The sequence below is a fragment of the Allobosea massiliensis genome (genome assembly GCF_042655245.1).
GTDB lineage: Bacteria > Pseudomonadota > Alphaproteobacteria > Rhizobiales > Beijerinckiaceae > Allobosea > Allobosea massiliensis.
The window spans coordinates 1-52,748 of record NZ_JBHSLU010000050.1; the positions used below are offsets into that span (position 1 = coordinate 1).

Sequence of the window (52,748 nt, forward strand, 5' to 3'; positions counted from 1 at the left end):
AGCGATGATCCCATCGTCAGCCTGCCAGCCGTGGCCGCCTGACCAGCCCGACCAAAGCCGGCACGCGGTGGCTCTGCGAAGCTACACCACCAGCAGGGACGCGACCCGCCCAAGCCATGGACCAAGAGAAGGCGGGGGCCTTCACCAATGCGAACGAAGTTCAAAGTCACTGGCGTGTCTTTCCTGCTTGGCGCAACGACGGAGCTGCCATCGGACTGAGCCGCGCTAACTGCGTAACGCATGGGTCGGTGTTTAGGTCCGCCCTGTCGTGACAGCGGCTCGGCATCGTGCCGGGTTCTGTTGGGCGCTCCAGACCACATCTCGGATCTGTTGGTTCAAACCACACCTCGGGCTTCGCGCGATCTGCTCAGTGACAGCCACCCGGGTGCTTCCCGCGCGAGCTGGAGGGGCTCTCTGGTCGTGCCATGGTACAGCCGGCGGAGCCCGCCTCAAGGACGCGCGGTGCCCCCAAAATGCTTTGCATTTCGGCTCCCCCACGCGCCGCCTCTGGCGGTCGGCTTCGCCGATCCTTGACCCGGTCTCCACCGACCCGTGGCGCGCCTTCGTCCATTCGAGACGAAGGAGGTTCTCATGACAATGCCGATCGATCAGCAGATTGCCGAACTCAAGGCCGAACTGAACAATGCCTGCCTGACGCCGCGCGAGCGGCGCGAGGCTAAAGCCGAGCTTGAACTCCTGACCGAGCAGGACCGCAGCGATGCGGAAACAGGGTACTTCGCGGATGTCGAGGCTTGGGTCGCGGTCCACGTCACGGAGCTTGCCGCACTGCCTTTCTGAGCATCACGATCCGAGACGGCCGGTCTGACGCCACGCGCGTCGGCTGGCCTTTTCGCATGTCGCCCGGCCTGCGCTCGCTCTGCTGCGCGCAGGCCAGGAGGCCCGTGGTCTATCGCCAACGGTGTGGTTCAAACCACACCCGTCACGTCATCGCCGCGATCTCCCGCCAGAACACGCTCCGATTGAATTCGTCGGAGCCGTGTCGCGTTTGCATGAAGACCATCGTGATCAACAACCAGAAGGGCGGCGTCGGAAAGACGACGCTGGCCGTGCATCTCGCCTGGCACATTGCCGAAACCGGCGGCCGTGTGCTGCTGATCGACGCCGATGCCCAAGGCAACGCTACCGATACGATGAAGCGTCATCGTGGCGAAGTGACTGCAGCCGAGCTGTTTCGACCGGTCAGGGCGCCAGTTACTGGTGGCGCTGAGGGGATCACGCTCGCGGCTTCTGACAGCTCCCTCACCGATGTCGATCGCGGCGATGCCACCAGCATCCAGCAGTTCCGCGACAACCTTCGTGCGGGCAGCGCGGCGTTCGACGTCTGCATCATCGATACGCCGCCATCGCTGGGCCTGCGCAGCGTGGCCGCGCTGGTCTCCGCGACCCATGTGCTGTCGCCGATCTATCTCGAGGATTATTCGGTGAAGGGCGTGAAGGGTCTGCTCCAGACCGTAATCGGCGTCCAAAAGCGCTATGGCCGATCCGACATGAGGTTTCTTGGTCTCCTTCCATCGAACTTCAACACGAAGTCGCCCCGGCAGCGGGCGCATCTCGATCAGCTGCTCCGCGAGGCTGGCAAGTACGTTTTTCCGGGCCACATCGTCGCGCGCGACGGCTATGCCGAGGCGGTCGCCGAGGGCGTGCCTGTGTGGACGCTGAAGAAGCGCTCGGCCCAGGAGGCCGGCCGCGAAATCCGACTCGTGCTGTCGCGCATCGTCGAGCAGATGGGGTGATCGCATGGCACTTGATCTGAGCTTCAAGGACCTCGCAGATGTTGCTGCCGGCGACGCGTCGGACGGCCGCCGTCTCAAAGTCGCGCTGAATCTGATTGATGAGGATCCCGATCAGCCGCGCCGGGAGTTTCCGGAAGACGAACTGCAGCAGCTTGCTGCGTCGATCCGGATCGACGGCATCCTTCAGCCGATTGTGGTCAGGCACTCGGAGCAGGCCGACCGGTTCATCATCGTGATGGGTGCGCGGCGCTATCGCGCGGCGAAGATAGCCGGACTGGTCGAGGCGCCCGTCTTCGTTCAGGACGACGCTGAAGCGAGCCCCTACGCTCAGATGGTGGAGAACATTCAGCGCGACGATCTGAAGCCCAGCGAGATCGCTCGCTTCGTAACGGCGCGGCTTGAGGCCGGTGAGAAGCAGACAGAGGTCGCTCGGCGGCTGGGCAAGCCGCGTGACTGGGTGTCGCGCTATGCGGCGGTGCCGAAGATGCCGACGTTTCTGCAGGAGAAGCTCGCCACAAGTTCGATCCGCGCCGTCTACGAGCTCTACCAGGCATGGCGGCAGGAACCTTCCGACGTGGAACGAGCCGTCGAGGAGCACGGCGCTTTCACCGACGCGCAGGCCAGAGAATTTGCGTCCGCTGTTCGCTCGACCGTTGAGCCCGCCGCACCGCATGGCACAGCAGCAGGGGATGGGGCCAAGGATGCCCGAGCGTCGGAGAAAGATCGCGCATCGGCTCGCGAGAAACCATTGGCAGGCTCAGCCACAGCGCCGTCCGTTCTGGGCACAAAGGGCGCTGCCATCGTGCGGGTGCGCGCCGGCAAGCGGGTCGGCCAGTTGGTTCTCGACGCAAGGCCGGATGCCGAACAAGGGAGCGCTCGTGTCGCCTTCGATGATGGCAGCATAGAAGACGTGTCTGTTCGCGAGCTTCGGATCGACGCCGTGCTGGTTGGCTGAGCAGCGCCGGCCTTCCTACTTTCAGTCTCCGGCGTGGTTTGAACCACACTTCCCTCCATTCCTGTTTGATCGCCCGGACCCGCTGCGGGGCGCTTCCTTATGGGCAATTCCCATACGGCAGTGGTTACACCTATTCGAATCGTTAACCGAAGTGGATGGTTAAGAGTCTTTGGCATTGTTTCTAGTGCAGGATAGGCTTGCCGCCAGCGAATTATTACGCCAGATTGGCGTTGCGACGTAGCCGAGCGCGTTGCTGATTTCGCGGCGGTGAAAGGATGCGCTGATGCCGACGCTGACGTTGCGGGTTTCGGATGAGCTGGCGTTGCAGTTCGCGGCTCTGGCGGCGACTGAAGGCGGCAAGTCGGCGCTGATCCGCCGATTGATGGAAGCCGCAGTCGGCGCGCCGGAATCAAAGCGCGCTCCGGTTGCCGTCGGCGCGCCGCAGAAGGTGACGGTCCGCTTTCGGGACAGCGAAATGAATCAGCTCAGAGAGCTGGCGTCGGTGCGCGGGATGACGCGGACGCAATGGATCACGTCGCTGGTGCGGTCACGGCTGGGCGCGCCGGCGCAACAGTCGGACGGCGAGCGCGAGGAACTGCGGACCATCGCGCGCGAGCTGAACCGGATCGGCGGCAACATCAACCAGATCGCGCGGTCTGCCAATCGTGGCGAGCTCGATCCCGGTGCTGAAAGCTGGAAGATGTTGGCTGAGACACGTTTCGCGCTCGAAGCTCTCCAAGGCGAGTTGAAAGGCGTGCTGGATCGGACCAGCACCTATTGGGAGGGCCGGTGATGAGCGGGAAGCGTGCTCAAGAGTTGCTCGATGACCTGCCGCCGATCTCCTATGTCTGGCGGACGCCGGTTCGTCGGCCGCGCGTATCCGAGGCGGATATTCCTGACCCGATTGCGCCGCAGCGTGTCACGCCGGCGATGCGAGCGCGGCTCGAACGGATCGTCGGGCGTGCGCCGGAGGTGATGGTCAAGATCACGGGGCGCACCAAGGACGCAGGGCACCTCAAATCCCATCTCGAATACATCATGCGCAACGGCGAATTGACGGCGGAGACCGAGCAAGGCTCACTCATGCAGGGCCGGGAGGGTCTGAAGGATCTGCAGGCTCGTTGGACCGAAGACACGATGCTCGACGACAAGCGGCGCCGCGACGGCACAGTGTCGGTCAACATCATTTTATCGATGCCGCCGGGGACCGATCCGATTGCGGTGAAGGATGCTGTGCGAGCGTTCGCGATTGAGACGTTCGGAACAAACCACGACTACGTCTTTGTCCAGCACCTCGATGACAAGCACCCGCATGTGCATCTGACGGTTCGCTCGCAGGGCTATGACGGAAAGCGCCTAAATCCGCGAAAGGCCGATCTAGCGACCTGGCGCGAGCGGTTCGCCGGCGAGCTTCGGTTACGCGGCGTCGCGGCCGAGGCGACGCCGCGTCGGACGCGTGGGAAGGTGCGCAAGTACGACAAGGGGACAGTGGTGGCGCTGCGGCGTCGCGGCGTCGTTCCAGAGACGGACAAGGGTGCGCGGGCAGACGTCGTGCGGTCTGCGACAGCCGGAGTATCAGGTCCGCGGCTATGGGAAGCGAAGGCTCGCGAGCGGCAGGCAAAGATCCGAGATCAGTACCTCGATCATGCCAAGGATCTCGAGAGAACCGGAAAAGGGAGTGACCGGGCTCTGGCGAAAAAGGTGCGGGAGTTCGTGGCGAAAATGCCTGACCCGGAAACGCGGCGAGAGCAGTTGATGCGGGAGTTAGCGTCAGCCGCGCAGCGAACTCGAATTGATCGCAAACCGAACATTGATCGGCAAGCTCAAAACTCTGGTAAAAAAATTCGATGATTTGATTTGAGTTATTTAGCTCCAGAATCCAAAATGAAAATCGATTCTATAGCGTCTGCCAGGTAGCGTGCTGCTTTAGTGATCTTCACCGCACCGGCTATGGTCTGCCAGCGCCTCGATGATGGCGCAGTCGCAGGCGGTCACACCACCCGAGCAAGTTGCGGCAATGCGCTCCAATTCCTTCTCCAGCGAGCGCAGCCGCGCGATCTTGTGACGGACGTCGTCGAGATGGGCTACGGAAATCGCATGCGCCTCGTCGCAAGCCATGCTGGGATTGTCCGACAGCCTGAGCAGGGCGCGAATGCCGTCGACGGGGAAGCCGAGGTCGCGGGCATGCTTGATGAAGGCCAGGCGCTCGACATGGGCCCGGCCATAGCGACGCTGGTTGCCCTCCGAGCGGTCCGGTTGCGGCAGCAGCCCGACCTGCTCGTAATAGCGGATCGTCTCGACCTTCACGCCTGTCCGATCCGAGAGCGAACCGATCGGCATCGCGCGCGCAATGTTTTTCGCGTCCAACTTCATTTTCCCCCTTGAACCTGAAGTGGCTAGAGATCGTATCTAGGACGTCTCATAGCGCCTGCAAGCGGAGACGACCATGACAGCGACCTCGGACACCAGGCTCCAGACCTTGAGCTGGAAGGTCGGCGGCATGGACTGCGCGGGCTGCGCGGCGACGATCCGCGGCGCCGTCGAGCGTCTGCCTGGGGTGAGCGACGTGAAGCTGTCGGTCGTCGCAGAAACCCTGACGCTGGCGCTGGACGAGAACCAGACCCGACGCGAGGCGATCGAGAAGCGCGTCTCCAGCCTCGGATACACGACGGCGATCATGGCCGCGAAAACGACGCCAGCCCCGGAGCCGGCGGCGTGCGGCTGCTGCAATGCTCAGGGGCAGGCCGAGGCGGCGGCCGCGACGACGAGCGCACCCACGCCCGCGCCCCTGAGCTGGAAAATCGGCGGCATGGACTGCCCAAGCTGCGCCGCCACCATTCGCGGTGCGGTCGAGCGCATGCCGGGCGTCAGCGACGTCAAGCTCTCGGTGATGTCGGAAACTCTGACGCTGGCGCTCGACGAGACGCAGACGAAGCGCGACGCCATCGAGAAGCGGGTCGCTAGCCTCGGGTTCACCGCTACATCGCTGGCGTCGAAGACGCAGGCGTCCGGATCCGGTCATGGCGATGGCTGCGACAACGCGGATCATGCCGGCCACGACCATTCCCTTGACGATCATGGGTACTCCCACGACGATCACAAGCACGCGCGCAATCCGGCAACGATCGAAAAACCTCGTGACCACGCCGGAGACGCCGGCCACGGCCTGCCGGGCCATGTCCATGAAGCGACGCCCGACGGCGTATCCTGGTACCAGACTAACAAGGGGCGGCTCGTCCTGACGACGGGCGCGCTGCTCGGCGGGGCCTGGACGTCCAGCCTCGTCTGGCCAGCGATCGCGCACTGGGCCTTCATCGCGGCCTGCGTGATCGGGATCATCCCCGTGGCGCGCAAGGCCTATGCGGCCGCCAGCGCCGGGATGCCCTTTACCATCGAGATGCTGATGACGATCGCCGCGACCGGCGCGCTCTTCATCGGCGCGGCGGAGGAAGCTGCGCTGGTCGTCTTCCTCTTCGCGGTCGGCGAGGTGCTGGAGGGCGTCGCGGCCGACCGGGCGCGCGCCTCGATTCGGGCCCTCAGTGACCTCGTGCCCAAGACCGCGATCGTCGAGAAGGACGGCGAGACCCGTACGATCGACGCGGCGGCACTGAAGATCGGCCAGACGGTGCTGGTGCGCCCCGGCGACCGAATTCCCGCCGATGGCGAGATCACCGACGGCGTCTCCGGCATCGACGAGAGCCCGGTGACGGGCGAATCCGTGCCGAAGACCAAGGGCGTCGGCGATCCGGTGTTCGCCGGTTCGGTCAACAGCGAGGCGGCGCTGCGGGTGCGCGTCACCAAGGCTGCGGAAGACAACACGATCGCCCGGATCATCCGCTTGGTCGAGGAGGCGCAGGAGGCGCGCGCGCCGACCGAGCGCTTCATCGACCGGTTCTCGCGGGTCTACATGCCGGCGATCGTGGGACTGGCCGTGCTGGTCGCGATCGTGCCGCCGCTGCTGCTGGGCGGTGAATGGTCGGTCTGGGTCTACCGGGCGCTGGCGCTGCTCTTGATCGGCTGCCCCTGCGCGCTCGTCATCTCGGTTCCGGCATCCATCGCGGCCTCGCTTTCCACGGGCGCGCGCCAGGGTTTGCTGATGAAGGGCGGCGTCGTGATCGAAGCCGCAGCCAAGACCGGCGTCGTCGCCTTCGACAAGACGGGAACGCTGACGCAGGGACGCCCGCGCGTGACCGAGGTCGTCGCGTTGGGTCGGACCGAGCGAGAGGTCGTCGAGCTCGCGGCCGCCGCCGAGACCGGATCGAGCCATCCGCTGGCGCTGGCGATCGTCGAGCGCGCCAAGGCGCATGCCATACCGGTGCGCAACGCCACTGAAGCAAAGGCGATTGCTGGTCAGGGCGTAGTGGGCACGCTTGATGGTGTCGCGATTTTCGTGGGAGCGCCGCGCCATGCGCTCTCGCGATCCAACTTCGACGATCAGGCGAAAGCTGCCGTGGAACAGCTGGAGACGGCCGGCAAGACCGTCGCCGCCGTGATCGCCGATGGCGTACTCGCCGGGTTGATCGCCATGCGCGACGAGCCGCGCGAGGACGCCGCCGCCGGCATCGCTGAGTTGAAGGCGATGGGCCTCCGCTGCCTGATGCTGACCGGCGACAACGCCCGCACGGGGGCCGCCATCGCAGGCTCGCTCGGGATGGAGCACAAGGCCGAACTGATGCCGGAGGACAAGGTCGCGGCGATCAAGGCCCTCTCAGTCGACGCCTCGGTCATGATGATCGGAGACGGCATCAACGACGCCCCGGCTCTTGCCGCCGCCGGCATCGGCGTGGCCATGGGCTCGGGCACCGATGTGGCGCTGGAGACCGCCGACGCCGCGATCCTGAAGAGCCGGGTCCGGGACGTGCCCGCCATGATCCGGCTGGCGCGGGCGACGATGAGTAACATCCGGGTCAACATCGCCATCGCGCTCGGGCTGAAGGCCGTATTCCTCGTCACCACGGTGTTCGGTTACACCGGCCTCTGGATCGCGATCCTGGCCGACACCGGCGCGACCGTCATCGTGACGGCCAACGCCCTGCGGCTGCTGCGCTTCAATGCCGGCCGCGCGGCTTGAGCGGCGCGCGCCATGTCGGGCATGGAAATCGCGAGCTACCTGATGACGGTCGTCTACGTCATCAGCTTCCTGGCCATGTCGGCCATCCTCGCGAAAGAAGCAGGACGGCAGATCTGGCTTTTCGACAAGGGGCGCGAAAAACAGGCGCTGCCCGCCACGCTGTTTCGCCTCGCCTTCGTCGGCGCGGTGATCTGGCCGCTCGTGCTGGCGCTGATCGGCGATCCGATCAAGCCCGACCCGCTCTCGCTCGCCCTCGACGGACCCTGGCTCGATGTCCTTGGCCATCTCCTCGTCGTGGTCGGAGCCTGCGTGGCGCTGATTTCCCAGCGCCACATGGGCGTGTCCTGGCGGATCGGCGCGGCCGAGGGCGAACTGGGGCCGATCGTCGACAACGGCCCCTTCGCGATCTCGCGCAACCCGGTCTTCGTCGGTCAGGCCCTGCTGTTCGTCGGTCTCTTCATCGTCCTGCCCAGCCTGATTCAGGCGGCCCTGACGCTCGCGCTCCTAGTCGCCATCGTCTTGCAGGTCCGCATTGAGGAGCGCGTCCTGATGGCGACTCTGGGCCAGCCCTATCGCGACTACCGGCGGCGCGTCCGGCGATGGCTCGGAACGCGCCGCAGCGCGGAGAACCCGACACCATGACGATGCAAAAGCGGCTGGGAGACGTGCTGGGCTGGGCGGTCGCGGCCGCGGTGCTGGATCAGCTCTCGAAATGGCTGATCCTGACCTATGTCATGGCGCCGCCGCGCGTGATCGAGATCGCGCCATTCCTCAACCTGCGTCTCGGCTTCAACTACGGCATCAGCTTCGGGATCGGCCGCGACACGCTGGAGGCATGGCCGGGTCTGCTGGCCGCATTCAAGCTCGTCGTCGCGCTCGGCCTGATGGTCTGGGCCGTCAGGAGCACGATCCGGGCGGAGCGCATCGGTCTAGCGCTGGTCGCAGGCGGCGCGCTCGGCAACGCGCAGGACCGCTGGCGCCAGGGCGCCGTGACCGACTTCATCGACCTCCATTGGGGTGGCTGGCACTGGCCGACCTTCAACGGCGCCGACATCGCCATCTCGGCCGGCGTCGGGCTGATGCTGCTGGCCGCTCTGGCCGATTATCGGCGTGGCCGAAGCGGCGGGGGTCTGGCGGAGACGAAGGCCGCTCCGGCTAAGTCGGGAGAGCGGACGTGAAGCGGATCAGGCGATGGCTTGCAATCGCGGCTTACGCCGACGTCAGGCCATTCGCACTGCTTTCGCGGGCCGCCGTCTGGCGCCTCGGCGGGCTCGTCGCTCTTGTCGGCGCAGGCCTGCTCGCGATGGGCCAGATCCATCCCGAGCCGGTGGCGCAGCGCGGCGGCGTCGCCGTGATCCATCCATGGGCAAAGGGGTCGGCCCTCAAGGGCGACCAATTCCCATTCTACGCGACTTTCACCAACAGCGGCGGTCGCCCCGATCGGCTGCTCAAGATCGAGACGGGCGCCGCCCATCACGCGATCCTGAAGGCGCTCGACTCCAAGACCGGCATTGTCCGCCCCGTCGAACTGGACGAGCTGGCCGTTCCGGCGAACGGCAGGGTGTCGCTGAGGCCGGGAACGCATCAGATCACGCTGATCGGCCTTTACGCCAAGGTCGAGCCCGGCAGCTTCATCCCGGTGACGTTCGTCTTCGAGCGCGCCGGCCGCCTCTCGGCCGATATCCGCGTCGAGAACCTCGGCGAACCGGAGCACAAGGATCACAGCTGAGCACTCGGCGTGTCGACGGGGCGATCTGGAAAGCGCGAGCCGGCGACCGGACGGGCGACTGAGGGGAACAGGAAATGGGCACAGGCCACTCCCATGGCGGGGCGGCGCCGGCGGGCACCGCAGCCGGCAAGCACAAGAGCGGGCTCGCGATGGCGTTCGGCCTGACGACCGCATTCATGCTCGCGGAGGTCGTCGGCGGGCTCTGGACCGGCAGCCTGGCGCTGCTGGCGGATGCGGCCCACATGCTCACGGACGCAGCCGGCCTCGTCTTGGCGCTGATCGCGATCCGCTTCGCCGAACGGCCCGCAACGCCGGAGAAGACCTACGGCTACGTCCGTGCGGAAGTCCTCTCGGCGTTGACCAACGCCGTCGTTCTCCTCGTGCTGACGGCCTACATCCTCTACGAGGCCTATCGGCGCTTCCAGAACCCGCCCGAGATCGTCGGCGGCCCGATGCTGGCGGTCGCGGTCGTCGGCCTCTGCGTCAACCTCGTCAGCATGAAGCTACTTTCGGGCGGTTCGTCGGAAAGCCTCAACGTCAAGGGCGCCTATTTCGAGGTCCTGAGCGATATGCTCGGCTCGCTCGGCGTCATCGTGGCGGCCATCGTCGTCATGGCCACCGGCTGGACGATCGTCGATCCGATCGTCGGCGCCGGCATCGGGCTATTCATCGTGCCGCGCACCTGGAGCCTGCTCAAGCAGGCAGTCCATATCCTGCTGGAGGGAACTCCGCCCGAGATCGATCTGAAGCTGCTTGAAGCGAAGCTGTCGGCGGTTCCCGGCGTCGTCGCCGTCGACGATCTGCATGTCTGGACGATCACGTCTGGTCTGGACGCGATGAGCTGTCACCTGGTTGTCGACGACATGCCGAACTCAGCCGCCATCCTCACGGCGGCGAGCGCCGCGATGCGGTCCGAATTCGGCCTAACCCACACGACGATCCAGATCGAGGACGGTTCGATCAGAAACGCCGAGGGCCACGCCACGCGCCTATAGGGGTGAGGATGGTCTTCGCGAAAATGGGCGAAGGGCGCGAGGACAGATTGGCTTGGAAGACGAAATCTCGCACGAGCATCAGCGCTGCTGGGATGACGGCGGGGCGCTTGAGGAGTGGGCCTTGGGGTCCGCTTGGTGGCGACGATCTTCCGCCTCACGCATGCGCACCACGCTGACGGCATAGAACAGGACCGCCAGCGCGATCAGGGCCGCGGCCAGCGCGCCGTTGCGCGACTTCATGATGCTCTGCCTCTGCGACTCGGCCCGGAAGTCCCCGCGACATGCCCACGATCCTCCCCTTCGACGGCAGCAAAGCGGGTCATGACGAAAGCCTTCCTTAAGGTTGACGGAGCGGCAAGAAATACCAATGAAATCTGAATCTTAGGCCGATAATTTAGGGGTCCGATTTCGCGCGAATTCAACGCGTCATCGCTAGAAACGCTCTCAACGACACGGGAGAGCGTCATGAAAAAAAGGCATAGCGTCATCGCCGCGGTGGCCCTCGGCCTCGCAACGTCCGCCATGGTCACGCAGGCGTTTGCGGCCGGCGCCACCGACCTCGCTCATCTTCATGCTGGCCAGCCGTCGCGCACGCCGATCGGCTGGCAGCAGTTCTGCATTGACAATCCCAATAACTGCCGGACGCCGCGTTCGGCCGCGACGGTCGTGCGCCTCGACGACAAATCCTGGAGCGAGCTTCTGGCGGTCAATCTGGCGTTCAACAAGGCGATCGAACCCGTCACCGACCAGGATCAGTTCGGCGTCATCGAGAACTGGAGCTACGCGACGACCGGCAAGGGCGACTGCGAGGACTACGTCCTCGAGAAGCGGCGCGAGTTGGTCAAGCGGGGCTGGCCGCTCTCGGCGCTGCTGATCACCGTCGTGATCGACAAGGAGGGCGGCGGCCACGCCGTGCTCACCGTCGTCACCGACCGCGGCGAATTCGTCCTCGACAACCAGACCGACAAGGTCCTGCCCTGGTCGAAATCCGGCCTGACCTTCATCCGGCGGCAGTCCCCGGAGAACCAGAACGTCTGGCAGGATCTCGGCCGCTTCCTCGGCCGGCCCGACGTCGTCACCGCCGCGATCAAGGCCGCGCGCTAGCATCGCTGGGCGGTGGGGAGAGGTCAGCGTCCCGCCAGCAGCGGCGTCAGGATCTTGTAGAACTCCTCGATCGTCAGCGCGCCGACCTTCTTCTCGCCGTTGACGAAGAAGGTCGGAGTCGAGTTGACGCCGAGCTCCTTGGAGCCGCGCTCCTGAACCTGCTTCACGCCCGTGGAGAGATCCTCTCGCCGAAGGCAGGCCTCGACCGTCTCCTGCGTGAAGCCGGCCTGCTTCATCGTCTGGGTCAGCGCGTCGAGCGGCTTTTGCGAATGCCCAACCTTCCTGCGTCTTGTAGAGCATGTCGACGATCGGATACCATTTCGCCTCGTCGGAGCAGCGCGCCAGCATGAACCCCGCTGTCGAGAGCGGATCGAGCGGGAACTCGCGCGCGATGAAGCGGACCTTGCCGGTATCGACGTATTTGGTCTTGAACGCCGGCCAGGTCTTGATGTGGAAATTCATGCAGTGATGGCAGGTGAGCGAGGCGTACTCGATCACCGTGACCGGCGCGTCGGCTGCGCCGAAGACCTTCTCGGGAAGCGGGCCGAGCTCCAGCAGCCTGGAGGCGAGCGTGGTCTGCGCCGCCGCCGGCTTTCCGAAAAAACCAATGGCGACGAGACCGGCCGTGAGCCGAAGCAGCGAGCGACGCGCGAACATGGAATCCTCCCTTCGGAACACTGATCGCACCTGAAGCCACTTCAGGTTCCAGCGCCTCCGACGGTATTCCGGCTTCCATGTTATGCGACAGGCGGTTGCAGTGCCGGATCTGCGCCGATGGACGGAATTGGCTATGACGGCGTCCGATCGCCGCAACGCACATAATGGCCTGATGGACGCTCTCACCCTTTTCGGCCTCGTCGCCGTGACGCTCATGCTCGTCACCTACGCCTGCGAGGAGCGCAGTCCTTGGTTCGTCCTGGGCTTCGCCGTCGCCTGCGCGCTCGGCTCGGTCTATGGCTTCCTGCAGGGCGCCTGGCCCTTCGGCGTCGTCGAGGCGATCTGGTCGGTCGTGGCGCTGCGGCGCTGGTGGCTCAAGCGCGCGAGCTAAAGGCGGATGCCGGCGATTTCCCCTTGAACCTCAAGTGGCATCAGGTTGTAGAGAGTCGTTAACCGTCCTTTTTCACGCTTCGTCAGCTTCGTTCGCGCAAAAATTATCGCATGCTCTCACAGATTCGCTTCTCGACCCTGCGTCTTGCTCTCGGGCTCATGCTCGGCGCATTCGCCCTCTCGGGCTGCGTCACCGGCGACGGCGACACACGCCATCTCCAGCCGCTGCCGGCGCGGCTGGTCTCGGACATGTCGGCCAAGGGCATGAGCCAGAGCGATCCCATCCTCGTGCGCATCTTCAAGAAGGAGAGCGAGCTCGAGGTCTGGAAGCGCGACCGCAGCGGCCAGTACGCCCTGCTCAAGACATATCCGATGTGCCGCTGGTCGGGTCAGCTCGGCCCCAAGAAGCGCGAGGGCGACCGGCAGGCGCCGGAGGGATTCTACACCGTCACCGCCGACCTGATGAACCCGCGCTCGCAGTTCTACCTGTCCTTCAACCTCGGCTACCCCAACCCTTTGGAGAAGTCGCAAGGCGCTACCGGCTCGGCGCTCATGGTCCACGGCGCCTGCACCTCGGCGGGCTGCTTCGCCATGACCGACGAGGGCGTCACCGAGATCTACGGTCTGGCGCGCGAGGCCTTCGCTGGGGGCCAGCGCAGCTTCCAGGTTCAGGCGCTGCCCTTTCGCATGACGCCGGAGAACATGGCGCGGCATCGCAACAGCTCTCACATCGCCTTCTGGCGGAACCTGAAGGAGGGCTCGGATCATTTCGAGGCGACGAAGCAGCCGCCGAAGCTCGCCGCGTGCGGTCGCCGCTACGTCTTCAACGCCAGGGAGGGATCGGGACCGTTCGCGCCGGCCGAGGCCTGCCCGCCCTACGAGATCGAAGCCGACGTCCAGCCGCTGGTCTCGCAGCGCCAAGCACGCGACGAGGCCCGCTTCGCCGAGCTGATCGGCAGCGGAACGCCGGCGATGAGCTACGCGCATCTGGACGGCGGCATGCACCAGAGCTTCCGCACGATGCTCAAGAGCCTTGGGCCCGAGCGGATGCAGCCCATGGTCGCCGGCAAGGTCGAGATCAGCCGCCCGGACGCGGCGCTGGCCGACCCGTTCGGCGGCGACGACGCACCCGGCCGAACCGACACGACCGGCTCTCTCGCCCCAAGGTGAGTACGGCCCCGGTCGTTTTACGCCAGGCCAACCGCAGCCTGCGCGCGGCGGAGCAGGATCGGAGCTGATAGACAGCGCGATCCATCGGCTGAAAGCCGCCTGCGATCTGGATTTACCTTAAGGCTTCCTGGCCCGGCGCGCCTTCCTTGCAAGGGGGCGGCCATAGAGGACCAGGCGGTGACCGGTCAGCTCGAAGCCCAGCTCCTTCGCCACTAGCGCCTGCAGCCGCTCGATCTCGTCGGACCTGAATTCGATTACCGCGCCGCTCTCGATATCGAACAGATGGTCGTGATGGACCTCGGATGCCGGCTCGATCCTGGCGCGTCCGCCGGCGAAGCTGTGTCGTTCGACGAGGCCTGTCGAGGCGAAGATCTTCACCGTCCGATAGACGGTCGATAGCGATATGGTGGGGTCGATCTCGGCAACCCGGCGGTAGATCTCCGGCACGTCCGGATGATCGTCGGCCTTGGCGACGACGTCTGCGATGATGCGGCGCGGCGCCGTAATGCGCTGCCCCGCCTGACGGCACTGGCTGATCAGAACCTCGGCTGCGTCGGACATCGCTTCCTCCCTCCAGCCTTATTAATGAGAATGGTTCGCAAATGCATTGACAATATGGCGGGCAGCCGTAATCTGCTTTTGCAAACGAGTTGCAGTTTCAGGGGCGGGGCGCATGCTCAACAAGGTCGAGACCGGTGAAACCGCTTGGCGCAAGGCGCGTGGCGAGCCGTCCCTGCTCGACGTTTTCAGAACGATCTCCGTCGCGCCCGGCGCCACGCCGTGGCGCAAGTTCCTCGCCTTCTTCGGCCCGGGCTATCTTGTCGCCGTGGGCTATATGGACCCCGGCAACTGGGCGACCTCGCTCGCCGGCGGGGCGCAGTTCGGCTACACGCTGCTCTTCGTCGCGCTTCTCTCCAACATCATGGCGATCATCCTGCAGGCGCTCTGCGCGCGGCTCGCTATCGGCTCGGGCCGCGACCTCGCCCAGGCCTGCCGCGACGCCTATCCGCGCGCCGTGTCATGGCCGCTCTGGCTGCTGGCGGAGCTCGCGATCTGCGCCACCGACCTCGCCGAGGTGATCGGCACCGCGATCGCGCTCAACCTGCTCTTCGGGCTACCGTTGGAAATCGGCGTCGTCGTCACGGCGCTCGACGTGTTCGTCATCCTGTGGCTGCAGAACAAGGGCTTCCGATGGATCGAAGCGTTCATCATCACGCTTCTCGGCGTGATCGCTGTCTGCTTCGGCGTCCAGATCGCCTTGGCCGATCCCGACTGGGGCCAGGTGATCCGGGGCTTCGCGCCGACGACCCAGATCGTCACCAATCCGCAGATGCTTTATCTCGCTCTCGGCATCATCGGCGCGACCGTGATGCCCCATAACCTCTATCTCCATTCGGGCATCGTGCAGACGCGGGCCTTCGGCTCGAGCCTGCCCGAGAAGCGCGACGCGCTGAAATGGGCGACCGTCGATTCGACAGTCGCATTGATGTTCGCGCTGCTGGTCAACGCCTCGATCCTGATCCTGGCGGCGGCGACCTTCCACAAGACCGGCCAGACGACGGTGTCCGAACTGGAGAAGGCGCATGAGCTGCTGGCGCCGCTGCTCGGCCTGTCGATTGCGCCGACGCTTTTCGCCATCGCGCTGCTGTGCTGCGGCCTAAACTCCACAGTGACTGCGACCATGGCCGGCCAGATCGTGATGGAGGGCTTCCTCGACATCAAGCTGCCGGCCTGGGTCAGGCGGCTCGTCACGCGGCTGGTCGCCATCATCCCGGCAATCATCGTGACCTGGATCTACGGCGCCAGCGAGACCGGCAAGCTCCTGATCCTCAGCCAGGTCATCCTCGGCCTGCAACTGCCCTTTGCGATCGTGCCTCTCGTCATGTTCACCGCGTCAAAGAACAAAATGGGCGAGATGGTGGCACCGAAATGGCTGACCGTCACCGCAGCCCTGATCGCCGCGATCATCATCGCCTTGAACATGAAGCTGCTCTTCGACCTCACTATGGGTTGAGCGCGATCCGCCGCATTGCGGTCCCGGTTGCCACCAGCATCGCTACCGCGCCTGTAGCTAGTCGGCGCCAGCTCCGCGTTTGAAGAAAGTGAGCGCTTTCGACGGGTCAACAGCAGTCATGCAAAGATGCTGGTTTTCAAGAGCGCACTTGCGAACGCAGCGTCAGTTCTTGCCGCTGTAAGCCCAACTGGCAAGCCGACGCGTGACCGTCGGCGGCAGCGTCCGCATCGCTGATTTCAGGAAAGGCCGCCAGCGGCCGGGACTGAACAGTGCTGCCACACGTCCTTTGACCGTCAGCGGAAGCAGATAGTCGCTAACCGTCGTGACTCCGTCGGCATGATCGCGCTTGTATAGGTCTGCTGGCGCGAGCATGTCGAAGACGGCGCTGCCGCGCGCGGCAGCGCATGCGAAGCTGTGGTGGACCAGCAGGCCGCCTATTCCGCCGCGCTCATGGTCGGGATGCGTCGCGATGACATGGCCAAACGTCGCGCCCTTGCAGTCGAAAGCGAGGTCGATGCCTATTTCCTCGCCGGCGCAGCGTATGATCGCCACCCGTAATGGCGAGCCGTTGGTGTCATCAGCCGCGAGCGCGCCGAAGAACGCCGCGAAGCGCGGGTCCGAGACGGTCGGCGCCATTACGCTGTGGCGGCGCAACGCCGCCTGTTTCATAGCTATTGCGGTGAGCGCGAACTCAGCCGCGTCTTGGCTTGGCGCGACCATCCCGAGGGTTAACTCACCGCGCTCGGCCAGCCGTCGCAGCCGGCGGCGATAGTTGGAACGCTCGCGGGCGGAATAGGCCTCGCTTGGTCCGCCGTCCGGCCCGACGCGCCTCGCAAGTTCGGCGTAAGGCGCTTCCTGACGGTCTGTCTCGCGTGCGCCGGCGAACAACCTGGATCGCGTTAGCAGCGAATCCGCCCTGGCCTTGCGCGCCTCGAAGAGGTCGACGCTGCGCGCGCGCAATGCCGCCCAGCCGGCTGCGATCAAAGCTCCTCGATCCGGGCCCTGTTCGACGAGGATATCGCCGAACTGCGCCACCGGGCTGCCCATGAAGCCGACCGTCTCGACGCCGAAACGGCGCCGCGCCAGCAGCGGCCAGACCATGACCAACCGCCCTTGGCGGCGCGCGGTCACGATGAACGCTCGACTCCGATTGTCGAGGTAATGGTCCATCCAGTGTCGCAGCACGACGTGGCTCTGGAACACCTGGTGCGGCTCGCCCGCGCGGTTGAACAGCGCGTCCCATTCCGGGCGGAGGGCCAGGAAGGCCTCGCGATCTTGGACGATCTCGAAGACGGCCGCAGCGATCCCGGCATCCGTATGCGCGTGGCGGGTCGAAGTGGCGCCTGTTGTCGCGAGGTAGTTGCGCGCAGCATGCGTCATCGCTCAAGCCCGACGCGTGCGTGAGCGATCAGTCGTTTTGCCCCGGCCAGCGGAAAGCGCATGAGATAGGGCGCCAACAGCAAGGGATGGCGCACGGCGAAGGGGGCGTCCTGCTCGACCATGTGGCGGATGGCCAGCACCGGCAGCGGTGCGCGCAGCGGCCGAAACTCCGCGTTCCAGAGACCCGGCGCGTCCGATTCCGGATGCATCAATCCAATCATGCGGTTGCGCGCAAGCGAATAGAACTTGTGGCGACCCTGCACGCGCTGCAGCATTGCGACGCCGTCCGCGTCGGCACAGTTCGGGAAGCCGACGATCACCGTGCGGAAATGCGCCATGCCGGTCTTGGCAGGGATTTTCTCCAGCGCCCGGAAGCAAGCCCTGATCAGATGGAAGGCAGCGACCTCGTCGCCGGCTCCGACCTCGCAGATTGCGAGCCTTGCCGTGTTGATGCGTGCCGCCTGGCGGGTGAACGGACATACCGCGCCAGTGCGCCCCAGCGCGACGTTAGCATTCATCAGATAGCCTTCGACCCAGCCGACCAGTACGGCCAGCGCTTCGGATCCGCCGATATCCGAATTGCGCGCTCTGGCTTCCGAAAACGTCAAAAGCGCTGGTTCGGCTGCTGCCATGACGTCTAGCTCCCGCCTACTGCATCCATCAGATAGCAGATCGAGATTAGGGAAGCGTTTCGTTGACGGCCCAAGATTCGGTTTGTGAACCAGGCGTATCGCGAGACTGCGCTCGATCGCGCCCTGTTACCGCAGCCCTGATCGCCGCGATCATCATCGCCTTGGACATGAAGCCGCTGTTCGACCTCGCCACGGGTTGAGCGTGATCCGCCATGTCGCATTGCGAGGGCGGCAGCGCCCCGCTATGTCCGGCTCGTGACAATAGGACCGGCCAGAACCGTCATCATCCGGGCGCTGCTCGCGCTTGCGATGGCCTATGTCCTGATCCTGCAAGGGGTGTTCGCAAGCGCCGCCGCCGGCTCCCGCCTCGCCATGTCGATTGGCGAGCCAGGCCTGACGCAAGCGTTGTGCTCGGGCGCTCAGGCTCCCGACGCACCCGGATCGGACGAGAGCCCACACCACGCGACCGCGCAGCCGTCCTGTTGCGCCTGGAGCACCTCGGTTGCGGTCGATCCGGTCGTGCCTCCGGCCTCGCCGGCGATTGCCATCCCCTATCTCGCTCCGGCCAGCCTGCCGATCGCGTTCGGCCAGGCAAGCCCGCCGGTGATCCTGTTCCGCGCCGCGACCGCGCAGGGATCGCGGGCGCCCCCGACCCTCGAAGCGTGACCTGAGCGCCGGCCCTCCCGCCGGCACCATCACCCTGACGAGGATCATCCATGAAGCGTTTCGCGATCGGCGCCGCCGGCGTCGCCCTGTCTCTGGCGGCCTATGCCGCCACCCCAGTCCGCGCCCACGACTATGCCGTCGGGCCACTCAAGATCGACCATCCCTGGGCCAGGGCGACGCCGCCCTCGGCGAAAGTCGGCGGCGGCTATCTCGCCATCGAGAACACCGGCCCGGAGCCCGACCGTCTGGTCGGCGGCTCGACCGAGGCGGCGGCTCGCGTCGAAATCCACGAGAGCAGTCTCGCCGACGGCATCATGCGGATGCGCGAGAAAACGGACGGCGTCGTCGTCCCGCCCGGCCAGACTGTAGAGTTCAAGCCGAGCGGGCTGCACCTGATGCTGATCGACCTCAGGGCGCCGCTGAAACAGGGCGACAAGGTCAAGGCCACGCTGGTCTTCGAGCGCGCCGGCGCTGTCGCGGTCGAGCTGCAGGTGCAAGGCGTCGGAGCGCCGCAGCCGGCCGCGACCGGCCATGTCGGGCACTGAAGCGCGCCATGCCAGTCCTCAAATGGATCCGCTACGGCGCCTGGGCCGGCGTCGTCCTTTTCGCATTCGTAGGGGCGGCTATCCTGCTGGGGTGGTGGCAGGTCGATGGTCCCGGTCGCTCGCCTGCGGGCCGCGCGGCCGTCCAGGGCGTACCCGCGATCAGCGGGCCGTTCACGCTGGTCGATCACACCGGCAGGACGGTCACCGACGCCGACTATCGCGGCAAGCCGATGGCGGTCTTCTTCGGCTTCACCCACTGCCCCGAGGTCTGCCCGACCACTCTGGTGCAGATGGCCAACCTGACCGGGAAGATCGGAGCGGCGGCGGATCGCCTGCAGATCCTGCTGATCACGGTCGATCCCGAGCGCGATACGCCTGAACAGCTCGCGCTCTACCTTCAGTCCTTCGATCCCCGCGTAATTGGCCTGACCGGCTCCCGCGAGCAGGTCGATGCGGCGCTCGCCGCCTACAAAGCCTACGCGAAGAAGATCCCGACCGAGAGCGGCTACACCATGGACCATTCGGCCTCGGTCTATCTGATGCAGGCCGACGGCAGCTTCCGCACGATGATCGACTACCACGAGGAGGAGGCTTCCGCGTTGGAGAAGGTCCGCATGGTGCTCCGATGAGCCTTCGTGGGCGCAGGGTGTTCGTCGCCGCGATGCTGGCGGCGATCGTGATCGCAACGGCATCCGGCTATCTCTTCGCCACGCGACGAGCACAGCCGCCAGCGCCCGTCCTGACCGTACTGACGATCGAGACCGCCGATGGACGCAAGTTGTCGGAAGAGGCCTTCCGCGGCCGTTTTGTCCTGCTCAACGTCTGGGCGACCTGGTGCCCGCCCTGCGTCAAGGAGATGCCGTCGCTCGACCGGCTTCAGGCGATGAAGGGCGATAGCGGGTTCGAGGTCGTTGCCCTGTCGATCGACCGGCAGGGGCTGGAGGTAGTGCAGCCGTTCTTTCAGCGGACGGGGCTGACCCGCCTGGCGATCTATCTCGACCGCGAGGCCAGGAGCATGCCGGCGCTCAAGATCACCGGACTGCCCACGACCGTGCTCATAGACCCGGCCGGTCGCGAGATCGCCCGCTGGCCGGGGGCGCGGGAGTGGGACCAGCCGGCGACGGTGGCGGAGATCGACGAGCACATCGCCAGGTCCAGGGCGACGACGCGATGATTCCGGTCGCCGCTGGCAGGGCTGGTCAACAGAGCGCGAGGATGCTGTGCCGCGATTGCTCACGTCCGACCGCATGGGCTATTCTCCGGCCATGACGTCGACCGGCACATCACGGGATCTGGGGCGAGGCCTTCTGGCCGCCGCCTGTGGTCTCGTGCTGATGTTCCAGCTGATGGCGAGCGCGCTTGCCGGCAGCACCCATCTCGCCGCCAAGTTCGACGCGGGGGAAATCTCCCTCGTCGAGATATGCGGCGCCACGCCGGATTCGAAACGTGATCGGTCGGCCCATGTCGAGGGCGTCAATGCCTGCTGCGTCTGGGCGAAATCGGTCGCGCTGGCGCCGCTGGCTCCCCCTGCGCCGGCCTCGCTGGTCCCAAGACGCGCCGAACCGGCTGAGACGATCTTCGTACAGCGCGTTGACGTATCGGCGTCGTCCAGCCCGCAAGGTCCGCCACAAGCGACGGGTCCACCGCGCCGCAGCTGAAGGGCGAGCCTTCACGCGGCCTGCGGCGCCATCGCGCGCCAGCCTTCCAGTCCAGACCCTTCGCCGCCGGCCGTGAGCGTGGACGCTCGCCATGCCGGACTTGCGCGGCATGACCATTCCGTTTTCGAGGCCCGAGATTGATCGGACCAGTGCTCAGATCCAGACGGCTTGTGCTGTCGGCGGTCGCCATGGCGACGCTGGCGATCGCTGTCGGCTATGTCGTGGTCGCCGACAGGTCGTCGCGATCCCCGATCGCCGACGCGCTCGTGTTCCAGCGGCTCGACGGCAGCTCCACCGGACTTGCCGGCTTTCGTGGGCAGGCCGTGCTGCTGACCGTCTGGGCGACATGGTGCTGGTCCTGTCGCCAGGAACTGCCGGCGCTGGCGAGGCTTCACCGTGGCCTGGGCGGACGGACTCCCGCCGTGATCGCACTCTCCGTCGATCGCGACGGCGCGGACGTCGTCGAGCCGTTGCTGGAGCAGCTGAACGTCAAGGACCTGCCGGTCTTCCTCGATCCGACGGGCGCGTCGGTTGGTCGGCTGGCCATTTCGGGCCTCCCCACCACGATCCTGCTTGGCTCAGACGGCGTCGAAAAGGGGCGCTGGCATGGCGTCAAGGCATGGGACGAAAAGCCCATGATGGACGAGATCGCGGCGCTCATCGCCGATAGTCCTGGAAAGCAGGTCCGCTGATGGACATCGCCAATATCGGCATCTGGGCGGCGCTTGCGGCCGGGGTGGTCTCGTTCCTCTCACCCTGCGTCCTTCCGCTCGTCCCGGGCTACGTCTCGTACATTGCCGGCGGCTCGGCCGCGGCCGTCGATCCATCCTCCCGGTCCTCGTCACGGCTGAACGCCGTCGTGATGAGCGTCTGGTTCGTGCTCGGCTTCTCGACGGTCTTCGTGCTCCTTGGCGCGGGCGCGAGCGCTCTCAGCCACCTCCTCCTCGCCTATCGCTATGAGGCCGGCATCGTCGGGGGCGCGATCATCCTCGTCTTCGGCGTTTTCACGGCGGGGCTTGTGCGCTTGTCCTGGCTGGAGCGCGAGCTTCGGGTCCGGGCGCCGATCGCGGGCGGTCGGCCGATCGGCTCATACCTCCTTGGTCTCGCCTTCGCCTTCGGCTGGACGCCCTGCATAGGCCCCGTTCTCGGCGCCATCCTGACGGTCAGCGCAACGTCGCCATCGGCTTCGAGCGGCGTGGCGCTTTTGAGCGTCTACTCGCTTGGCCTCGCGATTCCCTTTCTGCTGACGGCGCTGTTCGCAGACGGCATGACGGCGAGACTGCGCCGCCTGCGCGGCGCAGGGCGCGCTCTGCAGATCGTGGCCGGCGTCACCATGATCGCGATGGGCCTGGCCATGATGTCTGGCCAGCTCTCGACGATCGCTTTCTGGCTTCTCGAAACCTTCCCCTTCCTCGCCAAAATCGGATGAAAGGCATGCTTCCCACATGACCGGCAGCGACAGCGCCGCCAGCGGTCACGACCGCTGGCTCTATCTCTTCATCGCCTGGGTCGTCGCGGTCGCGGCAAGCCTCGGCGCGCTCTTCATCGGCGAGGTCGTCGGCCAGGCGCCCTGCAGCCTGTGCTGGCATCAGCGCGCCTTCATGTTCCCGCTCGCGATCCTGCTCGCAGTGGCGAGCTTCCGTGGTGATACCGGCGCCTGGCTCTATGCGCTGCCCCTGGCCGCCATCGGCATGGCCATCGCCGGGTTCCACAGCCTCCTTTACGCCGGCTTCATTCCTGAGGGCATCCAGCCCTGCTCGCAGGGCCCCTCCTGCGCCAGCGCCGACATGACGATCCTGGGCGTGCTGCCCTTGCCCTACCTGTCTCTCGCGGCCTTCCTCGCGATCGCCGTCGCGCTCATCGGCTCCAGACCAAAGGCCGCATTATGAACCGCCGCGCCATCGTCGTCCTCACAGGCGTCTCCGCCCTCGCGCTCTTCTCCGGTGCGACCGTCTTCCACCAGAACGAGCAGGCAAAACGAGCCCGCGCCATCGCGGCCTCGCGCACTGAGGCGCTGGTCCGCGACCACTCGCCGATCATCGGCCCCGCGAGTGCGTCCGTCACGATCGTCGAGTTCTTCGATCCGTCGTGCGAGGCCTGCCGCGCCTTCTATCCGCCACTCAAGCAGATTCTGGCTCTCTTCCCCAACGAGGCACGGCTCGTCATCCGCTATGCCGCGTTCCATGAAGGCTCCGACCAAGCCGTCAAGATCCTCGAAGCGGCGCGCCTTCAGGGCAAGTTCGAACCCGTCCTCGCGGCGCTCCTGGAATTCCAGCCGGAATGGGCGGACCACGACAAGCCCGATCTTGAAAAGGCTTGGGCGCGGGCGAAGGACGCCGGGCTCGACATCGAGCGCGGCAAGCGCGACGCGGCCCGGCCGGAGTTCCAGACGACCTTGGAAAAGGACGCCGTGGACGTGAAGGCGCTCGAGGTGACCCGGACGCCGACCTTCTTCGTGAACGGCCAGCCCCTCACCGAATTCGGCCCGCGCCCGCTCTACGAGATGGTCAAGCGCGAGGTCGAGAAGGCGCCGAAATAGACCAGGTCGCCGCCGTAGGCCGGATCAGAGGCCCCGTTCTGCCTGAACAGGTCTGTTACAGATTGTTGCAGGCTGGAACGTTGGGCGCTCGCGGGCGTCTCCGTCATAACGGACCAGAACAGGTCCGCAGCGCAAAGGAGATTCGTCATGCATTATCTCGATTCGCGAATGCAGGTCGGCATCGACGCCTGCCTCAAGTGCTATCAGACCTGTCTCGGCATGAGCACAGGGCATTGCCTGGAGCTCGGCGGCGAGCACGCCCGCCCCGACCACATCAGGCTCATGCTAGCCTGCGCCGAAACATGCCGCGCCACCGCGCATGTGATGCTGATCGGTTCGCCGCACCACAAGCATCTCTGCGCTGAATGCGCCGATATCTGCGCGGATTGCGCCGCCGAATGCGAGCGCCTCGGCGATATGGACGCTTGCGTCCAGGCCTGCCGCGAATGTGCCGAAAGCTGCCGGAAGATGGCGGCGTAGCAAATTCACCGGCGCCGATGGGCGCGCCCGGCAAGCTCAAATGAACGAAGGAACCAGAACCATGACACGTCTCAGCCTCATTGCGCTCTCATCCGCTCTCGCCATCTCTGCAGCCTCAGCCCAGCAGCCCGCGTCGAAGCCGGCGATGGATCCCGGCATGCACATGAAGATGATGATGCCGATGAACTCCGATTCCACGGCCACCAAGGGCTACAAGCAGTCGATGATCACGATGATGAGCGGAATGCCAGCCTACACGGGCGACGCCGATGTCGATTTTATGAAGCAGATGAAGGGCCATCATCAGGCGGCCATTAACATGGCCAAGGTCGAGCTGGCGAACGGCAAGGACGCCGAGGCCAAGAAGCTGGCGCAGGAGATCGTCACCGCTCAGGAGAAGGAAATCGCCACGATCGACGCGTGGCTGAAGACCAAGGGTAAGTAGCGTCGCGCTCATTGGACAGCCGACCAAAGCCGCGATGAGGGAGTTGGGAATATGGAGCAGCACGGTGACATGAAGCAAGGCCACTACCGCGGCCTCGCAGTCGAGATCGTCCTCGATTTCATCGTGATGTACTTCGTCATGTACACGATGATCGCGACGGTGGCCCATTTCCGTTTTAACCTGAACAACGTCTACATGACCCTCATGATGGTGGCGCCGATGACGGTGATCATGCTGGTCTCGATGCGCTCGATGTTCCCGTCGCGGCGCATCAACCTGGCGGTCGGCGCGGCCGCCATCTTGGTGTTCGCAGTCAGCTTTGTCGGCATGCGCACGCAGGCCGGCATCGGAAACGCCGAGTTCCTTCGGGCCATGATCCCGCATCATTCGGGTGCCATCCTGATGTGCGAGCAGGCGACGCTCACGGATCCGGAGATCAAGGCGCTGTGCGGCGACATCGTCGCCAGCCAGCGCAAGGAGATCGCCCAGATGGAAGCCCTTCTGGCCCGGCAGTGACCGACTTGCTCGAAAGCACTGGAGACGTAGCGGTGACGACCAGTGAAGCGCGTCAGGCCACCATCTACCGGATGGTGACGCCGGAACATGAATGCCCGTTCGGACTGAAAGCGCGGGACCTGCTGAGCCGCCGCGGCTACACCGTCGAAGATCGCTGGCTTACCTCGAGGGCTGAGACCGACGCCTTCAAGTCCGAGCATGACGTCAAGACCACGCCGCAGACCTTCATCGACGGACAACGCGTCGGCGGCTACGACGATCTGCGTCGCTTCTTTGGGCTGAGCGTCGCCGATCCCGGGGCGACCAGCTATACGCCCGTTATCTGGGTCTTTGCCGTCGCGGCACTGATGGCGCTCGCGGCCAACTGGGCTAGCTCGGGTCGTCTTCTCGATTTGCACTCGCTGGAGTGGTTTATCGCTTTCAGCATGTGCATCCTGGCGCTGCTCAAGCTTCAGGACGTCGAGAGCTTCTCGACCATGTTCCTCGGCTACGACCTTCTGGCGCGGCGCTGGGTGCCTTACTCCTATGTTTATCCGTATGCCGAGCTGATGGCTGGTGTGCTGATGATCGCCGGAGCCCTGACCTGGCTCTCCGTTCCGGTCGCGGCCTTCATCGGCACCATCGGCGCTGCGTCGGTGGTCAAGGCCGTCTACATCGACCGTCGCCAGATCAAGTGCGCGTGCGTCGGGGGCAGCAGCAGAGTTCCACTCGGCTTCGTGTCGTTGACCGAGAATCTCATGATGGTCGCCATGGCAGCCTGGATGAGCTTCGGCATGCGCTAGATTTTCATCTATTTGTTAAGACAATAAATACCAGTATTGCTAACGACATAAACAAGATAAGTTTCTTGAAACTAGCAAGAGACCCCCGCAGAATCGTCTTGTTGACCTTCCGCTTTCGCGGACTTTTTTGCGGGCCGACCGGCATTGAAAGTCGATGAAGTTTTTTGCTCATCTGTTTCTGATCCCGATCAGATCACGAAGATGACGCTAGGCCTGACCGACCGGCGGTGGTGCCAACAAAACTCCGTGCCCGATCGCAGCAGTCGCCGGCGAAGAACGCAGCGGGATCAGCTGTCTCGACGATCTTCTCTTGGTCCATGAACACGATCCGGTGCGCAACGGCCTTGGCGAAGCCCATCTCGTGGGTCACGCAGATCATCGTCGTCCCGGCTTCCGCCAAGGCCGTCATGACATCGAGAACCTCCTTGACCATTTCGGGGTCCAAGGCCGAGGTCGGCTCGTCGAACAGCATCAGTTTGGGGTTCATGGCCAATGCGCGCGCGATCGCGGCCCGCTGCTGCTGGCCGCCCGAGAGCTGCGACGGCATCTTGCGCGCCTGATCCTCCATCCGGACCTGGGAGAGCAGCATCATCGCCGCGCTCTCGGCATCGGGCCGCGGCAACCGGAGCAACTTGCGCGGGCCGAGCGTGATGTTGTCAAGGACGCTGAGATGCGGAAAGAGGTTGAACGACTGGAACACCATCCCGATCGCGCGCCTCGCCCCCAAGACGCTGTCGCAATCGGCGTTGATGGCCTCCCCCTCCAATCGGATCAGGCCATTCTGGTAGCGTTCAAGGGCATTGATGCATCGGACCATCGTCGACTTGCCCGAACCGGACGGACCGCAGACCACGATGCGCTCTCCGACCCCGACGGTCAGATCGACGTCGCGCAGAGCGTGCATAGCGCCGAACCATTTGTTCAGCCCGGAGACCTCGAGAAGCGGGCGGCTGGACGATGACATCATTGCCGTTCCGCCGCCTTTATCTCGCGTTCGAGGCTCTGACTGTAGCGCGACATGGCGAAACAGAGCCCCCAGAAGACCAGCCCGACGAAGACGTAGCCCTCCGCGTGGAGCCCCAGCCAGTCGGGATCGGCGGCGCCGGCAGCGACGATGTTCAGGACCTCGAAGAGCCCCAGAATCACGACCAACGTCGTGTTCTTCACCAGCGCGATAGCGTTGTTGACGACGCCGGGAACCACGACGCGCAACATCTGCGGCAGCGTGACGTAGATCGCGGTCCGCCAGTAGCCGAACCCGATCGCGGCGGCCGCTTCGGCCTGACCTTTCGGGATCGCCTGGAAGCCTCCTCGGAACACTTCCGCGAGATAGGCGCTTTCGAACAGGATGATGCCGGTGACCGCGAGCGCGAGGGGATCGAACTCGGAGCCAACCGGAAAGGCGTAAGGTAGGAGGATCCGCGCCATGAACAGCACGGCGATGAGCGGCAGTCCGCGGCAGATCTCGATGTAGGCGATGCTCGCCCAGCGAAACAGCGGCATTTCGCTCTGCCGACCCAGCGCCAGCACGATCGCGATTGGGAACGACACGACGATTCCGGCGACGCCGAGAAGAAGCGTTAGCGAAAGCCCGCCCCATTTATCGGTCGTCACGCGCGACAGCCCCGCCACGCCGCCGTGGAGCAGGACATAGCCCAGGATGGGGAACACAAGGAGGAGAAAGAAGGCAACGACCCGCTTGCCTGGGGTGTCGCGCCGCAGCAGCAAGAAGACCGATACTGCGAAGATCAAAAATACGGCGTTCACGCGCCAGCGCTCCGGCTGGGGATAGAAGCCGTAGAGAAATTGACCGCCCCGGTTGACGATGAAGGCCCAACAGGCGGCGTCCGGTCGGCAGGCGGCGCGGTTCTCGCCGACCCAGACCGCGTCGATGAACGCCCACGGGACGATCGCCCAGAGCAGCGCGACAGCGGCTGCGGCGATCGTTGAGGTCAGCAGCACGTCGATCGGCCGAGCGAACAGATTGGCGCGCGCCCAGGCGAGACGCCTTCTCAGTTGCGCAATAGCCGGGCTCCGCTCGACGCGGCTCGAGTTGACCACGGCAGTCATCGCTCGACGAGCCTCAGGCGGCGGGACTGCAGGTTGCTCAGTCCCGTGATCGCCAGACTGAGCACGAGGTACACGGCCATTGTCATCGCCATGATCTCGATCGCCCGCCCGGTCTGGTTAAGGCTCGTGCCGACGAAGACGTTGACGAGGTCCGGATAGCCGATGACGGTCGCCAGCGACGACGCCTTGACGAGATGCAGATACTGGTTCGTCAGCGGCGGGACGAGCACGCGCATCGCCTGCGGGATGATCACCAGCTTCAAGATCCTGCCGCGATCGAGCCCCAGCGCCGCGGCCGCCTCGCGTTGACCCTTGCCGATGGCCTCGATCGAACCGCGTACCAGTTCCGCGATGAAGGAGGCGTTGTAAACGGCCAGCGCCACGACCAGCGCCGAGAGCTCCGGCGACAGCGCCATGCCGCCGGAAAAGTTGAACCCCTGCAGCGCCGGCCAACTCACGCGGAGTTGGCCCCATCCAGCGACAAGGAGCAGTGCGCCGGCCAAGATAAAGACGATCGGGATCGCCACACGCGTCGGCTGTCCGGTCTCCTCGCGCCAGCGTCGGGCGCGGCGAAGGATGCCTGCGATCGCGGCAACCGCTCCGCCTACCAACAGCGCGAGCGTCTCCCAACCCAGGCTCGTCTCCAACGACGGGACAAAGATGCTGCGGTTGCTCAGGAAGACGGCGTCGAGCAGGTTGACGGCCTGCCGGGAGGGCGGCAGCGACCGGATCACGACGTTGTACCAGATCAGGACATGCAGAAGCAGGGGCAGGTTGCGGACGGTCTCGATATAGACAAGTGCAGCCTTCGCCACCGCCCAGTTCGGCGAGAGGCGCGCGATGCCGATCGCGAAGCCGAGAAGCGTCGCCGCGATGATGCCGAGCAAGGCAATGAGGAGCGTGTTCGACAGGCCGACCACGAAAACCCGCAGGTAGGTGTCGGTTTCCGCATATGGGATGATGCTGAAGGAAATGCCGAAGCCGGCCTCCTGCCGCAGGAAGGAGAAGCCGAGCGCGAGCTTGCGCACGGCGAGGTTGGCCTCCACGTTGCGCCAGGCAAGCCACAGCAAGGCGCAAAGCACGAGCAGGAACGCGGCTTGGTAGAGGATATGGCGGCGCTGCCGACCCGTAAGATTTCGACCGAGCGTCACCGGTCGTGCCGCGATCTGTGGCGTACTCAACCCGGTCGATGTCATGACCGATGCTCCAGGAGGCGGTGCGGCGGGCTGAGCCGCCGCACCTCGTTCACCGGAAAGGCGGGCTGTAGAGCAGCCCGCCCTTGCTCCAGAGCGAGTTCAGGCCGCGATCGAGCTTGATCGGGCTGCCCGACCCGAGGTTGCGCTCGTAGAGCTCGCCATAATTGCCCGTTGCCGCGATGACCTTGACGGCCCAGTCCTGCTCCATCCCGAGCATCTTGCCGAATTCGCCCGTTTTTCCGAGCATGCGCTGGACTTCCGGGTTGGTCGAACTCGCCGCCTGCTCGGCGACATTCGCCTTCGTCACGCCGAATTCCTCGGCGGCGATGATGATGTTGAGGGTCCAGGCCACGATGTCGCGGAAGCGCGCGTCATCCTGCCGGAGCGTCGGCCCGAGCGGCTCCTTCGAGAAGACGTCCGGCAGGATCACCCAGTCATCGGGGTTCTTCATCGCCGTTCGGCTCGCCGCAAGGCCGCCGCGCTCGTTGGAATAGGCGTCGCACCGGCCCGACTCCAGACTCTGCTGGTTCTGTTCACGCGTCGAACCGGTGATGACGGTGTACTTCATGCCGTTGGAGCGGAAGTAGTCGGCGAGGTTCAGCTCCGACGTCGTGCCGGCCGAGACGCAGATCGACGCGCCGTTCAGGTCCTTGCCGCTCTTGGCGCCGAGCTTCTTCGCGACCATGAAACCCTGGCCGTCATACATGTAGACGCCGCCCCAATCGAGGTTGAGCGAGGCGTCGCGCGAGTAGCTCCATGTCGCCGTGCGCGCCAGGATGTCGGCGGCGCCGGACTGCAGCGTCGTGAAGGCGACCCGGAATTCGAGTGGGACGAACTTCACCTTGCTGGCGTCACCGAGGATCGCAGCAGCCAGGCCCCGGCAGAATTCGACCTCCATTCCCTTCCAGTTGCCTTGGTTGTCCAGTGTCGACATGCCCGTCGAGACGCCGGTCGAGACGCCGCAGAGCAGCTCGCCTCGGGCCCTGATGGCCTTGACGGTGTCGCCCTCCGCGGCTTCCGCCGGGAGGGCGGCCGCGCTGGCAAGAGCAAGCGCGGCCAGAATGATGCTCTTCATGACAATCCCCTCTGTTACGGGGCGAGCGGCTTGCGTAGGTCAGACGGTCGATGCTGCCTTCTGCCGCTTTCTGCCCCCTCGATTTCGTTCAGGCTGCGACGGGAGAGGCGCTTGGCGTGTAGCCGGCGCCGGTCACGATCGCCTTGATCGCGGCGTAGTCGCCGAAGCCCACGACATTCACGAGCCTGGAGGCGGGATCGGCATCGACGGTCGTGCCGGGCAGGGTCGTCTCGATCGCCTTCTTGATCGTGCCGGCGCAATGGCCACAGGTCATGTCGTCTACGCGGAAATTGAGCCCGCCCGCCGATGGGGTAGCGACGGTTTCGGATGTGGAATTGGAATGTTGCTGGCACGAGCACATGGCTGAAGCCTCCTGTTGATGTGCGGGTGAGAAGGAGGCTGCGGCTTTCCACAGTGGTAAGGTCAAGAGGCTTTTTTCGCCGCCTCGGCGCGTCCGAAGAATTTTTCTTCGAACGCTCCGATAGCGCTTGACCTTACCATTATGGGAAGCACCATATCCCTTGCCATCACAGTTCGGAGACACGTCATGTCGACTGCAACGATGGCCAGAAACCCGGCCTCACACGGCATTCAGTTGGATTTTCCTGTCGAAGGAATGAGCTGCGCCTCATGCGTCGGCCGCGTGGAGCGGGCGATCGCAGGGGTCGAGGGCGTCGGTGGCGTCTCGGTGAACCTGGCGACGCAGCGGGCGCACGTCGCCCTCTCGTCCGGCAGGGTCGAGACGGCGGCCATTGACGCGGCCATCCGCAAGGTGGGCTACGAGCCGAGGGAGAGCGTCGTCGAGTTGAGTGTCTCCGGCATGACCTGCGCCTCCTGCGTCGGGCGAGTCGAGCGTGCGCTCAAGGCGGTGCCAGGCGTCCTCGACGCAGCCGTCAATCTGGCGACCTCGCGTGCATCCGTGCGCGTGCTGGGCGGGCCGGAGATGGCGCCCTCGCTCGTCGAGGCAGTCTCCGCCGCCGGCTACGAGGCCGAACCGATCCGGAATGCGGTCGATACCGCCGACCGCGAACGTCAGGCCCGGGAAACCGAACTCTCGGGGTTGCGCCGTGACGTCGTCCTGGCGGCGATCGCCACCCTGCCGCTGCTCGTCTTCGAGATGGGCATGCACATGTCCGAGACGCTGCACCATTTTCTTGCCGGCCGGATCGGCGAGTTCAACATCAAGGTGCTGTCGTTCCTGCTCGCCGGCTTCGTGATGGCGGTGCCCGGCCAGCGCTTCATCCGCAAGGGGTGGCCGGCGCTGCTGCGTGGCGCTCCGGACATGAACTCGCTGGTGGCGCTCGGCACGACCGCGGCCTTCCTCTATTCGAGCGTAGCGACCTTCATGCCCGGCCTGTTGCCGGACGGGACCGAATACACCTATTTCGAGGCGAGCGCGGTGATCGTGACCCTGATCCTGATCGGGCGCTGGATCGAGGCGCGCGCCAAGGGTTCGACGAGCGAGGCGATCCGCCGGCTGATGTCGCTCCAGGCCAAGACGGCGCGCGTGCTGCGCGACGGCAGCGAGGCCGACGTGGCTATCGAGACGGTGATCGTCGGCGACGTCGTCATCGTGCGGCCGGGCGAACGCATCCCCGTCGATGGCGAGGTCGTCTCCGGATCGTCTTATGTCGACGAGGCGATGATCACCGGCGAGCCGATCCCGGCCCGCAAGCAGGCTGGCTCTGCCGTCACCGGCGGGACGGTCAACGGCACGGGCTCGTTCCGCTTCAGCGCTCGCAAGGTCGGGGCCGACACTTTGCTCGCGCAGATCGTCGCGACCGTCGAGGCGGCGCAGGGCGCAAAGCTGCCGATCCAGGCGGTCGTTGACAGGGTGACGATGTGGTTCGTGCCCGCCGTGATCGGGCTTTCTCTGCTCACCTTCGCGATCTGGCTGATCTTCGGCCCGAGCCCGGCGCTGTCCTACGCGCTCGTTAACGCTGTCGCCGTGCTGATCATCGCCTGCCCATGCGCGATGGGCCTGGCGACGCCGACCTCGATCATGGTCGGCACCGGCAAGGGCGCCGAGCTCGGCATCCTGTTTCGGCAGGGGCAAGCGCTGCAGAGCCTCAAGGACTCAAAGGTCATCGCGCTCGACAAGACGGGCACGCTGACGAAGGGCCGGCCGGAACTGACCGACATCGCGGTGACGGACGGGTTCGCGGAGGACGAGGTGCTGCGCCTCGTGGCCACGGTTGAAACCCTCTCGGAGCATCCCGTGGCCGAGGCGATCGTCGCCGGTGCGAGGCAGCGCGGACTGATGCTGGCCGAGCCGACGGACTTCTCCAGCGAGCCCGGATTCGGGGCGGCGGCGCGTGTCGATGGCCGTCGCGTCGAGGTCGGCGCCGATCGGCTGATGCGTCGTCTTGGTCTCGATCTTTCGCCCTTCGCCAAGCAGGCCGCGCAACTTGGCGACGCTGGCAAGACGCCGCTCTTTGCTGCGATCGACGGCCGGCTCGCGGCCATCATCGCGGTCGCTGATCCCGTGAAGGAGACGACGCCCGCCGCCATCGCCGCGCTGCATGGCCTCGGCCTGCGCGTCGTCATGATCACCGGCGACAACGAGCGCACGGCCAAGGCGATCGCGGCCCGGCTTGGAATCGACGAGGTCGTGGCCGAGGTGCTGCCCACCGGCAAGGCCGAGGTAGTCAAGTTGCTGCAGGTCGGCGGTGTCCGCGTCGCCTTCGTCGGTGACGGGATCAACGATGCGCCGGCGCTGGCGCAGGCCGATGTCGGCATCGCGATCGGCACCGGCACTGACATCGCGATCGAGAGCGCCGACGTCGTGCTCATGTCCGGCGATCTCTCCGGCGTCGCCACGGCCATCGCGCTGTCGCAGGCCACGATCGCCAACATCCGCCAGAACCTCGTCTGGGCCTTCGGATACAACGTCGTGCTCATCCCCGTTGCAGCCGGTGCGCTGTATCCGGCCTTCGGCGTGCTGATGTCGCCGATGTTCGCCGGCCTCGCCATGGCGCTCTCCAGCGTCAGCGTGCTGGCGAATGCGCTGCGGCTGAAGCGCTTCGGCCGGCGGGCCCGGGTCGAACCGGAGCCCTCCCGCCCGGCGCAGCTCGCGCCCGCCGAATGAATCTGTTGCAGAACCAGGAGCTATCGACATGAACATCGGCCAGGCGGCGACGGCATCGGGCGTCACCGCGAAGATGATCCGCTACTACGAGAGCATCGGCCTGATCGAGCCGCCAATCCGCACCCAGGCTGGGTACCGGGTCTACACGGCCGAGGAGATCCACGAGCTTCGCTTCATCAAGCGGGCCCGCACGCTGGGCTTCTCGATCGAGGAGGCCCGCGAACTTCTGGCGCTGTGGCGCGACAAGAGCCGGGCCAGCGCCGACGTGAAGACGTTCGCGATGAAGCATGTCCGCGATCTAGAGACCAAGATCGACGAGCTTCAGGCCATGTCACGGACGCTCCGGCATCTGGCCCAGACCTGCCACGGCGACGACCGGCCCGAATGCCCGATCCTGGCCGATCTCGCGCTTCCCGACGCCCGCCAACCGCCTGCTGAGAAAAAGCGCGGCAAGGCGAAAACACACGCCGACTGCACGTGCGACGAGGGCGACACGTTCAGCAGCCGGCATTGACCGGCAAGGCGATCGACACGTGAATCAGATCAACCGACTGGATATCGCCAGCTTGCGCGCGGACACACCCGGCACCGCTCATCGCATCCATCTCAACAACGCCGGCGCCAGCCTCATGCCAGCGCCGGTCATCGCGGCCATGAAGGATCACCTCGATCTTGAAGCGATGCGTGGCGGCTACGAGGCCGCCGACATGAGGGCAGAGGCCGTCTCGGCCGTCTATGCCTCCGTCGCCAGGCTGATCAATGCCGGCGATGACGAGATCGCGCTGACGGAAAACGCGACCGTCGCATGGCAGATGGCATTCTATGCGCAGCGCTTCCAGGCGGGCGATCGGATCCTGACCGCTCGCGCCGAGTACGCTGCAAATTATGTTGCTTTCCTCCAGATGGCGCGCCGAACCGGCGTCACGATCGAGGTCGTGCCCGACGACGAGACGGGTGCTCTCGATCCGGATGCTCTCGCAGCGATGATGGACGAGCGGGTCAAGCTCATCGCCATCACTTGGATCCCTACAAATGGCGGGCTGATCAATCCTGCTGCTGCGGTCGGGAAGATCGCGCGCCGTCATGGCGTGACCTACCTCCTTGACGCCTGCCAGGCGGTCGGTCAGCTCCCGATCGATGTCGAAGAGATCGGTTGCGATCTGCTCGCCGCAACGGGACGCAAGTTCCTGCGCGGTCCGCGCGGCACGGGGTTCCTCTACGTCCGACGGGCGATGCTCGAGACACTCGAACCGGCGATGATCGACCACTTCGGCGCGCCCTGGGTTGGCGCCGACCGCTATGCGCTGAGGCCGGATGCGCGCCGGTTCGAGACATGGGAGAAGAACTACGCCGCAAGGCTTGGACTGGGCGCCGCGGTCGATTACGCGCTCGGTCTCGGCCTCGACGCCATCAGGGCTCGCTGCCTGCACCTCACCGACCATGTAAAAGCGGAACTCGAACGCTTGCCACGGGTGACACTGCACGATCTCGGACGTGATCGCGCTGCGATCGTAAGCTTCGCGGTCCGCGGTCTTGCCTCGGAAGCGATCCGGTCGGAGCTGACTCAACGGGCGATTAACGTCAGCGTCTCGAAGCCGAACAGCACGCTTCTCGACGCCAGCGCCCGGAATCTCCCGACCGTTCTGCGCGTGTCGCCGCACTATTACAATTCCGAGGATGAGATCGACCTGTTCGTGGACGCCTTGAACGACATCGTTGCAAGCGGTTGACGCGGAGCTTGGTCGATCGACGGTCAGTGCTTGGGCGCACCGTGGCCGCCATGCCCTGACTCCGGCATCGGCGCGATTCGATTGCCGCCATAGCCGCGCAGGTGATCGTATCGCGCGATCTGCTCCGCCGACATCACCGCCGCAGTCTCGATATGGGCGACGAGATGGACCGCCCTCAGGGCTCCCTGCCTGACGCCGATCCGTTCCGTCAGCGCCTTGAGGCGCTGCGCGTCGATCTTGCGGGCGGCGAAGCCTGCGTCCAGTTCGCGTTCGAGGCCCAGAAGCTCTCCGCCAACCGCCTTCGCCTCGACGTTCATCCGCGCCTTGATCGACTCCAACGCTTGTCGCTGACGGCTTGACAGGCTGAGCAGGTCCGCAAGCTCGAGCGCGTGCATCGGCCCGGGATAGCGGTTGAGTTCGGCTGCCTTGGCGAGGCCCATGCCGCGGCCTTGCGCGAGATCGTCGAACTCCTTGGGCGACAGCGCCTTGATCGCCCGGCTCTGCTCGCCGGCATAGGAGCTGTGCGTCTGCCCCCATGCCGGCGCGGCCGACGCGAGGCCTGCCGAGATCAAAACGAGTATGGTGGTCAAGGCGAGGCGGCTCATCGGGGTTCTCCTTCGCGCCCAACCTGCCGGAGATCGTGACATCGCGACATGATCGAGATCATGTCAGGACAATGTGGCCGGTCTTCCGTGAAATCGTCCCCTGCGCCTCAAGTCGGGCCAGCGTCCGGTAGAACGCCTCGGGCGTCAGGCCAATCGCGACGGCGATGTCCCGCAGCGAGCCGTCAAAGGCGATCGTGCGTCCGTCTTCGCTGGCTTCCGCGACGAGGAAGGCGATCACCCGCTCGCGCGCCGAGCGGATGTCGCGCACCGTCAACCGCGCGCGGAGCGTCATCACCTGCCGGGCGAGATCGGCCGTCAGGTCGAGCCGTGCGGTCGCATCATCGCCCAGTAGCGCGAGGCTGGCGGCCTTGGGAAAGCACGCGACGACGGCTTCACTCAGGGCGATGGCGTCGCAATGGTAGCGCTCGGCGAAAAGTGAGGCCTCGGCGAAGCGCTCTTCCGGCCCAGCGGTGAACAGCGCCGTCTCACGGCCATCGCCGCCGAAGCGCACGAGCCTGACGCGTCCCGTGCGCACCATAAAGAAGCCGCGCGTTTCGTCCCCGGCCGCAAACAGCGTCTCGCCTGCGGCGAGATGTCGGATAATAGGAACGATTTCCGATAGTGGGCCCATGCTCAAGCCGCTCAGCCGCGCGTCGGCCAGGCAAGATGATTTCGGTCGATCACGAAGGCATGCCGATGCCGCCTGCCCGCACCCGCCAGATGCGGATGGTCGGCTTCGAGGCCGGGATGCTCGTGTTCGATCTCGTCGGGATCGCCCGCCGGCCAGACACGCAAGGCGATCGCCAGCGCCAGCCCGGCGATGATCGCCATCGCCACGAATGTCGCGGGCAAGCCGATCGTCGCGCCCAGCCAGCCCGCCGCCGGGTAGGTTATCAGCCAGCAGGCATGCGAGAGGGCGAATTGGGCGGCGAACAGCGCCGGCCGATCCTCCGGATGGGCAGAGCGCCGCAAAAGGCGACCCGACGGCGTCTGGGTCAGGCTGTAGGAGAAGCCGAGCGCGAACCAGAGCGGCAGCAGGACGGAAAAGCCGGGAACCAGCGTGCCCAGCATCAATAGGACCGGAAGCGCAGCGCCGGCAATCAACATCAGCCTGCGGTCGTCGAGGCGGTCGAGCAGGCGCGGCAGCGCGAAGGCGGCCGTCATCGAGCCCGCGCCGAACATCGCCAGCGCGAGCGCGGTCGCCTGCTGCGTCAGGCCATAGGTCGCCTGAACCAGAACCACCGTATTGACGATGACCATGGAGCCTGCCGCCGAGACGGCGAGGCTCAGCGCCAGCAGCCCGCGCAGCCGTGGCGTCGCGAGGTAAATCCGCAGGCCCCGCGTGGTGCGGTCGTAGACGCCACGCGGCTCGCCGGGCTTCGGGTTCGGCAGAATGACAGACACGACCAGCGCGGCCGAGGCGATGAAGCCGATGACCGTGCCGGCGAAGAGGTTGTGGAAGCTGATCACGGTCAGCAGCAGCGCCGCTAGCGCCGGGCTCAGCAGGCTCTCCAGATCGTAGGCCAGCCGCGAAAGCGAGAGTGCCCGGGTGTAGTCCTTCTCATCGGGCAGGATGTCGGGAATCGTCGCCTGGAAGGTCGGCGTGAAGGCGGCCGAGGCCGACTGCAGCACGAAGATCAGCATATAGACCTGCCAGATCTCCGTGACGAAAGGCAGCAGCAGCGCCGCGGCCGCGCGAACGAGATCGAGCCCCACCAGCATGCTCCGGCGCGGCAGGCACTCAGCGAAGGCGGACGCGATCGGCGCGACGCCGACATAGGCGATCATCTTGATGGCCAGCGCTGTGCCGAGCACGATGCCCGCATTCGCACCCGCGAGATCATACGCGAGAAGACCTAGCGCGACCGTCGCAAGGCCGGTGCCGACCAGCGCGATGACCTGCGCGAGAAAGAGGTGGCGATAGGTCCGGTTGGCGAGGATAGCCAGCATGGGGTGGGCCCTAAAGGTATTTCGCGATGGCCTTGAAGGCGTCGACCACCTCGCGCTGCTTATGCGGCAAGGGCCCGACGACTTCGTCGAGGCAGTGGTCGAGATGGTCCTGGATCAGGGTCTTCTTGGCCTGCCCGATCGCGCTCTCCACAGCCTGCAATTGCTGGGCGATGTCGAGGCAGGAACGACCGGCCTCGATCATCTCGATAACCTTGCGCAGGTGCCCGTCGGCCCGCTTCAGCCGCTTGACGATGGCGGGATGGGTCGCGTGGAGATGGCTCTCGGACATGGCTTTCCGTATCCTCCTGGGTAGGATACGTCAATGCGGTCACGTGACTCGTCGTTCGTCGTCTCCAGTCAAATTGTCGTCAAGAAGAAGGGCTCTACGCTCTGCCCATGTCGCGCCGCCGCCTTCGAGCCGGGTTCAGCCTCGTCATCGCCCTCGCGATGGCGCTCTGCATGACGCTCTCGGCTGCGCACGTCTCTGCCGGGCACAACGCCTACGCCATCGCGCAGGCCGAGGTCTTACGGCATGCGGAACTCGCCGCTTCGATCGCCGAGCACGGCCATGCCCATGAAGAGGGCGAGCCCGACGAGCGCTTGCCAGGCCATGTCCATGGGCACAATACCGCCGACCATGTCCACGAGACGGCGGATGTCGTCGGCCTGATCCAGCTCGGCACGCCGCGCTTCGTGCGGACCCCGATCCGGCACGAGCATCGGCGATCCGCCTCGGAGCGACCCGGCGGTCTGGAACGCCCGCCTCGATCCGCCGTCGCCTGAACTCAGCGCCGCGCTCGCGGCAGCCTTCAACGACGAACCATCGGATCAGTCATGCAACCACCTTCCACCGGAGGGCGGCGCCTGCTGCGACAAGCAGCCTTGCGCCTGCTCCTTTCCCTCGTACTGGCGATCGTCCTGGTTATGCCGGGCATCGATGCGGCGCTGGCCCACGCCGTAGCCGAGGGCGACAAGGGCTACATCAAGGAGATCACGGGGGTGAACCTGCTCCCGTTCGTCTATCTCGGCGCCAAGCACATGGTGACGGGCTACGACCACATCCTGTTCCTGTTCGGGGTGATCTTCTTCCTCTACCGCCTCAAGCACATCGCGCTCTATGTCAGCCTGTTCGCGATCGGCCACTCCACGACCATGCTGCTCGGCGTCTAGTTCAACGTCGGGATCAACAGCTACCTCATCGACGCCATCATCGGGCTGTCGGTCGTCTACAAGGCGCTCGACAACATGGGCGCCTACCAGCGCTGGCTTGGCTTCCAACCGAACACCAAGGCGGCGACGCTGATCTTCGGCCTGTTCCATGGTTTTGGTCTCTCGACCAAAATACTGGAATACCAGATCTCCCCGGACGGGCTCATCCCGAACCTGCTCGCCTTCAATGTCGGCGTCGAACTCGGCCAGCTCACGGCGCTCGGCATGATCCTGATCGTCATGGGCTACTGGCGGCGCACGGCCAGCTTCTGGCGTCATGCCTACACCGCAAACGTCTGGATGCTCACCGCCGGCTTCGTGCTCGTCGGCTACCAGCTCACCGGCTATTTCGTTTCCTGAACCCCAAGGACACACGTCTCATGTACAACACCGACATCCCGACCCGCGCCGAACTGCCGACTAACGCCCAGCTTCTGCGCTCGACCGCCATCGCCATCGTCGCGGCGGCCGGCATCCTCGTGACCATCGTGCTGCCCGCCGAATACGCGATCGACCCCACCGGCGTCGGCCGCATGCTCAGGCTGACCGAGATGGGCGAGATCAAGACCCAGCTCGCAGCCGAAGCCGAGGCCGACCGCCTGAAGGACCTCTCCACGACGCCGATTCAACCGGCCCCCGCGACGCCGGCCCCGGACCAGCGCTCCGGCCTGCTGACCACGCTGGCCGGGCTCCTCGTCTCGCCTGCGCAGGCCGGCGAACGGCTCGATCTCGCCCAGGCCGAGAAGACCGACGAGACCGTGATCACGCTCGATCCGACCAAGGGGACCGAATACAAGCTCACCATGGTCAAGGGCGCAAAGGTCACCTTCGAGTGGAGCGTCAAGGACGGCGTCGTCAACTACGACATGCACGGCACGCCCGGCCCCGGCGCCAAGGAGAAGAGCTACAAGACCGGCCGCGCGGTAGCGGGCGATACCGGCGTGCTGACCGCCGAATTCGACGGCGGCCATGGCTGGTTCTGGCGCAACCGCGGCACGAAGCCGGTGACCATCATCCTGCGCACCAAAGGCGCCTATGCCGAGATCAAGCGCATGAGCTGACGAGGTTCCAGCCGGCCTGCGAGAACGCGGGTCGGCCGGCAGGCGCGAACCGAAAACAGCTCGCTTGGGCGCAGACCTAAAATCCGTCCCCGGAGCCGGTTCGCGCCGCGATCCGAGGCGCACAGCAGCCCGCCGCTGACGGCTGTCCATCGCTGGCGGCCTGAATCGGCGGACAGGGCACGTCGCCATAAGAGCAGAACACGCAGCAATCGCCTTCAAGCGGTCGCAGCAGTACTCCGCAGCTCTTGCATTCGTAGAAAAACCAGCAGGCGTCCGTCGGCATCGTCTCAGTCGCCTGATGGGCGCAGCGAGGACAAGTCAGAGTCGATTCAAGCTGCATGAGGATCACCGCGTCAGCTTGAGCAGGGCCGGCTCGATATAGGGCGACCAGACGAGCGCCAGCCCGACGACCAGAGAGCCGAAGCCGAGCAGTCCGATCGTGCGGCGGGATGTTCCTGGCTTGGCGCATGTGTCGCCATCACAGCTCGGCCTGCGCCTTCGCCAGAAGAAAAAAGCCCAGCCGAGAGCCAGCATACCCGCAGCGCCGGCAATAAGCAGCGGCCGGATATCGGCCAGGAAGGCAAGGCCGCTGAAGACCGCCCCCGTCGCTCCAAGTCCCGCGAGCGCGATCGGCAGCACGCAGCATGAGGATGCGACCAGCGCGCCGATCCCAACGACCGCGCCCGTCCCGGCCAGGAGGCGCGTGGATGGCGCCGGGAGAGGCTCCGTCGTGCTCGACTTTCCGAGTTCCGCGCTGAACATGAATGGTGCTCCGTTTCGATCCATGGCACTCTGCCTCCCGTAGCCACTACGGGATCAAGCCACATATGCTCACAAAGGCGCGAGGCATCGCCGCGGGACAGCTTGCACAAGCCGCAGGCGTCAATCTCGAGACGGTCCGCTACTATGAGACTATCGGGCTGATGCCCGCGCCGCCGCGCACGTCGGGCGGCCATCGCGTCTACGACGACGCCCATGTCAGGCGGCTGGCCTTCATTCGCCGAGGCCGCGAGCTGGGGTTCAGCATCGACGAGATTCGCGCCCTCCTGATCCTGAACGACCCCCGCCATGGCTCCTGCGCGGAGGTCAAGGACATCGCGTCGACGCACCTCACCGAGGTGCGTCGCAAGCTCGCAGACCTGACGAGGCTGGAGAGTATCCTCGCCGCATCCGTCGCGCGCTGCACCAGTGAGCCGCTCGCGCCATGTCCCGTGCTCGATATGCTCGGACCCGAAGCGTCGTCGCCTGACGCCGCCTTGAAGACGCTTGATCGCTCACTGGACGGGCTCAGACACGATCGGCGAACTGGCGACCGTGCCTGAATTGGCGCCGCCATCCGTCGGATGACGGCCGGACAGCCCAGCCGCCGCCGGCAGCCCCCAGCCCTTGACCAGCCCGTAGATCGCCGGGATCACCAACAGCGTCAGCACGGTCGAGGAGACCATGCCGCCGATCATCGGGGTGGCAATGCGCTGCATCACCTCCGAGCCCGTGCCGGTGTTCCAGAGGATCGGCAGCAGGCCCGCCATGATCGCGATCACGGTCATGATTTTTGGCCGAAGCCGCTCGACCGCGCCGAGCATGATCGCGTCGCGAAGATCGGCGCGGGTGAAGGCTCGTCCTTCCGCCGCGCAGCGCGCCCGCACCTCCTTCAGGGCCTGGTCGAGATAGATCAGCATGATCACGCCGGTCTCGGCCGCGACGCCCGCGAGCGCGATGAAGCCGACCGCGACCGCCACCGACATGTTGAAGCCCTGCCACCAGAGCAGCCAGATTCCGCCGACCAGCGCGAAGGGCAGCGACAGCATGACGATGAGCGTCTCGGTCAGCCGGCGGAAGTTGAGGTAGAGCAGCAGGAAGATGATCGCGAGCGTCACCGGAACGACGATCTTCAGCCGCGCCTCGGCCCGCTCGAGATATTCGAACTGGCCGCTCCAGGCGACGCGGTAGCCGGCCGGAAGCTGGACGGCCTGCGCGATCGCACCTTGCGCCTCGCGGACATAGCCGCCGAGATCGCGCCCGGCGATGTCGACGAAGATGTAGATCGCGAGCTGGCCGTTCTCGGTGCGGATCGTGGTCGCGCCGCGCTTGCGCTCGATCGTCGCGACCTCGCCCAGCGGCACCGAACCGCCCGACGGCATCGTCACCTGGACCTCGCGCGCGATCGCCTGCGGATCCGAGCGCAGGTCGCGCGGATAGCGGATGGTGACGCCGTAGCGCTCGCGGCCCTCGACCGTCGTGGTGACGGTCTCGCCACCCAGCGCCATCGTGACCGCGCCCTGCACGTCGCCGACCGAGAGCCCGTAGCGTCCGAGCGCGATCCGGTCCGGCACGATGTCGAGGAAGTAGCCGCCGATGACGCGCTCGGCATAGGCGCTGGTGGTGCCGGGCACGTTCTTGAGCACGGTCTCGATCTGGCGCGAGACGCCTTCCATTTTGGTCAGGTCGTCGCCAAAAACCTTGACGCCGATCGGGGTGCGGATGCCGGTCGCCAGCATGTCGATGCGGGCGCGGATCGGCTGCGTCCAGGCGTTGGAGATGCCCGGGAACTGCAGCGCCTTGTCCATCTCGGCCCTGAGCGTGTCGGATGTGACGCCGGCGCGCCACTGCTCCTGAGGCTTCAGGTTGATGATGGTCTCGAACATCTCGGTCGGGGCCGGATCGGTCGCGGTCTGGGCGCGGCCGGCCTTGCCGTAGACCGAGGCGACCTCCGGGAAGGAGCGGATGATCTGGTTCTGCGTCTGGAGCAGCTCGGCCGCCTTGGTGACGGAGATGCCCGGCAGGGTCGTGGGCATGTACATCAGCGTGCCCTCGTTCAGCGTCGGCATGAATTCCGAGCCGAGTTGCCGCGCGGGCCAGAGGCTGAGCGCCAGCACCGCCATGGCCAGCAGGATCGTCAGGGTCTTGGCCCCGAGAACGCCGCGGATCATCGGACGGTAGAGCGCGATCAGGCCGCGATTGATCGGGTTCCGGCTCTCCGGGATGATCCTGCCCCTGACGAAGACGACCATCAGCGCCGGGACCAGCGTCACCGACAGGAGCGCCGCGGCCGCCATGGCGAAGGTCTTGGTGAAGGCGAGCGGCCCGAACAGGCGACCTTCCTCGGCCTCCAGGGTGAAGATCGGCAGGAAGGAGACGGTGATCACGAGCAGGCTGAAGAACAGCGCCGGCCCGACCTCGCTTGCCGCCTCGATGATGATCTCGATGCGCGGCTTGCCCGGGGTGCTGCGTTCGAGATGCTTGTGCGCGTTCTCGATCATGACGATGGCGGCGTCGATCATGGCGCCGACCGCGATGGCGATGCCGCCCAGGACCAACGCGACGATGATGCTCTCCTCGATCAGCGTGCCCTTCAGCGTCTCGATCGCCCGCTCGATCAACCCGGAGCGGTCGTAGACCGGCACGATCTCAGCCCCGCCCGGCAGGCTCGCCGCGACCTCGGCAAGACGTGCCTTGGCGTGTTCGATCACGGAGAGCGCGTTGGCGCCGAAGCGTTGCAGGATGATACCGCTGGCGACCTCCCCCTCGCCGTTGAGTTCGGTGATGCCGCGCCGCTCATCCGGACCGAGTTCGACACGGGCGACGTCGGAGAGGCGCAGCGGCACGCCCCGATCGCTCTTCAGGACGATGTTCTCGATATCGGCGATCGACTTCAGGTAGCCGCGGCCGCGAACCATGAACTCGAACTCGCTAAGCTCGACCGTGCGTCCGCCGACGTCCATATTGCTGCTGCGGACCGCCTCGCGCAGCGTCGCGAGCGAGACGCCCTGGGCGCGCAGCCGCACGGGATCGACGATGATCGCGTATTGCTTGACGAAGCCGCCGACGCTGGCGACCTCGGCCACCCCCTCGGCACGAGAAGCCGCGAAGCGCACGACCCAGTCCTGGAGCGAGCGTAGTTCCGCCAGGGTCATGTTCTTGGCGAGGACCGCGTACTGGTAGACCCAGCCCACGCCGGTCGCATCGGGCCCGAGCGTGGGCGAGACGCCCGTCGGGAGACGCCGCGCGGCGGCATTGAGATATTCGAGCACGCGCGAGCGCGCCCAATAGGGATCGGTGCCGTCCTCGAAGATGACGTAGACGAAGGAGACGCCGAAGAAGGAGAAGCCGCGCACGACGCGCGCCTTCGGCACGGTCAGCATCGAGGTGGTCAGCGGATAGGTGACCTGGTCCTCGATCACCTGAGGTGCCTGGCCGGGGTACTCGGTGTAGACGATGACCTGGACATCGGAGAGGTCGGGGATCGCGTCGAGCGGCAGGGTCTTCAACGCATAAACACCCGCCGCCACAGCGAAGGCGGCGGCAACGAAGACGAGGATCAGGTTGCGCGCCGACCAGGCGATCAGGCGGGCGATCATGGCTTGGCCTCCGGCTGGGCGAAGCCGCCCAGGGCGGCCTTAAGGTTGCTCTCGGCATCGATCAGGAAGTTGGCCGAGACGACGACGCGATCGCCCTCGGCGACCCCCTCGGTGATCGCGACCCTGCCATCGCCGCGGCGGCCGAGCTTGACCTCGCGCGGCTCGAACCGACCCTCGCCCAGATCAAGAATGACGACCCGGCGCGAGCCGCTGTCGATCACGGCGCTGTCGGGAACCGCGAGCTGCGGAGCTGGGTCATCGGAGCCGATATCGACGTCGGCATACATGTTCGGCAGCAGCATGCCGTCGCGGTTGCCGATCTCGATGCGGACCTTTGCCGTGCGCGTCGCCTCGGCAATCTCCGGGTAGATCACGCTGACGCGTCCCTCGAAGGAACTCCCCGGACGGCCGCGCAATCGCACCGTGGCTGGCGCGCCGATGCCGACGGCCGCCAGTTGGCGTTCCGGAACATCGGCCAGAACCCAGATCGTCGAGATGTCGGCGAGCCGGAACAGACTGCCGCCGGCCGTCATCTTCATGCCGTCACTGACCGAACGTTCCAGCACGATGCCGTCGCGCGGCGCCGACCAGTTGATCGTCAGCGGCACCTTTCGGCTGCGCTCGATCTCGGCGATGACCTCCGGCGGGACGCCGAGGTTTTCGAGACGCTGCCTTGCGCCGCCTTCGGGCACGCCGCGCGCGGCGGCATTGAGCTCGGTGATGAACTGCGCGCCGGCGGTGCTGATCTCCGGCGAATAGATCCGCGCCAGTTTGGTCCCCTTCGTGACGCGGTCACCGGTCGTGATCGGAGCGACCTCCTGGACGAAGGCATCCGCCCGGATCGTCACGACCGAAACCCGTCGCTCGTCGAGTTGCACCACGCCGGGCACGTGAATCGTCTGGACGATGTTCTGACGCCGGACGGGTTCGGAGCGCACGCCGCTGCGCTGGATGCGCCCGGGCGAGAGCTTGATGACGCCGTCCTCGTTTCCCTCGCCTTCGTAGACGGGGAGATAGTCCATCCCCATCGAGTCCTTCTTCGGAACCGGCGACGTATCCGGGAGCCCCATGGGATTGCGGTAGTAGAGAACGCGCTTCGGGTCGGCCTGCGCCATCCGCTCCTCGCTCGGAGGCTTCACCTCGAAGCTGACGTCCTGGCTGGCGCGGACGGCCGTGAAGGGCCTGCCGTCATCGGTCTGGCGCGGCTGCGCCGAATAGACCGGCTTCCGGTCCGGATCCTGATAGTAGATGATCGGTCCGGTTCCGGCAGGCTCGTTTGCCGCGAGCGAACCTTCGATGCCGAGCCAATCACGCCAGCCGACCGCAAGGCCGCGATGTCCGGCCCAATAGCCCGCACCTCCCGCCGCCAGCATGGCGGCGAGAGCGAGGCCCGTGAGGGCGTTGGGTTTCATGGCAGGGCCTTGAGGATCAGCTTGTTTTCGAGCGTGCCGGTTTCGCCCTGGACCTTGGCGCCGAGCGAGAGCCGCCAACCGCCGGCCATCGTCAGGTTCGTCTTGAAGCGGTAGGTGCCCGACTCGGTCGACGGCATCGTCTCGATCGGCGAGGCCATCATCTCCATCCCGTCGGGTGCCATGTCGATGCGCTGGGCGAAGATCACCGCGTCCGGGACGGGCTTGCCCGAACGCTTGTCGATGAGCGTCACGGCGACGACGACGCCGTTGCCCTGCTTGATCTCGTTCTGCACGAGCCGGAACTCGTAATCCTTGATGTCCGCGAGCGCCGGGAGCGAAACGGCGGCGAGCGGAAGCGCTGCGGCAAGCACGCGCAACGTGTTGATGAGGGTCATGTTCGTAGTCCTGAGTGCATCAGGCTGCCGCACAGGCGCACAGCCTCGGACGTGGCGTTGGCCACGGCTCACCGTCCGCCCGGAAGTCCCGTGCGGACGAAGCCAGCGCGGTTCGCGCCGGCGATGCCTCAGCTTCGTGGAGGTCGCGCGGGTGGCTCGAACGGACGAGACTGACGCGTGGCCTCGTCTCCGGTCAGGCCGAGCTCGGCGACGAACGCCCTGGCGAGCGTGACGAACGACGTCGGCTCGCTGGCGAAGCACTTGGTCAGGCAGAAGCTCAGCGCCGGACAGTTGGTCGTGCAGTCCTTGGCCTTGTCGTGATCCGTCGGACAGCACGGCATGGCACCGTCCATCAGCATCGCCATTTCAACGGTATCGGCCCGCTCGAATCCGGCCCTCGCCGGGCTGACGAAGGCAGCCAACGTGGTGGCCGCGACGAACAGGGCCAGAATCAGACAATGCGCAACGAGCCGAAGCTTCATGACACCGAAAATGGCACAGCGCCCAAAACAGAGTAAGGAGGGAACTTTCAACAGTTCGTCATCGCAGGGCCTTCGACCGTCGTCGTTGCGGCTCGTCAATAACCGTCGAGGGCGTCCCGCGCCGCATTGTTACAGATTGTTTCAGACAGGAACTCCTCACAGTCGCACGCGTCTTCCCCGAGTAGCCCTTCAATGGAACCGCAACAGCTTCAGGGAGAACGATCGTGCACCAAACGTCCCCCGAGATGCAGGCATGCATTGACGAATGTTTGCGCTGCTACCAGGCCTGCCTGGGCATGAGCACCAACCATTGCCTCAAGCTCGGTGGCGACCATGCCAGCCCGGATCACATCCAATTGATGCTCGCCTGTGCCGAGACTTGTCGCGCCAGCGCCCAGGTCATGATCATCGGCTCGCGGCATCACAAGCATCTCTGCGCCGAGTGCGCCGATATCTGCGAGGACTGCGCCAACGAATGCGAACGGATCGGAGATATGGACGACTGCGTCCGGGCCTGTCGGCGGTGTGCCGAAAGTTGCCGGAAGATGGCGGCATAGCCGCTCGCCTCCTTATCCTAGGGAGAACTCACATGAGAAACCTCACAGTGATTGCCTGCCTTGCGGCATCGATCGTGACCGTGGCATTCGCCCAGCCAGCTCCCAAGCCCGATACGGGCCACGACATGCCCATGAAGATGATCATGCCGGATGCCTCGGACTCCGCGTCGACCAAGGAATACAAGGCGGCGATGATGCACATGATGCAGTCCATGCCGACGACCTTCACGGGCGATGCCGACGTCGATTTCATGACGCAGATGAAGGCTCACCACCAGGGCGCGATCGAGATGGCCAAGGTCGTACTCGCGAACGGCAAGGATCCATCGGTCAAAAAGCTGGCGGGTGAGATCGTCAGCAGTCAACAGCGCGAGGTCGAAACGATCGAGCAATGGCTGAAAGCCAAGGGCCAGTAGCCCCTGCTTCCTGCGGGCGCTGGCCACCTTCGTTCTCATCGCGACGGGTGTGGCGTCCGCTTTCACGCCCAGTGGAGACGGATATGCAAAACCACCACCGGGCCCACGGCAGCCCTTCCCAAGGCGGTCACGGCTCGCATGGCAGATCTTATCTGATGTTCTGGCTGAACATGATCCTCGGCCTGATCGTCATGTACGTCGTGATGTTCTCGATGATCGACGGCTGGCGCGACTTCCGGAACAATCTGAACATGTTCTACATGGCGGTCACGATGTGGGCGCCGATGGGCATCCTCATGCTGGCGACGATGCCGGGCATGTTCCCGAACAAGAGTGCCAACACCATTCACTACGTCGCCCTTGCGTTTCTCACCGTCGCATCGTTTTACGGAACGCGAAGCCAGACCCTGATCGACGATCGCCAGTTCGTCGACTCGATGATCCCGCATCACTCCGGCGCGATCCTCATGTGTCGTGAGGCGAAGCTCGCCAATCCGGATCTGAGGAGGTTGTGCGAGGCGATCACGAAGGCACAACGCGAGGAGATCCAGCAGATGGAGGCGATAAGAGGTCGGCTGTAGGACGCCCCAACGGCGAACTCGACCACGAGCTGGTGCTGGCCACGCTGGAGGAGAACCTCAAGCATGCCATCGAGATGCAGAAGAATCCCGACATGGAACACGACGATCCGAACGCCAAGCGGCTCGCGCCGAAGAAGACGGGCGAGATCGTCTGGGCCTTCACCAAGGCGGGCGAGTTCGACTTCTCCTGCCTGATCCCCGGCCATCGCGAAGCGGGCATGACCGGCAAGATCATCGTCAAGTAAGCGTCAGAGGAAAGGATCATCCCATGCTGAAGACCACCGCCACCCTCGCATTCCTGATGGTCGCGCTGCCGGCTGCCGCCCAGTCGGTCAATGGCACCGTCACCAAGGTCGACGAGGCCCAGGGCAAGCTCACCATCAACCACGGCGCCATCAAGAACCTCGACATGGATGCCATGACCATGGTGTTCCGCGCGGGCGATCCCGCCATGCTCAAAGGGCTGAAGGCCGGAGACAAGATCAAGTTCGACGCAGACCGCGTCAACGGCCAGATCACGGTCACCAAGCTTCAAAAGGCGAAGTGACCTAAACGGCCGATCCGGGTCACAGGCATTCACCGGTTTGCTTGCGCTGGATCGGCCCTTCGGGACACCTTGATGCGGCAAGTCTTGAGGTGGTTCACGGAGGTCGAGACCCGCCTCGATCGCGTCGATGGCTGGAGCCCCGGAGGCACGCGCTTGACCTTCCCATCATGGGAAGCCCCAACCTTGCCGCAGCTTATCGATGCCTGCCCGGAGAACCGTCATGACCGACACCCCAACCAGCAAGGACCATGGCCATCATCATGACCATGGCCTCCATGGGGGACATCATCATGAGCATGAGGGAGCAGCCGGGCAGGTGAAGGACCCGGTCTGCGGGATGACGGTCGACCCGCACGCGACCACGCACCGGGCGCAGTACGAGGGCAAGCCCTATTACTTCTGCTCCTCCGGCTGCCAGTCGAAATTCATGGCTGAGCCCGCCAAATACGTCGAGCCGGCGGCGGCCCGGAAGGCTGAACCCGTGCCGGAAGGCACGATCTACACCTGCCCGATGCATCCCCAGATCAGACAGGTGGGACCGGGTTCCTGCCCGATCTGCGGCATGGCGCTCGAACCCGTGCTCGCGACGGCGGAGACCGGTCCCAGCCACGAACTGATCGACATGACGCGCCGGTTCTGGATCGGACTCGCGCTTTCCCTGCCCGTGGTCGTGTTGGAAATGGGCGGGCACCTGACGGGTCTGGGCCACTATGTCGGCCAGCAGACCTCGAACTGGATCCAGATGCTGCTCGCGACTCCTGTCGTGCTGTGGGCAGGCTGGCCGTTCTTCGAGCGTGGCTGGCAGTCGCTGGTTTCGCGCAACCTCAACATGTTCACGCTCATCGCCATGGGCACGGGCGTGGCCTGGATCTACAGCATGGTGGCGACGCTGGCGCCCGGGATCTTCCCGGCCGCGTTCCGAGGCCATGACGGTTCGGTGGCCGTGTACTTCGAAGCGGCTTCCGTCATCACGGTTCTCGTCCTGCTCGGGCAGGTGCTCGAACTGCGGGCCCGGGAGAGCACCAGCGGGGCCATTCGCGCCCTGCTCGACCTCGCGCCCAAGACGGCCCGCAGGATCATGCCCGACGGCACCGAGCAGGAGGTCCAGCTCGACACCGTGCAGGTCGGCGACCGCCTGCGGGTGAGGCCGGGCGAGAAGGTTCCCGTCGATGGTGTCGTCGTCGAGGGGCGCAGCGCGGTCGACGAGTCGATGGTCACTGGCGAGTCGATGCCAGTCACCAAGGAAGTCGGCGCCGCGGCCATCGGGGGCACGATGAACCAGTCCGGCGGCCTCGTGATCGAGGCGCAGAAGGTTGGGCACGACACGATGCTGTCGCGGATCGTCCAACTGGTGGCGGAGGCCCAGCGCAGCCGCGCCCCGATCCAGCGATTGGCCGATCACGTCTCGGGCTACTTCGTGCCCGCGGTCATCGGCATTGCGGCACTCGCCTTCATCGCATGGGCGTTCTGGGGTCCCGAGCCGCGGTTTTCCTACGGCCTCGTTGCGGCCGTGGCGGTGCTCATCATCGCCTGTCCATGCGCGCTTGGTCTCGCCACGCCGATGTCGATCATGGTGGGGGTCGGCCGCGGCGCCCAGGCGGGCGTTCTGATCAAGAATGCCGAGGCCTTGGAACACATGGAGAAGGTCGACACCCTCGTGGTCGACAAGACCGGAACCCTCACGGAGGGCAAGCCATCCGTGACTGCCGTGGTTCCGGCTCCGGGCTTTGACGAAGCCGAAATCCTGCGCCTGGCAGCCAGCGTGGAGCGAGCGAGCGAACATCCGTTGGCGCTGGCCATCGTCGCGGCCGCCGACAAGCAAGGCATCGCCACTGCGCCGGTCGCCGATTTCGATTCGCCCACCGGCAAGGGAGCGCTGGGTACCGTCGAGGGACGGCGCGTCGTGCTCGGCAACGCGGCCTTCCTGACCGAGCATGGCATCGATCCCGCTCGCCTGGCGGACCAGGCGGACAAGTTGCGCGAGGACGGCGCCACGGTGATCTTCGCCGGAATCGGCGGGAAGGCGGCGGGTGCCATCGCCATTGCGGATCCGGTCAAGACTTCGACGCCGGAGGCGCTCGCCGGGCTCAGGGCGGAAGGCATCCGGGTCGTGATGCTCACCGGCGACAACTGGACGACCGCGAAGGCGGTCGCCAGGCGGCTCGGAATCGACGAGGTCGAGGCCGAGGTCCTGCCCGACCAGAAGAGTGCCGTGGTCCAGCGTTACAAGGCGGACGGCAGGGTGGTCGCCATGGCGGGCGACGGCGTCAACGACGCGCCGGCGCTGGCGGCGGCGGATGTCGGCATCGCCATGGGCACGGGCACCGACGTGGCGATGGAAAGTGCGGGCGTGACCCTGCTGAAAGGTGACCTGACCGGAATCGTGCGGGCGCGACGGCTGTCGCAGGCCGTGATGCGCAACATCCGTCAGAACCTGTTCTTCGCCTTCATCTACAACGCGCTCGGCGTGCCGGTGGCGGCGGGAGTGCTCTTCCCGTTCTTCGGCATCCTGCTGTCGCCGATCATCGCGGCGGCCGCGATGGCCCTGTCGTCGGTCAGCGTGATCGGCAACGCGATCCGCCTGCGCACGGTACGACTGTAGTTGCCGGGCCGGGCAGTTCCATCGGGAGCCGCCCGGTCCGTCCGGCTGTTTGATGCAGCGCAAGGTTTCGGTCCGCCAACCGGGTAGACTTCCTGCAATGAAGAGGCGTCGCAAAAAAGCTCTGTCTCCGCTGATGGCCATGCTCCTCGCGGTCGCCGCGATGGTTCTCGTGGTCGGTCGCATGGCGACGCCTGCCTTTTCGGCGCCCGGTCCTGCCACGCACCTGTCCTTGGTCATGGAGCATGGGCACGTCGACCCGGCGGCGGCCTCCATCCATCACGGCCGAAACGCGGATCAAGACAGCGCCGAGGGAACGGCGGGCGGCCCTTCCTGTGACCAGGACTGTCTCGGCGCTTCCTCGAGCTGCCTCGTCGTGCCCCCGGCGATGATCCGTGCCGGTGCCCCTTTCCCGGGATGGCCCGAACCCATCTGCCTCCAGCCCGGGAATGACCTGATGCTGGCCGGGGCAATCCCGGAGGTGCGATTCAAACCGCCAAAATCCATCGCGTAACCCAACCGAATCCCGACCCCGCCGCTTCCGTGATGTCGCGGCCTGCGTGGGCACCGGGACCCAGTTCAATTCGAATTTCGGAAGGACAATGCGATGTTCGCACGCAGAACCCAGATTGCACTCGCCCTCGTCACATCCCTTGGTGCCGCCGGCGCCCGGGCCGACACGATCGTCGTCGCCAACGAGAACGGGCAGAGCCTCTCCATCATCGACTCCCAGACCTCGAAAACCACCACGGCGGCGATTCCGATCTCGCCGCACAACGTCGACGTCACCGCCGATGGCCGCCTCATCCTGGCGACCGGCATGCCTGCGGCACAGTCCGGCAGCCATGCGGCTCACGGCTCCGCGGGCGGGCAGCTCATTCTCATGGACGTCGCTGGCGACGCGCCCGGCGCGCCGCAGGTCGTGACCGTGGGAGGGCATCCGGCGCATGTCGTCCCCGACGCACAAGGGCATTTCGCCTACCTGACCGACGCCGAAACCAACTCGGTGGTGGTGGTCGATATCCCGGGGCGTAGGGTAACCGGTCGCATCCCCGTGCAGAACTACCCGCATGGACTGCGCCTATCGCCGGACGGCAACCTGCTCGCGGTCGCCAACATGAAGAGCGACACGGTCTCGTTGGTGGATACGCGCAATCCGGAGAAGGCCATGCATATCTCCGTCGGAAAGCGGCCGGTCCAGGTCGCGTTCGACCGGAGCGGCCGCATCCTCGTGGTCTCGCTCAACGGCGAGGACAAGGTCGCCATCATCGACGTCGACGCTCGCAAGGTGCTGCGGAAGGCCTCCGTCGGAAACGGACCCGTGCAGGTCTACGTTACGCCGGACGGCAAGGCCGCCCTGGTCGCGAACCAGGGCTCGGCGGCGAAGCCGGACAACCGGGTGTCGGTCGTCGCGCTCGAGGACGGCAAGCTGATCCGGAACGTGACGGTCGGCAAGGGAGCGCACGGCATCGTCATCGCTCGCGACGGTCGCACGGCCTACGTCACGAACACCTACGCCAACACCATCTCCGCGATCGATCTCGGCAGCCTCTCGGCCGGGAAGGCCTATCCGGTGGGCAAGGGGCCGAACGGCATCGCCGCCCGCTAGGTGTCAGGAAGCGGGAGCAGACCGGGTGGGCGGAACGAGCCTTTCCGGTACCTCGCTTGATTTCGCTCAAGGCGCCATTCGCAAGCAAGGTCCAAGATCGGCACGCTCCGCACCGGGAGAGATCGACATGCCCACCACACCGACTCCTGCCCCCGAGTCGCCACGAACCTGGCGGACCCTGCTGATCAACACGCCCCTGGGTTGGGTCTGCTCGCTCGCGTTGGCCGCTCTCGGCATCTACCTCCTCGCGAACCACGGCGGCCACATCGTGACCGCACTGCCCTACCTCCTGCTGCTGGCCTGCCCCCTGATGCATCTGTTCATGC

Annotated in this window: 60 protein-coding genes and 3 pseudogenes (1 of these 63 running past the window's edge); 42 read left to right on the forward strand and 21 right to left on the reverse strand. The window is 65.6% G+C overall.

What is annotated here, in order from left to right; translation table 11 throughout:
• The first annotated feature begins 597 nt into the window (after positions 1 to 597).
• The 5 genes from ACFPN9_RS15895 to ACFPN9_RS15915 all read left to right on the forward strand — a co-directional run bounded on the left by ACFPN9_RS15895 (position 598) and on the right by ACFPN9_RS15915 (position 4,560).
• On the forward strand, positions 598 to 798 hold the full coding sequence (locus ACFPN9_RS15895) for a hypothetical protein (RefSeq protein WP_067254293.1): 201 nt from the start codon (positions 598 to 600) through the stop codon (positions 796 to 798).
• 56 nt (positions 799 to 854) lie between these two features.
• Positions 855 to 1,754 (forward strand): ParA family protein, encoded by a 900-nt coding sequence (locus tag ACFPN9_RS15900; RefSeq protein WP_377817246.1) that lies wholly within the window; start codon positions 855 to 857, stop codon positions 1,752 to 1,754.
• Positions 1,755 to 1,758: 4 nt separating this feature from the next.
• Complete coding sequence (locus ACFPN9_RS15905) at positions 1,759 to 2,709, forward strand: ParB/RepB/Spo0J family partition protein (protein ID WP_068072552.1); 951 nt, start codon at positions 1,759 to 1,761, stop codon at positions 2,707 to 2,709.
• A 283-nt stretch (positions 2,710 to 2,992) separates the two neighbouring features.
• Positions 2,993 to 3,502 (forward strand): plasmid mobilization protein, encoded by a 510-nt coding sequence (locus tag ACFPN9_RS15910; protein ID WP_068072555.1) that lies wholly within the window; start codon positions 2,993 to 2,995, stop codon positions 3,500 to 3,502.
• The gene (locus ACFPN9_RS15915; protein ID WP_068072558.1) at positions 3,502 to 4,560 is read left to right on the forward strand and encodes a relaxase/mobilization nuclease domain-containing protein; all 1,059 of its coding nucleotides are present in this window, start codon (positions 3,502 to 3,504) and stop codon (positions 4,558 to 4,560) included. The genes ACFPN9_RS15910 and ACFPN9_RS15915 overlap by 1 nt, the downstream gene beginning before the upstream one ends.
• 75 nt (positions 4,561 to 4,635) lie before the next feature.
• On the opposite strand, the gene ACFPN9_RS15920 is transcribed toward ACFPN9_RS15915, so the two are convergent.
• The gene (locus ACFPN9_RS15920) at positions 4,636 to 5,082 is read right to left on the reverse strand and encodes a MerR family transcriptional regulator (protein ID WP_156134651.1); all 447 of its coding nucleotides are present in this window, start codon (positions 5,080 to 5,082) and stop codon (positions 4,636 to 4,638) included.
• A gap of 73 nt (positions 5,083 to 5,155) precedes the next feature.
• Between ACFPN9_RS15920 and ACFPN9_RS15925 the strand changes: the two genes are divergently transcribed.
• The 5 genes from ACFPN9_RS15925 (at position 5,156) to ACFPN9_RS15945 (ending at position 10,504) form a co-directional block, all read left to right on the forward strand.
• The gene (locus ACFPN9_RS15925) at positions 5,156 to 7,780 is read left to right on the forward strand and encodes a heavy metal translocating P-type ATPase (RefSeq protein WP_082735060.1); all 2,625 of its coding nucleotides are present in this window, start codon (positions 5,156 to 5,158) and stop codon (positions 7,778 to 7,780) included.
• A 12-nt stretch (positions 7,781 to 7,792) separates the two neighbouring features.
• Entirely contained in the window at positions 7,793 to 8,422 is a 630-nt protein-coding gene (locus ACFPN9_RS15930) for a methyltransferase family protein (RefSeq protein WP_052232015.1), read from the forward strand.
• A complete protein-coding gene (gene lspA, locus ACFPN9_RS15935; protein ID WP_245281183.1) occupies positions 8,419 to 8,958 on the forward strand; it encodes a signal peptidase II in 540 nt (179 codons plus the stop codon). Before ACFPN9_RS15930 ends, lspA begins: the two co-directional genes overlap by 4 nt.
• Entirely contained in the window at positions 8,955 to 9,509 is a 555-nt protein-coding gene (locus tag ACFPN9_RS15940) for a copper chaperone PCu(A)C (RefSeq protein WP_047575326.1), read from the forward strand. Before lspA ends, ACFPN9_RS15940 begins: the two co-directional genes overlap by 4 nt.
• A 74-nt stretch (positions 9,510 to 9,583) precedes the next feature.
• Positions 9,584 to 10,504 (forward strand): cation diffusion facilitator family transporter, encoded by a 921-nt coding sequence (locus ACFPN9_RS15945; protein ID WP_047575323.1) that lies wholly within the window; start codon positions 9,584 to 9,586, stop codon positions 10,502 to 10,504.
• A gap of 78 nt (positions 10,505 to 10,582) precedes the next feature.
• Here ACFPN9_RS15945 and ACFPN9_RS15950 read toward each other — a convergent pair whose 3' ends face one another.
• Positions 10,583 to 10,744: a hypothetical protein gene (locus ACFPN9_RS15950; RefSeq protein WP_156134510.1), complete on the reverse strand. Its 162-nt coding sequence runs from the start codon at positions 10,742 to 10,744 to the stop codon at positions 10,583 to 10,585.
• A gap of 225 nt (positions 10,745 to 10,969) precedes the next feature.
• Here ACFPN9_RS15950 and ACFPN9_RS15955 point away from each other — a divergent pair, with 225 nt between their 5' ends.
• Positions 10,970 to 11,608, forward strand: a complete 639-nt coding sequence (locus tag ACFPN9_RS15955) for a transglutaminase-like cysteine peptidase (RefSeq protein ID WP_377817247.1) — start codon at positions 10,970 to 10,972, stop codon at positions 11,606 to 11,608.
• 23 nt (positions 11,609 to 11,631) lie between these two features.
• Here the strand turns inward: ACFPN9_RS15955 and ACFPN9_RS15960 are convergent.
• Positions 11,632 to 12,265, reverse strand: a pseudogene (locus ACFPN9_RS15960) (DsbA family protein).
• Positions 12,266 to 12,437: 172 nt separating this feature from the next.
• On the opposite strand from ACFPN9_RS15960, the gene ACFPN9_RS15965 reads away from it, so the two are divergent.
• On the forward strand, positions 12,438 to 12,656 hold the full coding sequence (locus tag ACFPN9_RS15965; RefSeq protein ID WP_066721256.1) for a hypothetical protein: 219 nt from the start codon (positions 12,438 to 12,440) through the stop codon (positions 12,654 to 12,656).
• Between the two features lie 110 nt (positions 12,657 to 12,766).
• The gene (locus ACFPN9_RS15970; RefSeq protein WP_066721252.1) at positions 12,767 to 13,825 is read left to right on the forward strand and encodes a L,D-transpeptidase family protein; all 1,059 of its coding nucleotides are present in this window, start codon (positions 12,767 to 12,769) and stop codon (positions 13,823 to 13,825) included.
• Positions 13,826 to 13,942: 117 nt separating this feature from the next.
• Here ACFPN9_RS15970 and ACFPN9_RS15975 read toward each other — a convergent pair whose 3' ends face one another.
• Complete coding sequence (locus ACFPN9_RS15975) at positions 13,943 to 14,386, reverse strand: Fur family transcriptional regulator (RefSeq protein WP_066721254.1); 444 nt, start codon at positions 14,384 to 14,386, stop codon at positions 13,943 to 13,945.
• 112 nt (positions 14,387 to 14,498) lie between these two features.
• Between ACFPN9_RS15975 and ACFPN9_RS15980 the strand changes: the two genes are divergently transcribed.
• Complete coding sequence (locus tag ACFPN9_RS15980) at positions 14,499 to 15,839, forward strand: Nramp family divalent metal transporter (protein WP_326910404.1); 1,341 nt, start codon at positions 14,499 to 14,501, stop codon at positions 15,837 to 15,839.
• A gap of 162 nt (positions 15,840 to 16,001) precedes the next feature.
• Here the strand turns inward: ACFPN9_RS15980 and ACFPN9_RS15985 are convergent, their stop codons facing one another.
• Positions 16,002 to 17,219 carry a GNAT family N-acetyltransferase gene (locus tag ACFPN9_RS15985; RefSeq protein WP_052232228.1) on the reverse strand — a complete coding sequence of 406 codons (1,218 nt, stop codon included), beginning with the start codon at positions 17,217 to 17,219 and terminating at the stop codon, positions 16,002 to 16,004.
• Positions 17,216 to 17,851: a DUF6875 domain-containing protein gene (locus ACFPN9_RS15990; protein ID WP_068074854.1), complete on the reverse strand. Its 636-nt coding sequence runs from the start codon at positions 17,849 to 17,851 to the stop codon at positions 17,216 to 17,218. Before ACFPN9_RS15990 ends, ACFPN9_RS15985 begins: the two co-directional genes overlap by 4 nt.
• 255 nt (positions 17,852 to 18,106) lie before the next feature.
• Here ACFPN9_RS15990 and ACFPN9_RS15995 point away from each other — a divergent pair, with 255 nt between their 5' ends.
• The 13 genes from ACFPN9_RS15995 (at position 18,107) to ACFPN9_RS16055 (ending at position 25,482) form a co-directional block, all read left to right on the forward strand.
• On the forward strand, positions 18,107 to 18,517 hold the full coding sequence (locus ACFPN9_RS15995; protein WP_068203503.1) for a DUF2946 family protein: 411 nt from the start codon (positions 18,107 to 18,109) through the stop codon (positions 18,515 to 18,517).
• 50 nt (positions 18,518 to 18,567) lie between these two features.
• Positions 18,568 to 19,062 carry a copper chaperone PCu(A)C gene (locus ACFPN9_RS16000; protein WP_047577987.1) on the forward strand — a complete coding sequence of 165 codons (495 nt, stop codon included), beginning with the start codon at positions 18,568 to 18,570 and terminating at the stop codon, positions 19,060 to 19,062.
• A gap of 8 nt (positions 19,063 to 19,070) precedes the next feature.
• The gene (locus tag ACFPN9_RS16005; RefSeq protein WP_068074793.1) at positions 19,071 to 19,691 is read left to right on the forward strand and encodes an SCO family protein; all 621 of its coding nucleotides are present in this window, start codon (positions 19,071 to 19,073) and stop codon (positions 19,689 to 19,691) included.
• Positions 19,688 to 20,236: a TlpA disulfide reductase family protein gene (locus ACFPN9_RS16010; RefSeq protein WP_326910415.1), complete on the forward strand. Its 549-nt coding sequence runs from the start codon at positions 19,688 to 19,690 to the stop codon at positions 20,234 to 20,236. The genes ACFPN9_RS16005 and ACFPN9_RS16010 overlap by 4 nt, the downstream gene beginning before the upstream one ends.
• Before the next feature lie 55 nt (positions 20,237 to 20,291).
• Positions 20,292 to 20,720 (forward strand): hypothetical protein, encoded by a 429-nt coding sequence (locus tag ACFPN9_RS16015; protein WP_156134791.1) that lies wholly within the window; start codon positions 20,292 to 20,294, stop codon positions 20,718 to 20,720.
• Between the two features lie 188 nt (positions 20,721 to 20,908).
• The gene (locus tag ACFPN9_RS16020) at positions 20,909 to 21,412 is read left to right on the forward strand and encodes a TlpA disulfide reductase family protein (RefSeq protein ID WP_156134792.1); all 504 of its coding nucleotides are present in this window, start codon (positions 20,909 to 20,911) and stop codon (positions 21,410 to 21,412) included.
• The gene (locus tag ACFPN9_RS16025; protein WP_047580264.1) at positions 21,412 to 22,149 is read left to right on the forward strand and encodes a cytochrome c biogenesis CcdA family protein; all 738 of its coding nucleotides are present in this window, start codon (positions 21,412 to 21,414) and stop codon (positions 22,147 to 22,149) included. The genes ACFPN9_RS16020 and ACFPN9_RS16025 overlap by 1 nt, the downstream gene beginning before the upstream one ends.
• Before the next feature lie 16 nt (positions 22,150 to 22,165).
• Positions 22,166 to 22,609, forward strand: a complete 444-nt coding sequence (locus ACFPN9_RS16030; protein ID WP_047580265.1) for a disulfide bond formation protein B — start codon at positions 22,166 to 22,168, stop codon at positions 22,607 to 22,609.
• Entirely contained in the window at positions 22,606 to 23,259 is a 654-nt protein-coding gene (locus tag ACFPN9_RS16035; protein ID WP_047580266.1) for a DsbA family protein, read from the forward strand. The genes ACFPN9_RS16030 and ACFPN9_RS16035 overlap by 4 nt, the downstream gene beginning before the upstream one ends.
• Before the next feature lie 147 nt (positions 23,260 to 23,406).
• Positions 23,407 to 23,739, forward strand: a complete 333-nt coding sequence (locus tag ACFPN9_RS16040) for a four-helix bundle copper-binding protein (RefSeq protein ID WP_047580267.1) — start codon at positions 23,407 to 23,409, stop codon at positions 23,737 to 23,739.
• A gap of 61 nt (positions 23,740 to 23,800) precedes the next feature.
• Positions 23,801 to 24,184: a DUF305 domain-containing protein gene (locus ACFPN9_RS16045; protein WP_047580268.1), complete on the forward strand. Its 384-nt coding sequence runs from the start codon at positions 23,801 to 23,803 to the stop codon at positions 24,182 to 24,184.
• Positions 24,185 to 24,322: 138 nt separating this feature from the next.
• Positions 24,323 to 24,700: a DUF305 domain-containing protein gene (locus tag ACFPN9_RS16050; protein ID WP_377801159.1), complete on the forward strand. Its 378-nt coding sequence runs from the start codon at positions 24,323 to 24,325 to the stop codon at positions 24,698 to 24,700.
• Positions 24,701 to 24,771: 71 nt separating this feature from the next.
• Positions 24,772 to 25,482, forward strand: coding sequence for a glutaredoxin family protein (locus tag ACFPN9_RS16055; protein ID WP_052232425.1), 711 nt, complete (start codon positions 24,772 to 24,774; stop codon positions 25,480 to 25,482).
• Between the two features lie 193 nt (positions 25,483 to 25,675).
• Here ACFPN9_RS16055 and ACFPN9_RS16060 read toward each other — a convergent pair whose 3' ends face one another.
• The 5 genes from ACFPN9_RS16060 to ACFPN9_RS16080 form a co-directional block, all read right to left on the reverse strand.
• Complete coding sequence (locus tag ACFPN9_RS16060) at positions 25,676 to 26,446, reverse strand: amino acid ABC transporter ATP-binding protein (protein WP_377817248.1); 771 nt, start codon at positions 26,444 to 26,446, stop codon at positions 25,676 to 25,678.
• Positions 26,446 to 27,552: an amino acid ABC transporter permease gene (locus ACFPN9_RS16065; protein WP_047580271.1), complete on the reverse strand. Its 1,107-nt coding sequence runs from the start codon at positions 27,550 to 27,552 to the stop codon at positions 26,446 to 26,448. The genes ACFPN9_RS16060 and ACFPN9_RS16065 overlap by 1 nt, the downstream gene beginning before the upstream one ends.
• Positions 27,549 to 28,748, reverse strand: a complete 1,200-nt coding sequence (locus tag ACFPN9_RS16070; RefSeq protein ID WP_377817249.1) for an amino acid ABC transporter permease — start codon at positions 28,746 to 28,748, stop codon at positions 27,549 to 27,551. Before ACFPN9_RS16070 ends, ACFPN9_RS16065 begins: the two co-directional genes overlap by 4 nt.
• 49 nt (positions 28,749 to 28,797) lie before the next feature.
• Positions 28,798 to 29,823: an amino acid ABC transporter substrate-binding protein gene (locus tag ACFPN9_RS16075; protein ID WP_047575046.1), complete on the reverse strand. Its 1,026-nt coding sequence runs from the start codon at positions 29,821 to 29,823 to the stop codon at positions 28,798 to 28,800.
• Positions 29,824 to 29,911: 88 nt separating this feature from the next.
• Entirely contained in the window at positions 29,912 to 30,184 is a 273-nt protein-coding gene (locus ACFPN9_RS16080) for a heavy-metal-associated domain-containing protein (protein WP_047575049.1), read from the reverse strand.
• A 186-nt stretch (positions 30,185 to 30,370) separates the two neighbouring features.
• Here ACFPN9_RS16080 and ACFPN9_RS16085 point away from each other — a divergent pair, with 186 nt between their 5' ends.
• From ACFPN9_RS16085 to ACFPN9_RS16095, 3 genes are read left to right on the forward strand one after another with little or no spacing between them, the layout of a single operon-like run.
• Positions 30,371 to 32,911, forward strand: coding sequence for a heavy metal translocating P-type ATPase (locus ACFPN9_RS16085; protein WP_052231999.1), 2,541 nt, complete (start codon positions 30,371 to 30,373; stop codon positions 32,909 to 32,911).
• Positions 32,912 to 32,939: 28 nt separating this feature from the next.
• Positions 32,940 to 33,425 (forward strand): Cu(I)-responsive transcriptional regulator, encoded by a 486-nt coding sequence (gene cueR / locus ACFPN9_RS16090; protein WP_082735493.1) that lies wholly within the window; start codon positions 32,940 to 32,942, stop codon positions 33,423 to 33,425.
• 19 nt (positions 33,426 to 33,444) lie between these two features.
• Positions 33,445 to 34,641: an aminotransferase class V-fold PLP-dependent enzyme gene (locus tag ACFPN9_RS16095; RefSeq protein WP_068072678.1), complete on the forward strand. Its 1,197-nt coding sequence runs from the start codon at positions 33,445 to 33,447 to the stop codon at positions 34,639 to 34,641.
• Between the two features lie 23 nt (positions 34,642 to 34,664).
• On the opposite strand, the gene ACFPN9_RS16100 is transcribed toward ACFPN9_RS16095, so the two are convergent.
• The 4 genes from ACFPN9_RS16100 to ACFPN9_RS16115 are packed head-to-tail and all read right to left on the reverse strand — an operon-like array spanning position 34,665 to position 37,485.
• Complete coding sequence (locus ACFPN9_RS16100; RefSeq protein ID WP_054211118.1) at positions 34,665 to 35,246, reverse strand: hypothetical protein; 582 nt, start codon at positions 35,244 to 35,246, stop codon at positions 34,665 to 34,667.
• A 58-nt stretch (positions 35,247 to 35,304) separates the two neighbouring features.
• Positions 35,305 to 35,877, reverse strand: a complete 573-nt coding sequence (locus ACFPN9_RS16105; RefSeq protein WP_082735492.1) for a Crp/Fnr family transcriptional regulator — start codon at positions 35,875 to 35,877, stop codon at positions 35,305 to 35,307.
• Positions 35,878 to 35,888: 11 nt separating this feature from the next.
• Positions 35,889 to 37,196 (reverse strand): MFS transporter, encoded by a 1,308-nt coding sequence (locus ACFPN9_RS16110; protein ID WP_054211119.1) that lies wholly within the window; start codon positions 37,194 to 37,196, stop codon positions 35,889 to 35,891.
• A 10-nt stretch (positions 37,197 to 37,206) separates the two neighbouring features.
• On the reverse strand, positions 37,207 to 37,485 hold the full coding sequence (locus tag ACFPN9_RS16115) for a metal-sensing transcriptional repressor (protein ID WP_054211120.1): 279 nt from the start codon (positions 37,483 to 37,485) through the stop codon (positions 37,207 to 37,209).
• A gap of 107 nt (positions 37,486 to 37,592) precedes the next feature.
• Between ACFPN9_RS16115 and ACFPN9_RS16120 the strand changes: the two genes are divergently transcribed.
• The 3 genes and pseudogenes from ACFPN9_RS16120 to ACFPN9_RS16130 all read left to right on the forward strand — a co-directional run bounded on the left by ACFPN9_RS16120 (position 37,593) and on the right by ACFPN9_RS16130 (position 39,466).
• Entirely contained in the window at positions 37,593 to 37,979 is a 387-nt protein-coding gene (locus tag ACFPN9_RS16120; protein WP_054211121.1) for a hypothetical protein, read from the forward strand.
• 141 nt (positions 37,980 to 38,120) lie between these two features.
• Positions 38,121 to 38,765, forward strand: a pseudogene (locus tag ACFPN9_RS16125) (HupE/UreJ family protein).
• Positions 38,766 to 38,785: 20 nt separating this feature from the next.
• The gene (locus tag ACFPN9_RS16130) at positions 38,786 to 39,466 is read left to right on the forward strand and encodes a hypothetical protein (RefSeq protein WP_054211123.1); all 681 of its coding nucleotides are present in this window, start codon (positions 38,786 to 38,788) and stop codon (positions 39,464 to 39,466) included.
• A 76-nt stretch (positions 39,467 to 39,542) separates the two neighbouring features.
• Here ACFPN9_RS16130 and ACFPN9_RS16135 read toward each other — a convergent pair whose 3' ends face one another.
• Together ACFPN9_RS16135 and ACFPN9_RS16140 are read right to left on the reverse strand one after the other, a co-directional pair.
• Positions 39,543 to 39,806, reverse strand: coding sequence for a GDCCVxC domain-containing (seleno)protein (locus ACFPN9_RS16135; RefSeq protein WP_082365457.1), 264 nt, complete (start codon positions 39,804 to 39,806; stop codon positions 39,543 to 39,545).
• 5 nt (positions 39,807 to 39,811) lie between these two features.
• A complete protein-coding gene (locus ACFPN9_RS16140) occupies positions 39,812 to 40,228 on the reverse strand; it encodes a mercuric transporter MerT family protein (protein ID WP_054211124.1) in 417 nt (138 codons plus the stop codon).
• A 65-nt stretch (positions 40,229 to 40,293) separates the two neighbouring features.
• Here ACFPN9_RS16140 and ACFPN9_RS16145 point away from each other — a divergent pair, with 65 nt between their 5' ends.
• Positions 40,294 to 40,788, forward strand: coding sequence for a MerR family transcriptional regulator (locus ACFPN9_RS16145; RefSeq protein ID WP_082365455.1), 495 nt, complete (start codon positions 40,294 to 40,296; stop codon positions 40,786 to 40,788).
• On the opposite strand, the gene ACFPN9_RS16150 is transcribed toward ACFPN9_RS16145, so the two are convergent.
• The 4 genes from ACFPN9_RS16150 to ACFPN9_RS16165 form a co-directional block, all read right to left on the reverse strand.
• Positions 40,741 to 43,824 carry an efflux RND transporter permease subunit gene (locus ACFPN9_RS16150; RefSeq protein WP_377817250.1) on the reverse strand — a complete coding sequence of 1,028 codons (3,084 nt, stop codon included), beginning with the start codon at positions 43,822 to 43,824 and terminating at the stop codon, positions 40,741 to 40,743. The genes ACFPN9_RS16145 and ACFPN9_RS16150 overlap by 48 nt on opposite strands.
• Positions 43,821 to 45,236 carry an efflux RND transporter periplasmic adaptor subunit gene (locus tag ACFPN9_RS16155; protein ID WP_054207529.1) on the reverse strand — a complete coding sequence of 472 codons (1,416 nt, stop codon included), beginning with the start codon at positions 45,234 to 45,236 and terminating at the stop codon, positions 43,821 to 43,823. Before ACFPN9_RS16155 ends, ACFPN9_RS16150 begins: the two co-directional genes overlap by 4 nt.
• Positions 45,233 to 45,631, reverse strand: coding sequence for a FixH family protein (locus tag ACFPN9_RS16160; protein ID WP_054207530.1), 399 nt, complete (start codon positions 45,629 to 45,631; stop codon positions 45,233 to 45,235). The genes ACFPN9_RS16155 and ACFPN9_RS16160 overlap by 4 nt, the downstream gene beginning before the upstream one ends.
• 128 nt (positions 45,632 to 45,759) lie before the next feature.
• Positions 45,760 to 46,212, reverse strand: coding sequence for a hypothetical protein (locus ACFPN9_RS16165; protein ID WP_156449939.1), 453 nt, complete (start codon positions 46,210 to 46,212; stop codon positions 45,760 to 45,762).
• Between the two features lie 125 nt (positions 46,213 to 46,337).
• Here ACFPN9_RS16165 and ACFPN9_RS16170 point away from each other — a divergent pair, with 125 nt between their 5' ends.
• From ACFPN9_RS16170 to ACFPN9_RS16205, 8 genes and pseudogenes are all read left to right on the forward strand, one after another.
• Complete coding sequence (locus ACFPN9_RS16170; protein ID WP_054207532.1) at positions 46,338 to 46,670, forward strand: four-helix bundle copper-binding protein; 333 nt, start codon at positions 46,338 to 46,340, stop codon at positions 46,668 to 46,670.
• Positions 46,671 to 46,702: 32 nt separating this feature from the next.
• Entirely contained in the window at positions 46,703 to 47,086 is a 384-nt protein-coding gene (gene copM / locus ACFPN9_RS16175) for a CopM family metallochaperone (protein WP_067255015.1), read from the forward strand.
• Positions 47,087 to 47,169: 83 nt separating this feature from the next.
• Positions 47,170 to 47,667 (forward strand): DUF305 domain-containing protein, encoded by a 498-nt coding sequence (locus ACFPN9_RS16180; protein WP_054207534.1) that lies wholly within the window; start codon positions 47,170 to 47,172, stop codon positions 47,665 to 47,667.
• A 2-nt stretch (positions 47,668 to 47,669) separates the two neighbouring features.
• Positions 47,670 to 47,912, forward strand: a pseudogene (locus tag ACFPN9_RS16185) (cupredoxin domain-containing protein); the annotation flags it as partial.
• Positions 47,913 to 47,935: 23 nt separating this feature from the next.
• Positions 47,936 to 48,214 (forward strand): copper-binding protein, encoded by a 279-nt coding sequence (locus ACFPN9_RS16190; RefSeq protein ID WP_054207535.1) that lies wholly within the window; start codon positions 47,936 to 47,938, stop codon positions 48,212 to 48,214.
• Positions 48,215 to 48,434: 220 nt separating this feature from the next.
• Entirely contained in the window at positions 48,435 to 50,816 is a 2,382-nt protein-coding gene (locus ACFPN9_RS16195) for a heavy metal translocating P-type ATPase (RefSeq protein ID WP_054207536.1), read from the forward strand.
• 604 nt (positions 50,817 to 51,420) lie between these two features.
• Entirely contained in the window at positions 51,421 to 52,422 is a 1,002-nt protein-coding gene (locus ACFPN9_RS16200; RefSeq protein WP_054207537.1) for a YVTN family beta-propeller repeat protein, read from the forward strand.
• A gap of 127 nt (positions 52,423 to 52,549) precedes the next feature.
• Positions 52,550 to 52,748 carry the 5' portion of a DUF2933 domain-containing protein gene (locus ACFPN9_RS16205; RefSeq protein WP_067255018.1) on the forward strand. The gene runs 35 nt beyond the window's last position, so 199 of the gene's 234 nt are visible here — the first part of the coding sequence; its start codon is at positions 52,550 to 52,552; the stop codon falls past the right edge of the window.

What these genes read in the sequence shown, in the direction of transcription:
- ACFPN9_RS15990 (WP_068074854.1), bottom strand. Translation starts at nt 17,851, where the DNA reads ATGGCAGCAGCCGAACCAGCGCTTTTGACGTTTTCGGAAGCCAGAGCG.
- ACFPN9_RS16080 (WP_047575049.1), bottom strand. Translation starts at nt 30,184, where the DNA reads ATGTGCTCGTGCCAGCAACATTCCAATTCCACATCCGAAACCGTCGCT.
- ACFPN9_RS16055 (WP_052232425.1), top strand. Translation starts at nt 24,772, where the DNA reads ATGGTGACGCCGGAACATGAATGCCCGTTCGGACTGAAAGCGCGGGAC.
- ACFPN9_RS15910 (WP_068072555.1), top strand. Translation starts at nt 2,993, where the DNA reads ATGCCGACGCTGACGTTGCGGGTTTCGGATGAGCTGGCGTTGCAGTTC.
- ACFPN9_RS16180 (WP_054207534.1), top strand. Translation starts at nt 47,170, where the DNA reads ATGCAAAACCACCACCGGGCCCACGGCAGCCCTTCCCAAGGCGGTCAC.
- ACFPN9_RS15975 (WP_066721254.1), bottom strand. Translation starts at nt 14,386, where the DNA reads ATGTCCGACGCAGCCGAGGTTCTGATCAGCCAGTGCCGTCAGGCGGGG.
- ACFPN9_RS15950 (WP_156134510.1), bottom strand. Translation starts at nt 10,744, where the DNA reads ATGAAGTCGCGCAACGGCGCGCTGGCCGCGGCCCTGATCGCGCTGGCG.
- ACFPN9_RS15965 (WP_066721256.1), top strand. Translation starts at nt 12,438, where the DNA reads ATGGACGCTCTCACCCTTTTCGGCCTCGTCGCCGTGACGCTCATGCTC.
- ACFPN9_RS16130 (WP_054211123.1), top strand. Translation starts at nt 38,786, where the DNA reads ATGTACAACACCGACATCCCGACCCGCGCCGAACTGCCGACTAACGCC.
- ACFPN9_RS16115 (WP_054211120.1), bottom strand. Translation starts at nt 37,485, where the DNA reads ATGTCCGAGAGCCATCTCCACGCGACCCATCCCGCCATCGTCAAGCGG.
- ACFPN9_RS15970 (WP_066721252.1), top strand. Translation starts at nt 12,767, where the DNA reads ATGCTCTCACAGATTCGCTTCTCGACCCTGCGTCTTGCTCTCGGGCTC.
- ACFPN9_RS16005 (WP_068074793.1), top strand. Translation starts at nt 19,071, where the DNA reads ATGCCAGTCCTCAAATGGATCCGCTACGGCGCCTGGGCCGGCGTCGTC.
- ACFPN9_RS15915 (WP_068072558.1), top strand. Translation starts at nt 3,502, where the DNA reads ATGAGCGGGAAGCGTGCTCAAGAGTTGCTCGATGACCTGCCGCCGATC.
- ACFPN9_RS16160 (WP_054207530.1), bottom strand. Translation starts at nt 45,631, where the DNA reads ATGACCCTCATCAACACGTTGCGCGTGCTTGCCGCAGCGCTTCCGCTC.
- ACFPN9_RS16075 (WP_047575046.1), bottom strand. Translation starts at nt 29,823, where the DNA reads ATGAAGAGCATCATTCTGGCCGCGCTTGCTCTTGCCAGCGCGGCCGCC.
- ACFPN9_RS16110 (WP_054211119.1), bottom strand. Translation starts at nt 37,196, where the DNA reads ATGCTGGCTATCCTCGCCAACCGGACCTATCGCCACCTCTTTCTCGCG.
- ACFPN9_RS16190 (WP_054207535.1), top strand. Translation starts at nt 47,936, where the DNA reads ATGCTGAAGACCACCGCCACCCTCGCATTCCTGATGGTCGCGCTGCCG.
- ACFPN9_RS16140 (WP_054211124.1), bottom strand. Translation starts at nt 40,228, where the DNA reads ATGTTCAGCGCGGAACTCGGAAAGTCGAGCACGACGGAGCCTCTCCCG.
- ACFPN9_RS16030 (WP_047580265.1), top strand. Translation starts at nt 22,166, where the DNA reads ATGACCGGCAGCGACAGCGCCGCCAGCGGTCACGACCGCTGGCTCTAT.
- ACFPN9_RS16105 (WP_082735492.1), bottom strand. Translation starts at nt 35,877, where the DNA reads ATGGGCCCACTATCGGAAATCGTTCCTATTATCCGACATCTCGCCGCA.
- lspA (WP_245281183.1), top strand. Translation starts at nt 8,419, where the DNA reads ATGACGATGCAAAAGCGGCTGGGAGACGTGCTGGGCTGGGCGGTCGCG.
- ACFPN9_RS16135 (WP_082365457.1), bottom strand. Translation starts at nt 39,806, where the DNA reads ATGCAGCTTGAATCGACTCTGACTTGTCCTCGCTGCGCCCATCAGGCG.
- ACFPN9_RS16035 (WP_047580266.1), top strand. Translation starts at nt 22,606, where the DNA reads ATGAACCGCCGCGCCATCGTCGTCCTCACAGGCGTCTCCGCCCTCGCG.
- ACFPN9_RS15905 (WP_068072552.1), top strand. Translation starts at nt 1,759, where the DNA reads ATGGCACTTGATCTGAGCTTCAAGGACCTCGCAGATGTTGCTGCCGGC.
- ACFPN9_RS15925 (WP_082735060.1), top strand. Translation starts at nt 5,156, where the DNA reads ATGACAGCGACCTCGGACACCAGGCTCCAGACCTTGAGCTGGAAGGTC.
- ACFPN9_RS15920 (WP_156134651.1), bottom strand. Translation starts at nt 5,082, where the DNA reads ATGAAGTTGGACGCGAAAAACATTGCGCGCGCGATGCCGATCGGTTCG.
- ACFPN9_RS16060 (WP_377817248.1), bottom strand. Translation starts at nt 26,446, where the DNA reads ATGTCATCGTCCAGCCGCCCGCTTCTCGAGGTCTCCGGGCTGAACAAA.
- ACFPN9_RS16195 (WP_054207536.1), top strand. Translation starts at nt 48,435, where the DNA reads ATGACCGACACCCCAACCAGCAAGGACCATGGCCATCATCATGACCAT.
- ACFPN9_RS16020 (WP_156134792.1), top strand. Translation starts at nt 20,909, where the DNA reads ATGGCGACGCTGGCGATCGCTGTCGGCTATGTCGTGGTCGCCGACAGG.
- ACFPN9_RS16100 (WP_054211118.1), bottom strand. Translation starts at nt 35,246, where the DNA reads ATGAGCCGCCTCGCCTTGACCACCATACTCGTTTTGATCTCGGCAGGC.
- ACFPN9_RS16085 (WP_052231999.1), top strand. Translation starts at nt 30,371, where the DNA reads ATGTCGACTGCAACGATGGCCAGAAACCCGGCCTCACACGGCATTCAG.
- ACFPN9_RS16145 (WP_082365455.1), top strand. Translation starts at nt 40,294, where the DNA reads ATGCTCACAAAGGCGCGAGGCATCGCCGCGGGACAGCTTGCACAAGCC.
- ACFPN9_RS15955 (WP_377817247.1), top strand. Translation starts at nt 10,970, where the DNA reads ATGAAAAAAAGGCATAGCGTCATCGCCGCGGTGGCCCTCGGCCTCGCA.
- ACFPN9_RS15980 (WP_326910404.1), top strand. Translation starts at nt 14,499, where the DNA reads ATGCTCAACAAGGTCGAGACCGGTGAAACCGCTTGGCGCAAGGCGCGT.
- ACFPN9_RS16050 (WP_377801159.1), top strand. Translation starts at nt 24,323, where the DNA reads ATGTACACGATGATCGCGACGGTGGCCCATTTCCGTTTTAACCTGAAC.
- cueR (WP_082735493.1), top strand. Translation starts at nt 32,940, where the DNA reads ATGAACATCGGCCAGGCGGCGACGGCATCGGGCGTCACCGCGAAGATG.
- ACFPN9_RS16040 (WP_047580267.1), top strand. Translation starts at nt 23,407, where the DNA reads ATGCATTATCTCGATTCGCGAATGCAGGTCGGCATCGACGCCTGCCTC.
- ACFPN9_RS16025 (WP_047580264.1), top strand. Translation starts at nt 21,412, where the DNA reads ATGGACATCGCCAATATCGGCATCTGGGCGGCGCTTGCGGCCGGGGTG.
- ACFPN9_RS16010 (WP_326910415.1), top strand. Translation starts at nt 19,688, where the DNA reads ATGAGCCTTCGTGGGCGCAGGGTGTTCGTCGCCGCGATGCTGGCGGCG.
- ACFPN9_RS15945 (WP_047575323.1), top strand. Translation starts at nt 9,584, where the DNA reads ATGGGCACAGGCCACTCCCATGGCGGGGCGGCGCCGGCGGGCACCGCA.
- ACFPN9_RS16045 (WP_047580268.1), top strand. Translation starts at nt 23,801, where the DNA reads ATGACACGTCTCAGCCTCATTGCGCTCTCATCCGCTCTCGCCATCTCT.
- ACFPN9_RS16070 (WP_377817249.1), bottom strand. Translation starts at nt 28,748, where the DNA reads ATGACATCGACCGGGTTGAGTACGCCACAGATCGCGGCACGACCGGTG.
- ACFPN9_RS16065 (WP_047580271.1), bottom strand. Translation starts at nt 27,552, where the DNA reads ATGACTGCCGTGGTCAACTCGAGCCGCGTCGAGCGGAGCCCGGCTATT.
- copM (WP_067255015.1), top strand. Translation starts at nt 46,703, where the DNA reads ATGAGAAACCTCACAGTGATTGCCTGCCTTGCGGCATCGATCGTGACC.
- ACFPN9_RS16155 (WP_054207529.1), bottom strand. Translation starts at nt 45,236, where the DNA reads ATGAAACCCAACGCCCTCACGGGCCTCGCTCTCGCCGCCATGCTGGCG.
- ACFPN9_RS15900 (WP_377817246.1), top strand. Translation starts at nt 855, where the DNA reads ATGTCGCCCGGCCTGCGCTCGCTCTGCTGCGCGCAGGCCAGGAGGCCC.
- ACFPN9_RS16000 (WP_047577987.1), top strand. Translation starts at nt 18,568, where the DNA reads ATGAAGCGTTTCGCGATCGGCGCCGCCGGCGTCGCCCTGTCTCTGGCG.
- ACFPN9_RS16200 (WP_054207537.1), top strand. Translation starts at nt 51,421, where the DNA reads ATGTTCGCACGCAGAACCCAGATTGCACTCGCCCTCGTCACATCCCTT.
- ACFPN9_RS16120 (WP_054211121.1), top strand. Translation starts at nt 37,593, where the DNA reads ATGTCGCGCCGCCGCCTTCGAGCCGGGTTCAGCCTCGTCATCGCCCTC.
- ACFPN9_RS16150 (WP_377817250.1), bottom strand. Translation starts at nt 43,824, where the DNA reads ATGATCGCCCGCCTGATCGCCTGGTCGGCGCGCAACCTGATCCTCGTC.
- ACFPN9_RS15895 (WP_067254293.1), top strand. Translation starts at nt 598, where the DNA reads ATGCCGATCGATCAGCAGATTGCCGAACTCAAGGCCGAACTGAACAAT.
- ACFPN9_RS15930 (WP_052232015.1), top strand. Translation starts at nt 7,793, where the DNA reads ATGTCGGGCATGGAAATCGCGAGCTACCTGATGACGGTCGTCTACGTC.
- ACFPN9_RS15985 (WP_052232228.1), bottom strand. Translation starts at nt 17,219, where the DNA reads ATGACGCATGCTGCGCGCAACTACCTCGCGACAACAGGCGCCACTTCG.